Genomic DNA, 53883 nt, shown 5'->3' with positions numbered 1-53883 from the left:
CGGCTCCTCCGAGAAGTTGAGCAGCTCGATCGTGAGCATCCGGTGCCCGGTGGCCGCGTCGGTGCCGCCGAGCAGGGGTGTCGCGACCTCGGGGGTGCAGGCGTCTGCGGCGAGGGGGCCCTCGGCGGGCGCACTCGTCGGCGGAGGCGTGCCCTCGGCGTACGGATCGGGGAGCGCTCCCGTCTCCTCGTCATAGCCGTTCGCGATCGCCTCCGCGGCTGCGGCGCTGCGCTGGGCCTCCCGCTGCCCGGCGACTCCCGCGACCACGAGGGCGGCCGCGACGACCACGGAGACGCCCGCCAGTGCGACGGGTCCGAGACGCGACGGGCGCGCGGGAGCCGCGCTCGCGCGACGACCCAGCAGCACGACCAGCAGCGCGGGCAGCCAGCCCTGCACGAGCCCCCAGTAGGCGCCGACCGCGGCCTGCGCGCCCAGCCCCGAGAAGAGCATCCGGAGCCGCATCGGCGGGAGCGCGCCCGCGACGACGGCCGCGTCCTGAGCGAGGCCCGCGACGCCTCCTGCGACCACGGCCGCGAACCAGACGGCCACGAAGGCCGCCCGACCTGATCCGCCGACGAGCCGGCTCACCAGCAGGTGCACGACGGCCACGACGATCGCACCGACCAGCCCCACGAGCAGCGACCAGGGCATCGGCTGCGCCCAGACGTAGCCGGGGACCGTGAGCGGCAGCACCGCCTCCTGCCCGCCGATGCTGAGCGAGTTCCACTGCAGTGCGGCCGCGATCGCGCCGGTGCCGAGCCACAGCACGGCGGCCGTCACGGCGGCCGCTCCCGCGCCCCTGTTCGTGTCCGCCATCGCGCTTCCCTCCGCCGCCCCCGCGTGATGCGATGCGCACCGGGGCGACCGTAGCAGGAGGGGCGTCCGGCCCTTGCGGCACTCCCTCGTCACGCGTCCGTGCTCGGCGAGCGGCGCTACCGTCGAGTGCGCCCGCCCGAGGCATCCGTCATCCCGGAGGGGGCGTCCTCCTCGCGGCCGGCGCGAGGCCCCCGCTCACTCCGCACCGCCGGCCGTCCGGAGCTCTTCACAGTGGTCGTCCTGCTCCCGAGTGCCGCAGCGTCACGCTTCAGGGATCTCGAGCCCCCAGGTCGACGGGTCGACCTGGTCGGGATCCGGGCCACCGCGGACGCCGCGGTCGAGCGCGGCGATCTCGCGCAGCTCGTCGTCGCTGAGCGCGAAGCCCGATACCGCGAGATTCTGCGCGATGCGCTCGGGACTCGTCGACTTGGGGATAGCCGAGCGTCCCTCCTGGACGTGCCAGCGCAGCATGACCTGCGCGGGGGTGACGCCGTGCTCGCTGGCGAGGCGGCCCAGCAGATCGTCCTCGAGGACACTGCGGCGGTCCTCGCCGTAGCCGGGGTAGAAGGTGATGCCGCCGATGGGCGACCAGGCCTGCGTGAGGATCCCGAGCTCGGCGTTCGCCTCCTGCACCGCCGGCTGAGTGAAGTAGGGGTGCAGCTCGACCTGGTTGACGGCGGGGACGATCTCGGTCTGCTCGCGCAGAGCCGTGATGTGATGCGGCAGGAAGTTGCTCACGCCGATCGCCCGGACGCGGCCGTCCGCGAGGAGGGTCTCGAGGGCGCGGTAGGCCTGGACCGTGCGCTCGAAGTGCTGCGGCATCGGCTGGTGCAGGATCAGCACGTCGATCCGATCGACGCCGAGCTTCGCGGCACTCTTCTCGAAGGGGTGCAGCGTCTGGTCGTAGCCGTAGTCGCTGACCCACACCTTGGTCTCGAGCACCACGTCGTCGCGGTCGAGGCCGGAGCGGCGGACGGCGTCGTCGACCTCGCGCTCGTTGCCGTAACCCGCCGCGGTGTCGATGTGGCGGTAGCCGGCGGCGAGAGCGGACTCGACGGCCGCGGTGGTCTCCTCCGGCGCGCTCTGGAACACGCCGAAGCCGATGGAAGGCAGGTGGACACCGTTGTTGAGGGTGAGGAAGTCGTTCATCGGTCCTTCAGAGGGGGTCGTGGATCAGGACGTCGCGCGCGACGAGCGCGCGGCGGGGGTGCTCTGCCAGGAGGCGAGCAGTGTGACGCGCTCGGCGGTGGCCGACAGCGGTTCGATCGTGTAGACGAGCAGGGTGAGTCCGGGATCCGTGGTCAGCTCGAACGACTCGTAGCCGAACTCGAGGTCGCCGACGAGCGGATGCCGGTAGTGCTTCGCACCTCGCTGGAAGCGGATCACGTCGTGGGACGCCCAGAGCGCACGGAACTCCGCGCTCCGGGTCGAGAGCAGACCGACGAGCCGGACGAGGTCCTCGTCGAACGGGTCGCGCCCCGCCGCCTGATGCAGCAGTGCGACGACGTTCCGCTTGACCTGCGCGGAGTCGACGTAGAAGTCGTCGGCGCGAGCATCGAGGAATGGGAACCGGGCTCCGTTGAACTCGCCGATGTCTGCGGGCGCCAGCCCGTACAGGGCCGCGCCGAGAGCGTTCGTCGCGACCACGTCGAGCCGCGGGTTCTGCACGATCGCCGGGACAGTGAGGGCGTCGAGCACCGCCTGAGTCCCGGCGGCGACTCCTCGGCCGCGCGGACGCGCTCGACGTCGCAGCGGTGCTGCGGTCACCTGGACGAGATCCATCAGGTGCTGCAGCTCGGTCTCGTCGAGCTGCAGGGCCCTGCCGATCGCCTCGAGGACCTCCCGCGAGGCGCCCGGCGTGTTCCCGCGCTCCAGCTTCGCGTAGTAGTCGGTGCTGACCCCCGCGAGCTGAGCCACCTCCTCGCGCCGGAGCCCGGGCACCCGCCGCCGCCCCCCGTAGTGCGGCAGTCCCGCCTGCTCAGGAGTGATGCGGGCGCGCCGGGACGTCAGGAAGCCCGTGATCTCCTCGCGATCGGTCATCTCAGGCCGCGTCGATCGTGAGGTCGATGACCTCGGGGGTGACGACCGCAGGGTCGACCGCTCCGCGCACGCCGGTGTCGAGCGAGCGGATCGTCTGCATCTCATCGGCGGAGAGCTCGAAGTCGAACACGTCGAGGTTCTCGGCGATGCGTGCCGGGGTCACCGACTTGGGGATCGCGCTGCGACCCTCCTGCAATTGCCAGCGGAGGATCACCTGCGCCGGCGACTTCGCGTGCGCCTCGGCGATCGCGCGGATCGCGTCGTTCTGCAGCGGCGGCACAGCGCCGTTCTCGCCCGCCCAGCCGTACACGCCGCCGATCGGCGACCAGGCCTGGGTGAGGATCCCGAGACCGCGGTTCACCGCGACCAGCTCGGGCTGCTGGAAGTTGGGGTGCACCTCGATCTGATTCACCGCCGGGACGACGTCGGTCGCGCGCGCGAGCGCCTGGAGGTCGTCGGCCGAGAAGTTCGCGACTCCGATAGCGCGCACGCGCCCCTCGCTCAGGAGGCGCTCGGCGGCCTTGTACGCAGCGATCGTGCGATCACGGTCAGCCGCCCACGGCCAGTGCAGCAAAAAGAGGTCGACGTGGTCGACGCCGAGCTTGGCGGCGCTGGTGTCGAAGCCGCGCAGGGCGCTGTCGAAGCCGTAGTCGGTCATCCAGAGCTTGGTCGTGAGGAAGACGTCCTCGCGGGGCACTCCGGACTCGCGAATGCCGAGGCCGACCTCGCGCTCGTTGAAGTACGCGGCGGCGGTGTCGATCAGGCGGTATCCCGAGCGCAGCGCGTTCTCGACGGCCGAGGCCGCCTCGTCACCCTCGCTCTGGAGGACCCCGAGGCCGAGCGCCGGGATCTCGACTCCGTTGTTCAGGGTGAACGTCGCTGATGTCATGTCGACCTCTTTCCTTCGTCGGATCGAGTCAAGCCGCTGACCGGTCGTGGAGGAAGGACGGGATGAACAGTGGTCTGCGAGACCACCTCGACCGCAGCCGACCGGTCTCCCTCCTGCAACCCCAGGGGGCCGCCCTCAAGCAGGACCTCCGGGGGCCGCGTCAGTGAGCTCCCTCGCGAGCTCGGACGTACTCCGGTCAGCTGTGAAACCCGAGAACAGCGATCCCTGCCACCACCTGTCCGGGAGAGCCCTCGCGCCGTGACCCGGGACGACCGGCAGCCCCCTGGACTCGCCTCCGGACCGCTGACGGGCGTCGAGGGTGCCGCTCCGAGTCGGCCCGGAGTGTCAGAGCAGGTCGAAATCGAAGTCGACCTCGTACGAGGTGTCCTCGGGGTCGTTCTCGAAGGCGACGAGCTGAGGGGTGTCGAGTCTCTCGGTGCGAGTGTCGATCTCGGCGACCGTGTCGCCGACCTGCTGCGTCTCGTCCGGACTGCGGATCCCGTGGACCGACAGCGGCACACCGAGACCGACGACGATCAGCACCTGCGAGCGCGTCTCCGGCCTGCTGGCATCGTCGAGCGTGACCGTGCCCATCTCGCGGTGCCGCGCGAGCGTCAGGGAGTAGCGGAGGACCGCCGCCGCGGTCTCGTCCTCGAGATCGACGAAGCCGCCGGTGTGGAACAGGGTCTTCATGGGAACGTCCTCTGCTGATGGAGCGGTGCCGGTGAGGCGCATCGGGGTCAGGGACACGTTCCGTCGAACCTAGGCTCCGCACCGCACGGTGCACCACGCGGTTGACAGACGCCGATCGGAGGAGCGGATCGCGCGCTCGCCCACTCCCCGGCTGATCGGGCCCATCGACTCACACCCCGCAGAGAGGCCACCCCGATAGCGTCGTCACGACGGTGCGACCCGTGCTCCCCGGTCGCGCTGCCCGCCCGCCGGTCGCCCTCGACCGACGCCGGGTGATCGCCACCTCACGGAACATCGACCGCGATCCGCATCGCGAAAGGTCCTGACCATGGCACCGAGCACGGACGATCTCCTCCACTCGCCCTTCGAGGGCCTCCTCGCGACGCCCTCCTCGCGCCTCCCGTACCAGCACGACGTCCAGCTCCGCTCCTTCGTGCTGCAACGCCCCGAAGGCACCGTCGTCGTCTACAACTCCCCCGGTGTGAGCGAAGCGGCGACGGCGATCCGGCAGCTCGGTCCGCCCTCGCGGCTGCTCGTGAACCACGCGCACGAGGCGATGTACGGGCAGCCCGAGCTGGACGTCGCGGTCTGGATGCATCACGCCGATCGCTCCGAGGTCGGCGCCTCGCTCGAGATCGCGGGAACCTTCGATCGGCGCGAGTGGATCGACCACGACCTCGAGGTCATCCCGACGCCCGGCCACACGCCCGGAACCTGCTCATACCTGTGGGACAACGGCACGACCCGCTTCCTCTTCACCGGCGACTTCCTCTGGATCGAGAACGGCGAGTGGAAGGCCGTCGTCCTCGACCCCGCGCTCCGCGCCGACTATCTCGACAGCCTGAGGCTGATCCGAGACCTCGACTTCGACGTGCTCGTGCCCTGGGGCGTCACCGAGGGCGACTCTCCCGCCTGGCCCGTGCGCGATGCCGACGACCGGCGGCATCGGATCGACCTGATCATCGACAGGGTCGCCTCCGGCGGTCAGCGCTGACCTCGTCCCGTCGGACGGACCGCCCCGCTCGTCACGACGTCCATGCTCCGCAGGCGATGAAGAGCCCAGCGCGCGCGACCGGAGTGCCGCCGCTCACTCCGGGGGCGCGGCGTCGCGCAGCCGCTTCGGGGCCCGCGCCTCCCACGCCTCGCGCAGCAGCTCGCCGAGGCGGGCGGGTGGGACTCTCGCGAGACGCACGAGCACGCTCGGGTGGCCGTCGTAGTGATCGGTGGTGAAGTACGTGTCGGGGTCGTCCTGCAGCAGCGCCTCCCGCTCGCCGAGATCCGCTCGCCAGCAGACGAGCACTCCGGGCTGCTCGTGCAATCGGGCGAACATCCTCGACCCGGCGTAGAAGGCCGGGGTGCCGTAGGCGGAGCGCTCCTCGACCCCTGGCAGCTCGAGGGCGAGGCGGCGCACGTCGCTGTCGCTGCTCATGCCGACAGTGTGCAAGCGAGCGGCGGACGAGCACAACCGCCGGCCCGCTCCCGATCGCTTGACACCGTCACCGAGCGCTCACCATCATCGGCAGGGACGACCGGAGGCGGCGGGCCACCGGCACCTCGGAAGGAACGGCGCACCGATGCCCACCACGATCTTCGTCAACCTGGCCGTCAGCGATCTCGCACGATCCCGTGCGTTCTTCGAGTCGCTCGGCTACTCCATCAACGAGGGCTTCAGCGACGAGCACGCCGTCAGCGTGGTGATCAGCGACACGATCACCGCGATGCTGCTCACGCGGGAGTTCTTCGCCGAGTTCACCAGCAAGCCGATCATCGACGCCACCACCTCGACCGAGGTGCAGCTCGCCCTCAGCGCCGAGAGCAAGGAGGAGGTCGACACCGTCCACGAGAAGGCACTCGCAGCGGGCGCGGCGGACGCCGGCACCCAGGACCACGGCTTCATGTACTCGAAGAGCTTCGACGACCTCGACGGCCACCACTGGGACTTCGTCTGGATGGACCCCGAGGCGGCGGCCGGCGGCGCGCCGGAGATCAGCCTCGAGGAGATCCGGGAGAACACGACGCACAGCTGAGTCGCGCCCGACCGCGAAGTGCCGTCGAGACGACAGGGCAGCGGCGTTCCGCCCGACTCGCCCTCGCTGCCGAAGACGCCCGCGGTCTCCGCTCCCGACGGCGACTCCTCTGCGGCTCTGCTCAGCTCACGTCGAGTACTTCTCGACCGAGCGCCTCGGAGAGCAGTCGCTCCTCGGTGACGGAGTGCGTGCTCAGGGTGACGCGCTCGGTGGGGACGACGGTCTTGACGATGCCGATCCGCTCCTCGTGCAGGATGACGACGACAGGCTGAGGAGTGCGCGCGTCGAGGTCGCGAGGAAGCGGGCCTCCTTCGGGAAGGGATTCGCGGGTGAGGCGGATCTCCTCGCGCCGGACGTCGACGGTGAGGGTGCGCTGCTCGGTGACGATGACGCGCTCGAGCCGGACTCGCTCGGTCGCGTATCGCCGCGTGGTGACGCTCAGCTGCTCCTCGTGCCGGATCATCTCGACGGCCGGGTCGTCCGGTGTCGAGATCCGAGAGGTGGGTCGAGCAGTCATGGGATCTCCGATCAGGCGAGCGCGAACGCTGGTGCGGGGGGTGGGAACAGGACCGGCCCCGCTCAGAGAGGAGCGGGGCCGGTCCTGTCGGGCGCGTCAGCTCGAACGGCGAGTGGTCGTCGTCGGCGCGGCCTGCTGCGCCTTGCGCGCGGCCTGCTCGGCCTGCTCCTTCACGCTCGGCGCGTTCTGAGCGTGCTGCTGGATCTTCGGAGCCTCGTCCTCGGCCTTGGTGAGGATCGTCTCCCAGCGCTGCTGCATCGGCTTGATGAGCCCGCCGCCCGCACCCACGATGATGACGCCGGCGATGATGGCGAGGACCGCGATGAGGATCGGCGTGGTGACGGTCGTGGCGACCTCGATCTGGTTCAGCGCAGCGGTCGCTCCGAGGAACAGGATGAAGACGGCGACGATGTTCCCGAGGACCTTGCCGTAGGAGAGACCGCCGAGCGTGTTCTGAATGAGCCCCTTGGCGCCGGCGGCGATCGCCGCGGCGATGACGATGATGATGATCGCCACGATGATCTTCGGGAGGAACCCGATGATGCCCTGGAGCAGGTCGCTGACCGGGTTCTGCCCGAAGACACCGAAGGCGAACTGGAGAACGAACAGCACCAGCGTGTAGTAGATGATCTTCGACACGATGTCGGAGGCGTCGAGCTTCGAGTTCGCGAGGGCCTTCTTGATACCGCCGCGCTCGACGGCGCGGTCGAAGCCGACCTTCGTGAGGAGCCGGGAGAGGCCCTTCTCGATGAGCTTCGCGACGATGAGGCCGACGATGAGGATGAGCAGGAACAGCAGTGCGAGCGGGACGAACGCGATGACCGCGGCGAGTCCGTTCTGAAGTGCGGCGGGGAAATCCATGGGGTGTGCCTTCCAGGCATGGGTCCCCGGGGGGACGGTTTCGGGTGGTGCGGGAGGTGGTGCCGGGTGGCGGCGGCCGACCGGAGGGTGCCGGGGCGGCCGCCGCCGGTGCCGCTTAGGAGCGGTTGCCGCGGTCGACGACGGTGTCGTCGGTCGCGGTGGAGCGGGTGGTGGGCTCGAGGACCTCGATCTCCTCGTGGGCGACGTCCTCGGTCACCGTCTGCTGCTCGGTGACGGTCTCGGTGCCGAGCGACACACGCTCGACGGGGACCGTCTCCTTCGCGGTGACGACACGCTCGCCGGTGAGGATCACTTCGTGCTCCTCCTCGCTGAGCTCCGGACCGGAGAGGGCGTTGTCGGCGTTCGCGTCAGTGATCGGCTCGCGGGTGACGCGGACCTCCTCGTGGCTGACGGGGACGGTCTTCGTGACCTGCTCGGTGACCACGTGCTTGCGGAGGCGCGCGCGGCCCGCCTCGACCTTCTCGGTGCCGACGCGGAGGCGCTCCTCGGAGCGGGTCATCGCGTCATCGGTCGTGGGGCCGGAGGTGTCGTAGCCCTCGGTGCCGGCAGTGTTGCCGGCGGTGCGGTCGGCGTCCTGGTCGTAGAGGGGCGCCTCGGTCGGTGCGGAGTAGCTGTCGCCCCGGCCGTAGTAGGAGTAGAGCGTCTGCTCCTCGTCGGCGTTGAGGGCGCCGTCGTCGTCGACGCGCGGGGCGTCCTTGACGAAGGACTTCTCGTAGGGCACGCGCAGGACGCCGCCCTCGTAGGTCGCGTCCTGCAGGGGTGCGAACGACTCGGAGGAGCCGAACAGTCCGGTGCGGATGGTGACCCAGGTGGGGGTCTGCGAGTCGTCGGCGACGTAGACCTGGCCGACGGTGCCGATCTTGGCGTCGTCGCTGCCGCGCACGTCGGCGCCGATGAGGTTGTCGATGGTGGTGCTGTCGATCACAGTGCACTCTCTTCCTCCGGAGCGATGGCTCCGGAGCTCGGTGATGGGTGGTCTCGGGGGGGAGCAGCCACTGCTCGCATCGCGGTGGTCCTCGCACAGGAAGCGGGACACTTACGGTGTAAGCCAAAGTGGAGCTTACAAAGTAAGTCTGATTAGGGTGGGGAGCTCCACCCGGTTGTTTTTCACGCGCGACGCTGGTAGCGGGGTGTGAGGATCGCTACGGGAGGCCCGCCATCACTGGGAACACGAAGACGAACAGGGGCGGATCGACTGCGCCGAGGCTCAGCAGGGAGCTGATCGTCACGACCGCCCTGACGCAGATCGACAGATCGGGGAGCCAGAGCCTGTCGATGCGCTCCCTCGCGCAGGAACTGGGCGTCGAGGCGATGTCGCTCTACCGGTACGTGCATGGCAAGGAGGACCTGCTCGAGGGCGTCATCTCGCTGCTGATGCGAGATCTCAACTCCCATCTCGACGAGTCGGAGGCGGAGCACTGGCAGGGATTCCTGCAGGTCGTGGCCCACGAGGTCCGTCGAATCGCGACAGACCACCCACGAGCATTCCCCCTGGTCGCGACGCGACACCCCGCCGCCCCCTGGCTGCGACCGCCGCTGCGGAGCGTCGAGGTCGTCAACACGTTCCTCAGTGCGCTGACGTCGCACGGGTTCTCGGACGAGCGGGCCGTCGGCGCCTACCGCGCGTTCAGCAGCTTCCTGCTCGGTCAGCTGCTGCTGCAGGCCACGATCCACGGAGCCGAGACGTCACCCGTCGAAGAGCCGCTCGACGAGGGAGACGCTGCTCTGCCGCAGGGCGACGGCACGATGTCGCTCGACGTCGCGCCGGAGGTCCTGCGCCTGCGCGACCTGCTCAGCGAGGACCGGAGTGACGAGGAGTTCGAGATCTCTCTGGAAGCACTCCTGGACCGGCTCGACCTGGAGCTCTCGCAGTAGGACCCTCCGCGAGGGACCGGTCCCAGGGCCAGCCTCCATCCACGACGGGCGCGTCCGGCTACCGTGTGCCGATGACCGAGATCAGCGCCCTCCTCGACCACTGGGTCCAGGGGTGGATGCTCTCCCGCCGGATGGTCGGCCGGCCCGACGGCGAGGGCTGGCTCGTCGAGGTCGACGCCGACACCCGGGCGCGGGAGCGCATCAGCGCGACGCCGTCGCTCGCCGAGCTCGACCGACTCGTGGCCGCGACGAGCGGGCCGGACGCGTGGCTGACACTCGTCGGAGACCTCGATGCGCGGAGCCTCGAGGCGCTGGCTCCGCTCGACCGCGTCACCAGCGACGAGAGCATGATGACGGCGGCCCTCCTGCCCACCCCCGCACCGGAGCGGGTGCTCCTCGAGGCGGACGGCCCGGTCGCCCACGCCCGCATCGAGGTGGACGGCGAGCTCGCGGCCCGCGGACAGGCGGCGGTGCGCGCCGGGGATTGCGTGTTCGACCGCGTCGAGACGACTACCGAGTTCTGTCGCCGCGGCCTCGGACGCCTCGTCGTGACGGGTCTCAGCGCCTGGGCTGCGGACCACGGTGCGACGACGGGGATCCTGATGGCCAGCGTCAGCGGTCGGAGACTCTACGACAGCCTCGGCTGGTCGGAGGTCTCCCCCCTCGCCACCTTCCGCGGACGGCCGGACTGAGCGTTTCTACCTACGCACAGGAGTTCCCTCGGCCTCGTGCTATCAATCCTTCGTGACCTGAGTCTTTCTCCTCGCACTGGCCCCCGTGCGAGGCACATTAACGACCTGTAGCTGTGCCTACTCTGAAGAACGGCGCAGACCGTTCCACCCCTCCGGTGCGCCGGAATCGGCGCCCCAGCTCCCCCTGACCGTCACGAGCCGACCGCCCGACCGCCCGCCGCACTGCCGCTCCACCACGCAGCAGCGCACCAGGCACCGTTCGGCGGCCCTTCCCCGCACCATCCGCCCGGAACGCAGTGACGCGTGCAGCCGGCTCCTCCCCCGTCGGAGGAGTCCCGGCCCTACGAGCGCCTCGAGGCTTCCGCCACGACGTGTTCCGGTCGTTACCCTCCCCCAGCACGAGACGATCGGAAGACACCCCATGGCACGAGCCACCCCCTCCCCCACCTCACCGCCCCTGCCTGCGGGCGCCGCAGCCGAGTCGCGTCCGCGGCAGCTACAGGGACTGGGCGGAGCGGTCCGGCGACCGAGGAAGGACCTCCTCCGGATCCTCGCGATCACGGCCGCGGTGGGGATCGCCGTGTCGACGGTCTCGATCCTGGACGCGCCGACCGCCTCGGCCGCCGAGTCGACCTACGGACCCGACGGCACGCACTACCCGTCGGACACCCCCGACATCCGCTCCGCCGGCTCCGACTACACGGTCGTGGAGGTCGCGGCGTCGGGCTCGGCGATCCGCAAGGCGCTCGACGCCCTGACGAAGGCCCAGATCGCGGCGGGGGCCGTCATCGCGGTGGCACCCGGCTACATCGCCGACCTGTCGGCCCTCAACGGCTACAAGAACGCGGGAAGCACCAAGGTGCTGATCACGGCGCGCGACGGCTTCCGGTCGGTGACCGGCGGCGACTGGGCGCTGAAGTCGGTGACGGGCATCACCCTGATGCGCTTCGACATCGACTCGATCGACGTGAAGGGCGCGACGCACTCGTCGTTCGCCTGGCTCCGGGTCAACGAGAACTGGGTCGGCCTCGCCGCCTCGGCCGGCGCCCCGGTGCGCGACGTGGAGCTCATCGAGGTCGTCGAGCCCGACTCGCGCCTGAGGAGCGCCGACTCGGCTCAGATCAAGGCGTTCGCGCCGAACGTGATGAGCGACGTGCTGGTCGAGGGCGGCTACATCGCCCCGTCGTACTACCTCGACGCGGTCTACGGCGGCTCCAACCCGGCACGGCCGCACACCGACAGCCTCCAGATCGAGGGCTCGGGAGTCACCGGCCAGATCACCGTCAGGGACACCGTCGTGTTCGGCTCGAACAACAGCGCCGTCATCGTCGGAGGCGTCAAGAACGTCGCGTTCGAGCAGTCGCTGATCGTGGGCGGCACCGTCACCGCCAAGCGCTACCCGTTCCTCGCCGGCGGCGCCGGCTACCCCGGAGCCATCAACGGCGCGGGCAGCCTCAGCGCCATCCAGGGCAACGGAGGCGGCAACATCGACGCGTCCGACTCGATCCTCATCGGCTCCCTCCAGCCGACCTGGGACGCCGTCTACAACACCCGCACCAACCTCACCAACCGGACGGCGAGGACCGGCGGCTTCACGGTCGACAACACGCTGACCTCGATGACGTCCGCCGACCTCGACGAGATGAGCACGCGGCCGACCACCGCCCACCTCGTCGCCAGCTGGGACGAGGTGACCATCCCGAGCACGCCGGAACCCACGCCGACGCCCACCCCGACCGCCACGGCCACTCCGACGGCGACGCCCACCGCGACGCCGACGCCGACCGCGACCCCCACCGCCACTCCGACCCCGACCTCGACGCCGACCGCCACGCCGACCGCGCCGCCGACCGCGCCGGACTCCGAGGCGCCGAGCGAGCCCCAGGTGCCGGTCGCCGACACCACCGCCCCGTCGGTCGCGATCACCTCGCCGCTCCCCGGTGCCGTGCTCAGCGGCACGACGACTGCCACCGTCACGGCCACTGACGACACCGCTGTGACCGGCGTCGCCTTCTACCTCGGCAGCCTCAAGGTCGGCGACGCGACCCAGACCGGCGCGTCCACGTGGTCGCTGACCACGAGCACGACGGGCATGCGCGGGACCTTCCCGCTCACCGCCCGAGCGACCGATGCAGCGGGGAACATCCGCGTGAGCTCGCCCGTGTCGGTGACGCTGAGGTAGCGCCTCCCTCCGCCGACGGGCCGGCCCTCCACTCCGGAGGTGCCGGCCCGTTCTGCATTGCCAGGCGCCGTTCAGGGCGCAGCGGCCGTCACGCCTGCAGGATCACGGCCCCGTAGTGCGTCCCCGCGCCCGTCCCGACGAGCAGCACCGACTCCGCCGGCTCGATCCGCGCCCGGTGCAGGGCCAGCGGGATCGCCGCGCCGATCGTGTTGCCCACGTCGGCCAGCGTCACGACCATCTTCTGCCGGCCCCAGAGACGCGCCATGCCCTCGAGCCCGGCCTTGCTCGTCTGGTGCGGGACGATGCGGTCGATGCCGGGCGTGCCGCTCGAGAGCCCGAGCCGGACGGTGTCGAGGAACGCCGGGAAGTGCCGCAGCGCGTCGACCAGCAGCGCGCCTCCGTGCATGTCGAAGCGGAAGTCGGAGAGCCGGTCGGCCGCCTCCTCGATGCGGATCCGCGAGCCGAACCCGCGGATCTCGGCGTGCCGCACTCCGCTGGGCCGGGTCAGGAACTTCGAGGCCACGATGCCCTGCTCCGGAGTCACCGCGCGCCCGACCACGACGGCCGCCGCGGCGTCGCCGAAGAGGAGGGCGCTCTCGGGCTGGGCGAGGTCGATGCCGCGGCTGCCGCCCTCGGTCGAGACGATGAGCACCCGCTCGGCGCGGCCCGTCGCGATCAGGAACCCCGCCTCCTGCAGCGCGAAGAGGAACGACAGGCAGGTCGCGTTGAGGCTGTAGGCCGAGACGTCGTCGAGGCCGAGGCCGGCGGCCAGCAGGGCTCCGCCGTCCGGGATGGCCTGCAGCTGCGTCCCGGAGGCGTTCAGCACGACGTCCACGTCGCTCGCGTCGATCCCGGCCGCGTCCAGGGCGCGCCGCGCCGCCGTCAGCCCGAGCTCGAGCGGGTCTTCGTCATCGGCGAGCCAGTGCCGCGTGAGCACTCCGCTGCGCCGCGCCGCCTCCTCGGGGTCGATGCCGCAGAGCGCGGCGACCTCGGCGGTGCCGACGACCCGCTCCGGAAGCGCCTCCCCGGTGCCGAGGATGCGGATGGGCAGAGTGTCGGGCACTGTGGCGTTCCTCCTGCTCCGGATCGACGGTCGATCCGAGCGTTCTCTGTATACCGCCGATGCGAGCTCGATGTCGGCGCGGCGAGGCCGGGCGCGGATTGACGGCCCCCTGCTCCGCGGACACTATGGACGGGGCCTCCCCGCGTTCGGCGGCGGTGACCCGGTGCGGGTCGCCGGGTCGAGCGGCGGAGGGGGAGCGGATGAGCGAGCAGCACTCCGGTCCCAGCACGCCCTCGGGCGCCACCACCCCCTTCTGGGTCGTGGTGCCGCTGTACAACGAGGAGAAGCTGCTCGACGGGGCCCTCGAGGCGCTCGCCGCCCAGACCGATCCCGACTTCACCCTCCTCCTCGTCGACAACGCGAGCACCGACGGCTCCCGCGCGGTGATCGACGCCTTCGCGGCCCGGCATCCGGGGCGGCAGGTGATGACGATCACCGAGGGGCAGAAGGGCACGGGAGCCGCCTCCGACACCGGGTTCCGCTACGCGATCGAGCACGGTGCCGCGGTCATCGCGCGGACGGACGCCGACTGCCTCCCCGGAGCCGAGTGGGTCGCGCGGCTGAAGGCCGACGTCGCGAGCGGAGCGCGATTCGTCGGCGGGCGCCTGAATCCGCGCACCGACGAGCCGATCTACCGCTGGTACGACGGCGTCATCGGCACCGCGATGATCCGGCTGCTGGAGCGGGCGCCCGCCGTCTTCTACCGGCGACCGGGGCAGCGCTACCCGCTCTTCATGGCCGCCGGCTCGAACATGGCGATCGACGCCGCGCTGTACCTCGAGGTCGACGGGTTCCCCCGCTCGAGCATCGACGACACCGACGAGGATCTCGAGCTGCACCTCAAGGTGTGCCAGGTGATCCCGCGGGAGCAGGCGCGGCTGGACCGTCACGCCGTGGTCCGCATGTCGATCCGCAAGGGCAAGGCGCTCGGCTACCTGGGGATCCTGCTCTGGTACTGGGACCGCAAGAAGACCACGGCGGTCATCGATGTCCGCTGAGCGACGGCGCGTGCTGATCACCGGCGCGACCGGGTTCCTCGGCGGCTACGCGGTCCGGGAGTTCCTGGCGGCGGGCGACGAGGTGATCGCGGCCGGCCGCAACCCCGCCGCCCTCGAGAGGCTCCGCTCCGAGGGCGCCGAGACGATCGAGGCCGACCTCGCGCAGCTCGCCGCGATGCCGGTGCGCGCCGACGTGCTGGTCCACTCCGCAGCCCTCTCGAGCCCGTGGGGCCGCTGGAGCGAGTTCCACGAGGCCAACGTGGCGGGCACGGAGGCGATGATCGACCTCGCGCAGAGCTCGCGGATCCGCCGCCTGGTGTTCGTCTCGTCGCCCAGCATCTACTCGGCCCGGCGGCACCAGTTCGCGGTGCGGGAGGACGACTTCGACCCCGACAGCCGGATGAGCCTCTACATCCGCAGCAAGATCGAGGCCGAGCGCCTGCTGCAGGCGGCGCTCGCGTCGGGCCGCCTCGAGGAGCTGGTGATCCTCCGCCCGCGCGGGCTGATCGGAGTGGGCGACCCGAGCCTCATCCCGCGCTTCGTCGCGGCCTCGCGGCGACGCGGCATCCCGCTCTTCGACGGCGGACGCAACATCGTCGACGTCACCTGCGTCGAGAACGCGGCGCACGCCCTGCTGCTGGCCGCCTCCGCGCCGGTCGCCCCCGGGAGCGTCTACAACATCACCAACGGCGAGCCGCAGCCCTTCGGCGTCCTGCTCGACCGGTTCTTCGACGCGATGGGCGAGACGCCGCGCTACCTCACCGTCGACCTCCGCATCCTGAGCGCCCTCGCCGTGGTGCTCGAGAAGGTCTACGCGCTGCTGCCGCGCGGCACCGAGCCTCCGTTCACGCGGTACACCGTCGCGACCCTCGCCTACGCCCAGACCCTCGACATCTCGCGGGCGCGCGCCGAGCTCGGCTACGAGCCGACGGTGCCGCTGGCCGAGGGGATCCGCCGCGTCGGCGAGCACTACCGGGACACCCGTGGCTGAGCGGGCGGGCTCGCTGCTGGTCTTCGCGTGCGGCGACACGACCTTCCCGCTGTCGCAGGTGTTCCGCGGCAAGCGGCTGCCGAGCCGCACGTTCCCCTCGAACGTGTTCCTCTACACGCACCCGAGCGGGCGACGCGTGCTCTTCGACACGGGCTACCCGCCGACCCTGCGCGGCGCGGGACCGATCGGGGCGCTGTACCGCCGCATCCTGCCCCCGCGCATCACTGCCGGCGAGACGATCGACGCCCAGCTGCGGCGCGAGGGCCTCACGCCGGGCGACATCGACCTCGTCGTGCTGTCGCACCTGCACCCCGACCACATCGGCGGGCTGCGCTACTTCCCTGACGCGACCCTGGTGCTCTCGGCGGGCCAGCAGAGACGGATGCGTCGCCACGGCATCACCGACGGGATCTTCGACGCGCTCCTCCCGCCGTGGGTCGCGTCGGCGCCGACGCTGGTGGTCGACGAGCAGCCGTCGGTGACGGTGGCGGGAGTGACGGGCTTCGACGTCTTCGGCGACGGCCGCTTCGTGGTCACGCCCCTCCCCGGCCACGCTCTCGGGCACCTCGGCGCGCTCGTCGAGGGCCGCCTGCTGCTCGCCGGCGACGCCGCCTGGGGTCGCGACGTGCTGACGTGGTCCGACCGCCTCCGCCCCCTGCCCCGCCTGATCAGCGACGACCCGGAGGCGCACCACGCCACCGCCGCGTCGCTCGAGCGCCTCGAGGCCGCCGGCCTCACCCTCTGCTTCAGCCACGACGTCTACCCGTCGCGCGTGCTGCTGCCCTGAGGGCCGCGGGCCGCGCCGAGCACGCTGCCGCCGCCTGCAGTCGAGCCCGAGCATGCTGCCCACGCCCGCAGTCGCCGCCGCCCCCTGCTGATCGAGCAGCCCGCGCAGCGGGCGTATCGAGATCCACGTCCGCCAGAAGCCGAGGGCAGAAGCCTCGTCTGCTGAAGCCGGTCGGTCTCGATACGCCCCTGCGGGGCTACTCGACCAGCATGGAATTGCCGCGGCCCCGTCTGCTCGCCTCGCAGCCACCGCCTGCAATCGAGCCCGAGCATGCTGCCGCCGCCCGCGGTCGGCGCAGAGCATGCTGACGCTGCCTGCAGTCGCCGCAGAGCATGCTGATCGAGTAGCACGCGGAGCGGGCGTATCGAGATCCACGTCCGTCAGAAGCCGAGGGCAGAAGCCTTGTCTGCTGAAGCTGGTCGGTCTCGATACGCCCCTACGGGGCTACTCGACCAGCATGGAATTGCCGCGGCCCCGTCTGCTCGCCTCGCAGCCACCGCCTGCAATCGAGCCCGAGCATGCTGCCGCCGCCCGCGGTCGCGGCAGAGCATGCTGATCGAGTAGCCCGCGCAGCGGGCGTATCGAGATCCACGTCCGTCAGAAGCCGAGGGCAGAAGCCTCGTCTGCTGAAGCGGGTCGGTCTCGATACGCCCCTGCGGGGCTACTCGACCAGCAGGTGATGGCTCGCCGGAGCGTCAGACCGCGAAGTCCTCCGGCCAGCCGTGCGCGGCGAGGTAGCGGCGCACGCGCTCGATGTCCTCGTCGGAGGGGAGCTCCGAGGTCACGCGGGCGATCGCGGCGCCCACGTCGACGCGGCTCGCGTCCGTCGAGAGGCGCGATCCCACCTCCGTCACCTCCGCGTCGGTCAGGCGGCGGCGGAGCAGCGCGACGAGCGGGACGAAGTCCTGCTCGGGGAGCCCGGTCGGGTAGCCGGCGCGCAGCCAGCGGACCACGCGGGTCACGAGGCCGTCGCGCTCCTCGGAAGCCGGCTCGGCGAGCTCCTTCGGGTCGCCGAGCGGCCAGCCCGCGCTGGCCAGACGCGCCGAGACGCGCAGGAGGTCGTCCGGCATCGCGGGCCCGAGCAGCATCTGCTCGACGCGCTCGCGCAGCCGCTCGGGGTCGAGCTCCTGCCCCGCCGCGTCCGCCCGAGCGGCCTCGGAGAGCAGCTGCCCGACGACCTGCTCCAGCTCGTCGGCGGTGAGACTGCGCCGCAGGATGCCGAGCAGCGGCACGTAGTCCTGCTCAGGCACTCCCGTCGGGTAGCCGGCGCGGAGCCAGGCGACCACGCGCGCGACCAGTCCGTCGGTCGTGCCGGGCTCGAGGGCGGCCACGCTCAGTCCTTGGGCTGGAAGGTCGGGAAGACGTTCTCGAAGCTGACGGTCTGCCCGAGCCCGGTGGCGATGATGATGCTGAGGCCGATGGCGACCGCCGCGATCACGAGGACGAAGCAGACGACTCCGATGACGCGCAGCAGCGGCGCCGGGAGCGAGCGTTCTGCGAGGGCGGAGTCGCCGGCGACGGCGAACGAGCGGACACCGACGGCGAAGAGCGCGGGCAGGCCGGCTCCGAGGATCACGGCGACGAGCGCCACCTGACCGGCTGCGGCGAGGAAGAGTGAGAACACGGCGGCGATCCTGTCTACGAGGTGCGGGAGTCGGCGGTCGAGCGGGCGGGCGCCTTCGCGTCCTCCCACTCGTCGTTGACGTTGTGGGCGCCGATGCTGTCGCGGCGCGAGCGGAGGTAGATGTACACGGCGACCGCGACGAGGATCGCGGCCATGAGCAGGCCGCCCCCGGCGCCCCCGACGAGGTTGCCGAGCCACCACATGACGGCGCCGACGAGCGCGGCGGCCGGGAGGGTGATGACCCAGGCGATCACCATCCGCAGGGCGACGCGCCAGCGCACCTGGGCGCCGGGGCGTCCGACGCCCGAGCCGAGGATCGAGCCTGTCGCGACGTGGGTGGTCGAGAGGGCGAAGCCGAGGTGGCTGGAGGCGAGGATCACGGCAGCGGACGAGCTCTCGGCCGCCATCCCCTGGGGCGTGTTGATCTCGACGAGGCCCTTGCCGACGGTGCGGATGATCCGCCAGCCGCCGATGTAGGTGCCGAGCGAGATGGCGAGCGCGCAGGCGAGCTTGACCCAGAACGGCACCGACTCGGTGTCGTCCCAGCCGCCCGCGGCGATCAGGGCGAGCGTGATGACGCCCATCGTCTTCTGCGCGTCGTTGGTGCCGTGGGCGAGCGAGACCAGGGACGCGCTGCCGATCTGGCCGATCCGGAACCCGTGGTGCAGCTTCTTCTCGGCGATGTTGCCGATCACGCGGAAGACGAGCCAGGTGCCGATCGCGGCGACGGCGCCGGCGAGCACCGGCGACATCAGCGCCGGCAGGATCACCTTGCCGACCACGCCGTCGAGCTTGGATCCGTCGCCCGCCCAGTTGACGCCGTTGACACCGAGTCCGGCGAGCGCCGACCCGATCAGGCCGCCGAAGAGCGCGTGCGACGAGCTCGAGGGCAGGCCGAGCAGCCAGGTGAGCAGGTTCCAGATGATGCCGCCGATGAGGCCGGCGAGCACGATCAGCAGCAGAGCGGATCCCCCGCCCTCGAGCAGCGCCGGATCGGGTGCGCCGGACGAGTCCTGGATCTTGACGACCGCGTTGGTCACGGTCAGGGCGACCTCGATGCTGAGGAACGCACCCACGAGGTTGAGTGACGCGGACAGTGCGACGGCGACCTTGGGCTTGAGGGCCCCGGTCGCGATCGAGGTCGCCATGGCGTTGGCCGTGTCATGGAAGCCGTTGGTGAAGTCGAACGCCAGAGCGGTGACGATCACGAGGACGAGAAGGATGAAGGGATCCACGGAGGAGATACTCCGCCCTCGAGCCGCTCCGTGGGACGGTCGCGAGACGCATTCACCGACTATTCATCTTGCCCTCGCTCGCCCTCGACTACCCTGTGGGGTTTCTCAGGCGAGCGGCCGTCTCAGCGCTCGGCGTGCGGCAGCGGGGGCGTCAGGTCGGGCACGTGCTCCGGGTCGGCGTCGACCACGGGCTCGGGAGTCGGCGCGACGCCGGGCAGCGGCGGGGTGAGATCGGGCGTCACGTGACGGCCGACGCTCGCGGTCGCCTCGGCGACTCCGAGACGGCGAGCGGCCTTCGCCTGCTTCGCCTTCAGCTTCTCGGTGCGCTCGGCGAGCTTCCTGGCCTTCTTGCGCAGCTTCTTGCTCGAGTCGCGCACGGCCTCGTGCGCCGCGCGGACCGACTTCTCGGCCTTCGCGAGCGCCTTCTTCGCGCGCTTCTGCGCTGCCTTGCCGTCGTTCTTCGATGCCATGGGGATCCTCCGCTCGTCGGCCTGGTCGGCCGCCCCCACCGTATCGACGGCCACCGACAACGGCCTAAGTGGTGGGGGCGCGCCCAGGGGCGTAGAACTGCGTCATGACCGATTCGATCTCCCCCCGCGCCTTCCGCGCGATCGCCGGCACCGAGGACTGGCGGGTCGTCGGCGACGGCGCCCGCGCCTGGTTCGCGACCGGCTCGTTCGACGTCGGCGCCGCGCTCGTGGCGGCCATCGCCTCCGTCGCCGAGAAGGCGGGCCACCATCCCGACGTCGACCTCCGCTACGGCGGGGTCGGTGTCCGCCTGATCAGCCACGACGTCGGCGACATCAGCGAGCGCGACGTGGCACTCGCCCTGCGCATCTCGGCCGCGGCCCGCGCGCTCGGGATCGCCGCTGATCCCTCGCGCGTGCAGAGCCTGCAGATCGCGATCGACGCCGTCGATGTCGCCGCCGTCCGCCGCTTCTGGCAGGCGGCGCTCGACTGCTCCCCCGTCGAGGACGCCGATCTGGCCGACCCCCGCGGCCTCGGCCCGAACATCTGGATCCAGCGGATCGACGAGTCGAGGACCGAGCGCAACACCATCCACCTCGACCTCTACCTCCCCCGTGATCAGGTCGAGGCCCGCCTCGACGCCGCACTGGCCGCCGGCGGACGCCTCGTGAACGACGACAACGCGCCGGAGTGGTGGACGATCGCCGACCCCGAGGGCAACGAGCTCGACCTGGCGCCCTGGCGCGACGACAGCGAGTGGAGCGCCTGAGCCCCCTCCGCGACCGCGCGCCGGTCTGGGAATCGTGGGCGAGAGGTCGCGCCGCGGTCGGATCCTCGGCACGCTGGAAGGCATGGCCCTGATCCCCCCGACCAACGGCTTCCTCGGCAAGGCCGCGCAGCGCCGGCCGATGCGCGGCCCTCGGCGCGACCGCTGGATGTGGTGGCGACTCGGCTCCGGAGTCGCGGCGACCGTCGCGGGCCTCGTCGCCCTCCTGGTCTTCACCGCGAACCGCTGACTCGAAGGCCGCTCCCACGGTGCGGTGCCTCTCAGGGGAAGTCGCCTCACGCATGTGGCCCCGCCCCTCGTTGATCGAGTGGCCCGCGCAACGGGCGTATCGAGATCCACGTCCGTCGGAAGGCCCGGTCCGTAGCCCGCTCCGCTGAAGCTGGTGGATCTCGATACGCCCCTGCGGGGCTACTCGACCAGCAGGCTGGGGCCGGGCTCCCTTTTTCCCCCACCATCGAGACGCGAAGCGCCTTCGCCCCTCGATACGCCCCTGCGGGGCTGCAGGCTCGACCAGCAGGTGAAGGGCCGCCGACCCGGATCGTCGCGGATCCGTGACCGTCACCCCCTTGACTGCGGAGCATCTTCTCAGGTGCGATTCCGAGGATCGCGGGTAGGTTGGAGGGTCGAGTCCGCCCGAGGACGAGACCCCCGCCCCACAGCCCCACCCCGCCACCCGCCCCCACGGGCGGCGGACGATCCGGAAAACGCCTCACCCCATGCACCATGCCGTTCGCGCGTCGACTCCCGCCCCCGAGGGAATCGAGCAGACCGCCCTCCCGACCCGCCGGTCCCTGCGCGCCCAGCGCACCGCCGCCGCCAGACGACCGTCGCGTCCCCGCGCCTCCGCCATCGCCGCGATGGGCCTCGTGGTCGGCCTCGCGATCACCTCGACGCCTGCCTTCGCGGTGGGCGGCACGGCCGACTCCGCGCTCGAGCGCGACTCCGCGAACGCCGTGGCCGCCGCCCGCCCGCAGAGCTTCGTCGCCGCCGGAGTCGTGCAGCAGAGCGTCACCCGCGACGCCTTCGCGGCGGAGGCGAAGCCCGAGGTCCTCGTGCCCACCGCGTCCCTCGACTCGATCACCGCGACCGCCGGCGAGTCGACCGACGCCGCCGCGGGCGTCTCGGGCACCTGGGTCCTCCCGATCTCGGGGCACATCAGCAGCGGCTACGGCCCACGACCCGACGCTCCCGTCGCCGGCGTGAACCTCTTCCACAAGGGCACCGACCTCGCCGGCGCGTGCGGCACTCCCGTGCTCGCCGCGGCGAGCGGCACGGTCGAGGAGTCGATGTACTCCGGCAGCTACGGCAACTGGATCCTGCTCGACAACGGCGGCGGCATCGAGACCGGCTACGCGCACAACACCGACCTGCTCGTCGACGTGGGCGACTACGTGACCGCGGGCCAGCAGATCGCGACCCGCGGCTCGACCGGCGCCTCCACCGGCTGCCACCTGCACTTCGAGACCCGCGTCGACGGCGAGGCGGTCGACGCCGTGCCGTTCATGGAGGCGCTCGGGGTGCCGCTGGGCTGACGCTCCGAGCTCAGCCCGCCGCCGCCGGACCGGTCGACACCGCGCCCGACCAGCGGGCGTCCGCCGGCTCGGTCGTCACCGTGATCAGCGCGTCCTGATCGACGGCGACGTCCATGCTGGCTCCGTTGCCGCCGCCACCACTGCCCCGCGTCGTGCTCGGGCTGTAGTAGCACGTCGATCCGCTGGTCATCAGTCCGTCGATCTCGACCGTGACCGCGGCGTCGGCCGTGTCGCACGCGACCGAGATCGTGAGGGTCAGCGGCTCGCCGGTCAGCCGCACGGTCTGCGGCTCCGGCGCGCCGATCTGGTCGGTCCATCGCACAGCCGCGGTGGCGCCCTCGGGCACCGTGACGGGTCCGAGCGGTCGCTCGGCCGGAGTCGGCGAGGCGGTCGGAGTCGTCGTCGGCAGAGCAGTGGGAGTCGCCTCCGCCGCGCCCTCCTGCGGCGCCGTGCACCCGCTCAGGGCCAGTCCCGCCAGCAGCGCCGCAGCGCCGGTCGTCAGCAGTCGTCTCGTGCGCATCCCGGGTCCCCCGTTTCGCTTCGGTCCCTCCGGTCTACCCGACCCGCGGGCGCCGCGACGTGCACTCTGCGGCGGTTGCCAGGGTCGGCGACACCCTGACCGCGCACCCAGAAAACCGACTATCACTAGGTATACGGTGGACGGAGTTCATGCGATCACATGGACGCGGACTCGCCGAGCACACGGCCCCCGAGCCCTTCCGTCACGAGCAGGAGGTTCACCATGAGCACCAGCACCCGAACGAACAGTCGCTTCGACGACCGCGTCGTCCTCATCACCGGAGGCGGCTCCGGACTCGGCCGCGCCAGCGCCGTCCGCCTCGCCGAGGAGGGCGCCAGGCTCGCCCTCGTCGACGTCTCGGAGACGGGACTCGCCGCGACCGTGGAGGCCCTGCCCGAGGGCACCGAGGCGATCACGGTGATCGCCGACGTCTCGAAGGAGGCCGACGTCGACTCCTACGTCGCGCAGACCCTCGAGCGCTTCGGCCGCATCGACGGCTTCTTCAACAACGCCGGCATCGAGGGCCGCCAGAACCGCACCGAGGACTTCACCGCCGAGGAGTTCGACAAGGTCGTCGCCATCAACCTGCGCGGAGTGTTCCTCGGCCTCGAGAAGGTGCTCGAGGTGATGCGCGAGCAGGGCTCGGGCATGGTCGTCAACACCGCGAGCGTCGGCGGCATCACCGGCATCGGCAACCAGTCGGGCTACGCGGCCGCGAAGCACGGCGTCGTCGGCCTGACCCGCAACTCCGGAATCGAGTACGGCCGGTACGGCATCCGCATCAACGCCATCGCTCCCGGGGCGATCTGGACGCCGATGGTCGAGAACTCGATGAAGCAGCTCGACGCTGAGAACCCGCGCAGGGCGGCGGAGGAGTTCATCCAGGTCAACCCGACCAAGCGCTACGGAGAGGCCGCCGAGATCGCCTCGGTCGTCGCGTTCCTGCTGTCCGACGACGCGTCCTACATCAACGCGGTCGTCCTCCCGATCGACGGCGGCCAGTCGATCCAGTACTGAGCCGCGGGGCGTCTCGGCGCGGAAGGGCGGGAGAATGGGGGACATGAACCCCACCGGCAGCTTCCGCGCCGCCCGCGACACCCTGCTCCAGCACCGCGACGACGCGACGGCCGCCACCGCCGCCTTCGAGTGGCCCGACGTCGGCGCGCACTTCAACTGGGCCGTCGACTGGTTCGACGAGATCGCCATCGGCAACGAGAAGACGGCGCTCTGGATCGTCGAGGAGGACGGCTCGGAGCAGAAGGTCTCGTTCGACCGGATGCGCTGGCGCTCCGACGAGGTCGCCGCCTGGCTGCACTCCACGGGAGTCCAGCAGGGCGATCACGTGATGCTCATGCTCGGCAACCGGCTCGAGCTGTGGGAGGCGATGCTCGCGATCATGAAGCTGGGTGCGGTCATCCTGCCCACCACCACGCTCCTCTCGAGCGCCGACCTGGCCGATCGCCTCGAGCGCGGCGAGGTCGCGCACGTGATCGCTGACGCCTCCGAGACCGCCAAGTTCGACGGACTGACCGGCGACTTCGGCCGCATCGCGGTCGGCGGGGCGGTCGACGGCTGGCTCGACTGGGCCGACTCGGTCGAGGCCGTCGGGATCAGCCCGACCGTCGTCGTCGACACCGACGACCCCTGCCTCATCTACTTCACCTCGGGCACCACCTCGAAGCCCAAGATGGTCGTGCACACCCAGGAGTCGTACCCGGTCGGCCACCTCAGCACCATGTACTGGCTCGGCGTGCGCCCCGACGACGTGCACATGGCGATCAGCTCGCCCGGCTGGGGCAAGCACGCCTGGAGCTGCTTCTTCGCTCCGTGGAACGCCGAGGCGACGGTCTTCGTCTACAACTACAGCCGGTTCGCTCCCGCGGCGCTCCGTCACCAGCTCGACCGGGCCGGCGTCACCACGTTCTGCGCGCCGCCGACGGTCTGGCGGATGCTCATCCAGTCGGAGCTCGGAACGAAGCCGCGCGGCCTCACCGAGATCCTCTCGGCGGGCGAGCCGCTGAACCCCGAGGTGATCGCCACCATCGAGCGCGAGTGGGGCCTCACCATCCGCGACGGCTACGGCCAGACCGAGACCACGGCGATCATCGCGAACCCGCCCGGCGCCGAGATCGTGCCCGGAGCGATGGGGCGCCCGCTTCCCGGCGTCGCGATCGCGCTGGTCGACCCCGTCACCGGCGAGCAGGCCTCGACCGGCGAGATCTGCCTCGACCTGTCGGTCGAGCCCGTCAACCTGATGTCGGGCTACCTCGGCGACGACGAGCGCACCGATCGCGCCCGCGCCGACGGCTACTTCCACACCGGAGACGTCGCCGTGCGGGCCGTCGACGGCACCATCACCTTCGTCGGCCGCACCGACGACATCTTCAAGTCGTCCGACTTCAAGATCTCGCCGTTCGAGGTCGAGAGCGTGCTGCTCCAGCACCCCGCCGTCGCCGAGTCGGCCGTCGTGCCGGCCCCCGACGCGACCCGGCACAGCGTCGTCAAGGCCTACGTCGAGCTCGCGGAGGGCTGGGAGCCCACCGAGGAGACCGCGGCCGCGATCTTCGCGCACACCCGCACCCTGCTGTCGGCCTTCGAGCGGGTGCGGCGACTCGAGTTCCACCCGCTGCCCAAGACGATCTCGGGCAAGATCCGCCGCGTCGAGCTGCGCGAGCGCGAGGAGGCGGCGTTCGCCCGCGGCGAGGAGATCGCGACGGAGTGGCGCAGCGATCGTGTCCCGACGGGAGACCCGGCATGAGGAGCGGCGCGACGGGCATCGGCCTGTCGGTCGCGTTCGCGGTGCTCGCGATCACCCTGAACCTGGTCCTCGACCGGGTGCTCGGGCTGCCGATGCTCCCGCGCTGGGGCATCGTGATCGTGGTCGTGATGCTGGCGAGCGTCGCCGTCGCGCGCCTCCTTCGCCGCCGCGCGCGCGCCCGGGAGTAGCCCGCCGGGTCAGCGCCGCACGGCGAGCAGCTCGCCGTGATCGCGGAGCCCGGGCGTGCTGCGGCGGGCGCGGTGCACGACGTCGAGGCCGGCGGCCTCGACCGCCGTCGCCAGCTCGTCGAGCGGGTGGAACCAGGCCGTCGTCACGGCGTGGTCGAACGCCTCGACGGTCGGCCCCTCGAAGAAGCCGACCAGCAGCCGTCCTCCGGGAGCGAGGCGGGCGGCGAAGCCCTCGAGCACCGCGGGCAGCTCCTCCGGGGGCAGGTGGATCAGCGAGTACCAGGCCAGGATCCCGCCGAGCGACGCGTCGCGCGCCTCCGGATCACGCAGGGACCCTCGTCGGAACGGCACCCCCGGGAACGCCGCGCGCGCGTGCTCGAGGAACTCGGGGACGAAGTCGACACCGACCACATCGACGCCGAGTTCGTGCAGGAGTGCCGTCCAGTGCCCGGGGCCGCAGCCGGCGTCGACGACCGGGCCGTCGAGCGAGGCGGCCCAGGAGGCGATCAGCGCGCGATCGCGGCCGTCCATCTCCTCGACCGAGCCGAGCAGTGCCGCGTACGCGGCCGCCCGGGCGCCGTACGCCTCCGCCACCCGCTCATCGGTCATGACCTCGAGCGTAGGAGTGGAGGCGCCGGGCCGCGGTTCGCGAGGAGCCGACGCGCCCCGAGAGCAGCACCTCGATCCCCGAGCGGTGGCGGTAGCGGAGGAAGGCGCGGTTCATCTCATCGGTCGAGCGGAAGCCCGCCGACTCGGCGGCGCGCTCGAGCATCACGACCTTCGGGAGCGTCGGCGACTGCTCCCGGAGGATCCGCTCCGCCGCCTCGAGCCGGAGGCGCGCGACCGAGGCCCGCACGGTGGTGTGCCGGAGCAGCCAGTGCGTCACCGCGACGCGGGCGGGCGGGACGCCGATGGCCCGCCCGATCACGCGGGCGTTCAGCCCGGGGAGCGTGTGCAGGTGCCGGAGCGAGTGGTCGATCCGGTCGCCGAGATCGCACGATCGGGGGCTCGTCGTCATCAGAGCGGAGCTCGTCGTGGCCACGCGGTCTCTCCAGCGTTCGGCGTTCAGGGGCCCAGGGGACGTGGGCACACGGGTCCTCATGGTGTCGCTCGCCTTCGATTCCAGGGTCACCGCCGGTCGGGTCGGCGCGAAGGTGTCGACCCCAGGAGCGCTCCGACGGTCTCGCCGTTTCGGGTACGGCAGGACGAGCGATGAGCTGAGGTTCTGTCATTTTGGAGACACCCGCCGATCGGCGCGAGGGCTGGCACGGAATCCGCCGCCGCCTGGCGCGCGACGATCCGGTCGCGCCCGCCGCCCCGACATTCGCGCCCAGCCGCCCGGCCGCCCTCTCCGGAGGCGATCATCGACGTGGCCCGAGCCCGCCCGAAGCGGAGTGCCGACGAGAGGAGCATCGCCGTGTCCCCTGCCGCGACGGAGACGATCGTCCCGGTCACCGCCCTCGTCCTCCCGCTCCTGGTCGGCCTGGTGCTGACCATCGGTGGTGCCGCCTCGCTCGGAGCGCACGGCCGCGCGACCGCCGCCGCGCTGCCGTGGCTGCGGGTCGCGACGGGCGTCGTCCTGCTCGTGTCGAGCGGAGCGGTCTTCACGATCGCCGCGCTCGGCGCCGTGGCCCTGTGCGTCGCGGCTCTCGTGGCGGCGCTCGACGCGTTCGGTCGCGACTCCGACCTCGGAGCCGCTCGCCTCGCGGGCGCCGCCGCCCTCCTCACCGTCGCCGTCGTCACCGCGATCGAGGGTCTGCTCGGAGTCGGCGGCATCGCGGAGCACCTGGCCCGCTTCGAGCTGCGCGACCTCAGCTGGGCCGCCGCCCTCGTCGGCGTGCTCGCGGTCTGCAGCCTCCTGCAGCTCGGAGCGACTCGACCGCGGAGGCGCGCCGCCTCCGCCGCTGCCGATCGCGTCGAGGACGGAGCCCCGCAGGCCCTCTGAGACGCACAGGTCTCCTCCCCACCTCGGTGAGGGGTGATTTCTGCGCCCAGTTCGGGTGAAAGCGCCCTCGGTAACCCGAGAATCCGTCACTCTTGTGCTGTCGCGCCTCCCGAAGGGCGGGGCAGGGGTTCCGAGGGGATGTGGAGTTCGTGGTGAGCACAGCAGCAGGAATGAGTCCGACGATCGAGCGCGGAGTGTCGCGGCGGGAGGCCGGCGCCGCCGCCTGGCTCGCCGGGGTGGGCGTCGACGCGAGGCCCAGCGGTGCGTTCCGGGTCGTCGCGGACGCGTTCCGCGGCGACGACTTCGAGGTGATCCGCCTCTGGCACACCGCCGCCCGGCTGCGGCGGAGCGGTCGGCCGGGCGCGGGTCTCCGCCTGCTGGTGCCGCTCGAGGGCGTGCTGGTCGTGCAGCCCGACGACCCCGCCGACGACGAGGTGACCCTGGGCCCGGGCGACGTGGCCTTCCTCCGCTGCTCGGGGGGAGCGACGATCGTCACCGACGCCCCGTCCGCGAGGCTCGAGATCATGCTCGGGCGGCCCCTCCTGGGCCTGGCCGGCGCGCAGGAGACGGGCCCCCTCGTCACCCCCGCCGACGCGGCGAGCCGCGGAATCCTCCTCTCGACGGTCAACGCCTTCTTCGGGGCGTCGCTCGACGCCGACTCCGCGGCCTTCCCCCTGGTCAGGTCGGCCGTCGAGCAGCTGGCCAACGCACTTCTCGCGGCCTCGCTCCCCCGCGAGTCGAACGAGACCGTCTTCACGCGCGCGATCGCGCTGATCGCGGGAATGGCGGCCGACCCGAGGCTCTCGGTGCACGAGATCTGCCTCCGGCTGGGCGTGCCCAAGCGGACGCTGCAGCGGGTCTTCGCGACGAACGGGACGACGGTGTTCAACGAGATCCGGCGCGCCCGGCTCACGACGGCCCGCGCCCTGCTCGGCAGCACCGACACGCCGCCCGCCCCCGACCACGCGCTGAGCGGCTACGTCCGCTCGCAGCGGCTGCAGCGCGACCTGCGGCACCTCGACTCGTCGCGGACGGGGTCGGACGAGCGCAGCCGCAGCGCCTGACGCGACGCGGCGGCGGCGCAGCCCCGGGTGCGATTCAGGAGGCGGGATACGCCACGGAGGCGGCCGGCCAGCCCGAGGCGGCGAGCTCGGCGCGCAGGCGGTGATGGTGCTGCACCGCGCCGAGGGAGTCGGTGCGGAAGGCGATCGCCGTCGCGGCATCGGCCCAGTAGGCGTCCCACCCGGAGTAGCGGGCGAAGACCCGGTCGCCGACGGCCGCGATCAGCTCCCAGGCCCGCTCCGCCGGCAGGTAGCCCGCGACGTACGAGTAGCGGATCGCACCGATCGTGCGCTCGGCGTCTCCCGCGAGCAGCAGGATCGGGGGCCGGCCGTCGAGGGCCTGCGCGAGCTCGAGGAGGTGGAACTCGCTGCCGCCGGTCAGCGCCGCGACGCGGGCGCGCATCCGCTCCGCCTCCTCCGACGCGGACACCTCGGCGAACCGGGCCGACAGCGGCCCCTGCGCGAGGGCGTCGGCGACCAGCAGTTCGACGTCGTCGCGCGCCGCGATCCTGAAGTCGCGGTCGAGCGCCACCCGGTGCTCGCTCAGCATCGACAGCGGCAGCTGCTCCCAGGGCGAGCCCTTCGCGCCGTCGGCGAACCGGATGCGCAGCGACTCCGGCAGCTCGGCCCAGGTGGGCTGGAACGCGAGCGACGAGTTCCAGCCGCCGAACGAGAAGTCGCTCACGGCGTCGAGCGCGAGCATCTGCTGCTGACGCAGTGTCGTCGGAGGCGTCGCCGCGGCCGCGAGGTAGGCCAGCTGCTCGCGGCGGGGTGCCCGCGCATCCCACTGCTGGAAGACGATCGAGGCGACGAGGAGCCCGAGCGCGAGGCCGAACGCGGCATAGAAGAACGGCAGACCGATGACGCCGGACCCCCGGCTCAGCCCGATCGCGAAGCCTGCCAGCCCGAACGGAGCGGCGACCGCGGTGACCAGGAGTGCCCGCCGCGCGATCCTCCCGCCGGGGCCGCGACGCCGGGCGTCGGCGATCCGCGCGTAGCGCAGACGGGGACGCACGGGGAACTCGACGTCTCCGGGGTGATTCTGCAGCGGCACGCTCGCAGCCTAGACGGGGCCCGACGCCCCGCCGGAGGAGATTGTCGGCCGTCTGTGCTCGGATGTCTCCATGAGACTCGCTGAAGCACTGCTCGAGCGGGCCGATCTGCAGAAGCGGATCGAGGCCCTCCAGTCCCGGATCGTCGCGAACGCCTCCTACCAGGAGGGCGAGGAGCCCGCGGAGGACCCGGCCGAGCTGCTGCGCGAGTGCCTCCGCGCGCACGAGACGCTCGAGCGCCTCGTCACCGCCGTGAACCTGACGAACACGACGGCGACGACGCCCGAGGGCGTCCCCCTGACCGCGGCGCTCGCCCGGCGCGAGTCGCTGCGCGGACGGCACAGCATCCTCGTGCGCGCGGCCGACGCCGCCTCGGGCGAGCGGGGCTACCGCCAGCTGCGGAGCGAGCTGCGCCGCCTCTCGGCGCTGCCCGTGACGGAGCTGCGCGAGCAGGCCGACGCGGTGGCGCGCGAGCTCCGCGAGCTCGACTCCTCGATCCAGCGCACCAACTGGGAGGTCGATCTGCAGGGCTGACGACGGGAGCGGTGAGTCGGTAGGCGACTCGGAGCGAGCACACACCGTCGGGCCGGCGGTCAATCCGGCCCTCTGTCACGCGGCGGGCAGCGTACCGGCTTCGGCCCTCACTCACAGCCCAGCACCGACGACCGGTGATCGCGCAGACAGGACACCTCATCACCACGTGCTGGCCGGATCGCCGAGGGCGGGTTCGGGGACCTCACCGCGGCAGAGCGCGCCGAACGGCGAGCCCGTTCAGGCTCGCCCTGTCGTGATCGGACGACGACGATCAGTCGACGATCGACCTCCCGCTCCGCTCGCCGGAGCGGCGCGGCATCGCCTGAGCGAGCGCACGCAGCTGCGCCGCGAAGAACTCCAGCGAGCGGTCGACCTCGGGCAGCGAGGGCGTGCGGTTGAGGTGGCCGTGGGGCATGCCTGCGGCGAGGTACCCGGTCGCGGCGACGCCCGCCTCCGCCAGCTGACGCAGCAGGAGCTCGGCCGACCCGCGCAGCTCGTCGAACTCGTTCACCATCACGGTGACCGGAGGGAGCCCCGCGAGCGGCGCGGCGCCGGGGAGGGCGTCGACGGGCAGATCGGAGAGGCGGCCGACGTAGGTGCGCACCATCCCCTCGATGCTCGCGGGCGGGAAGCGGAGCATCGCGGGCAGGGTCATCAGCTCGCGCAGCACGTCGTCGCCGACGGCCGGGTTGGGGAAGTGCGCGAACGGGTAGGCGAGCAGCACGTGCTCGGGCGTCCGCGCACCCGTGTCGCGCAGGCGGAGGGCCGCGGCGAGGGCGAGCGCGGCGCCCGCGCTGGCACCGCCGATCGCGACCGGAGTCGCCTCCGGGGTCTCGGCGCGCAGCTGCAGCCAGACGGCGTGGACGTCGTCGATCGGGACGGGGTAGCGCACGGTCCCGCTCGCCAGGCGGTAGCCGACCGAGACGACGCGGGCGCCCGCCCGGGCGGCGAGCTCGGCAGAGACGACGTGCGACTCCCGCATGTCGAGGTCGCCGGCCTGGAACCCGCCGCCGTGCACCCAGAGCAGTGCGGGTCCGGTCTGCTGGGCGGATTCGTAGACGCGGAGGGGGATCGGGCCGTGCGGGCCGTCGGCCGAGGAGTCGGAGACGCGGACGCCGGCGGGGAGCGACCAGGGGGCCGGGTCCTGCTCGAAGGCGGCCAGGTGCGCTGCCTGCTCGGCGTCGAGCGGGTGGGCGAGTCCGTCGAGGTGCGGGAGCCTGGCGGCGAGGTACGGGTCGAGCGGCATCGGCGCCTCCTGGCGGGGTGGGGACGGCGACCACGCTACCGGCGGGGTGGCGAGGAGACCTGGCGACCGGGGGGGGTCTGTTCGGAGGGATGACCTCCTGTGCGCGGTCCTTTTCCTCGCTGATCGAGTCCGCAGCCCGCGGAGCGGGCGTATCGAGATCCACGTCCGTCAGAAGCGCAGGGCTCAAGCCCGATCTGCTGACGCTGGTGGGTCTCGATACGCCGCCTGCGGCGGCTACTCGACCAGCATGGGGGGCAGCGGGTGCCGACTTCTCCCTCATCGCTCTGAGGGGGCGCGAGACGCCTCCGGTCAGCGGCGCTGCAGCAGGAGCACACTGTCGATGAGCGGGGCCTCGTGGCCGTCGGGGCCTGTCGCGAGGCGCTCGCGGGTGCCGACGACGAGCGGCGACCATGCGTCGGGGTCGAGGGCGAGCTCGGCGAGCTCCTGCTCGGCGGTGGGCAGCTCGTCGGCGAGGTGACCGCGGTGCCCCGACCACGGCGGCGGCGCGGCGTGCGAGACGACGGCGAGGCGTCCGCCGACGGTGACGAGTGCGGCGGCGCGGCGCAGAACCTCGATCCGCGGGAACTCGACCATCGAGTGCAGGAACGACGCGGTGACGAGCTCGAAGGGGCCGGTGACCGGCCACTCCTCGGCGAGGTCGGCCTGCCGGAGGTCGACGGTGAGGCCGCGCTCGGCGGCCGCGGCGCGGGCGCGGGAGAGCGCGGTCTCCGAGAGGTCGAGGCCGGTGACACTCCAGCCCAGGGAGGCGAGCCAGAGGGCGTCGCCGCCCTCGCCCGCGCCGAGGTCGAGCGCGCGGGCCGGCGGCAGGCCGCCGACGAGGTCGACGAGGGTCGCGTTGGGGCGGCCCGACCAGATGGCGGAGTCGCCGTAGCGCTCCTCCCAGTGCTCACGTGCTGTCGACATGGTGCGTCCTCCGAACGGGTCTGATCGAGGATGGCGGGCGGCGGCGGGCGGGCGCCAGCGGTCGTGCTGGAACAGCATGCGGAGTCGAGGGGGGCGGCACGGGCTGCGACAGGGGAGCGCCTGTCGCAGGGCCTTCCGCGACACGGGGCGCGCCGATTAGCGTCGGGGGCATGGCACTCCGACTCGAAGAGATCATCGTCGACTGCACCGACTTCCGCGCCCTCGGCCACTGGTGGCAGGAGGCGCTGGGCTGGGACGTCGTCGACGAGGACGACGACGGGATCGAGCTGCTGGCACCGTCGGGGCGCGGGCCGAGCCTGCTGTTCCTCGACGTGCCGGAGCGGAAGACCCTGAAGAACCGCCTCCATCTCGACTTCGTGCCCGACGATCAGGACGCGGAAGTCTCGCGCCTCGTCGAGCTGGGCGCCTCCCGCATCGACGTCGGGCAGGGCGAGCAGTCGTGGGTGGTGCTCGCCGACCCCGAGGGGAACGAGTTCTGCATCCTCTCGGCGCGCGACTGACCCGCGATGTCGATGCGCACGTATCGAAGAGAAAGCTGAGAAGTCAAGGGTAGAACGATCGTTCTCGCACCCCTACGATCGGCTGCGACGCGAGCCCCGCCGGGATCGCCCGGAGCGAGGAGTGACCGTGAACGCGTACCAGGGGCCCGTGGCGGCCGTCGGAATGACGCAGGCGCAGCAGCAGGGCGAGCTGCTCGCCGGTCGCGTGCTCTCGACGCGCGGCGCCGGGCTGTACGCCTACGCCTACCGGCTCACGCTGTCGGACGCCGCCGCCACGGCAGCCCTGCGCCACGCGGCCGTCACCCTCCGGAGCGGAGCGCCGCGCGTGCTCGACGAGCAGTCGGCGCTCGAGGTCGCCCGCACCGAGATCGGACGCCGCAGCGTCGAGCGGCAGGAGCCGGCGGTGACGACGGCCCCCTCGGCTCTGCGCGAGGAGGACCTCCTCCGCACCGGCTTCCACCGGCGCCTGCACGCGCTGCCGACGCTCGAGCGCCAGTGCTGGCTGCTCCGGTACACGGGCCGCCACGACGTCGATGCGATCGCCGCGCTCCTCCGGATCGAGCCGGAGCAGGTGCGGGAGGCACTCGCCTCCGCCGCCGCGACCCTCGTCGAGGGCGAGCTGACGGAGGCGGAGGGGGCCGAGTAGGCCGGTGCCCTGAGAAGAGCCCGAGAGGCGCCGGGTCGAGCCGGCGGCACCCCTCAGGCGTCCAGTACCCGCGGGAGGACTCCCGCGGGAAGATCAGTCGAGGTACTCGATATCGTCCCACGGCTCGTGGACGTCGCCGGTGTCGCGATCGTCGTCGGGCACCTCGATCTCCTCGAAGATCACCGGGACACCGGGCGAGACCAGGGCGCTGACGCTGCGGTTGCCGACGACGACGAACTCGACGAGACCTCCTCCGGCCTGCGCCGCGTGGGAGCTCGACTCCTTGAGCGCGTCGATGTCCTCCCCCTGCGACAGCCCGTAGGTCTTTCCGTCGATGGTCACGGTGGTGCGGATCATGCGGTGCCTACTCCTCGGGTCGAAGTGTCCAGACTACGGAGCGGGCAACACCCGCCCCAGGCCTTGCGGTCACCGCCCGGGACTGGCACAGGGATGCGCTGCCACCCTCCGCCCGCTCCCGTCAACCGGGGCGCGGACGGGAGGCGGCGGCCCGTACCGTGGCAGGCGACCGCACGATCCACTACGACAGAGAAGGAGGATCACATGGCCGAGAAGAGCACTCCCGAGACCGTCGATCCGCAGCCCGTCGATCCCGAGACCGTCGACCCCGAGACCGCCACCGACCCCGAGGGCGACCCCGTGGAGAACCCGTCCGGCTGAGCCTCGAGCTCGTCGCACGGCACCGAGGGAACCGGCTCTCGTCGAGACCTCCCGAATCAGCGGGACGTCTGGACGGGAGCCGGTTCCCTCGGTCGTCCCCCGGCCGCCGTCAGCGCGGGGTGCCGACGCGGTGCGCCGAGCCGGGGTGCGTGGCTGGCAGGGTCGGCACGTCGTGGCCGAGGATCCGCTCGCGCATGCTGCCGGTGCGCGGCTCGGCGGGCAGCATCCCGCGCTCGCGCAGGAGCGGCATCACCTGCTCGACGAAGTCGCGATAGGTCTCGTAACCGCCGTAGGTGTACTCGATCAGGAAGCCGTCGACGTCGGTGCGGTCGACGATCTCCTGCAGCTGGTCGGCGACCGACTCGGCGGTGCCGGTGACGCGCATGCCTCCGATGGAGGAGGTGATCACATCGAGGATCTCGGCGACGGTCGGGCTCCCCTCGGGCCGCTGGAACATCGCGAGCATGGTCTGGCCGACCTCGGTCGTCACCTCGGCGAGGGTCGCGTCGAGCGGGAACGACATCAGGTCGACACCGCTCCAGCCCATGAAGAGGGCCGCTGCGGCCTCGCGGGACGGAGTCGCGTCGAGCTCTGCGCGCAGTCGCAGCGCCTCCTCCTCGGTCTCGCCGACGATGATCGCGACGGAGGGGATCACCGTGATGTCGCGGGGATCGCGGCCGTTCGCCTCCGCTCTCGAGCGCAGATCGGCGACGGTGGCGGCCGCCTTGTCGAGGTCGCGGTCCTGGATGAAGACGCACTCGGCGTAGCGGCCGGCGAAGGCGCGGCCGGCCGAGGAGGCGCCCGCCTGCAGCAGGAGCGGCGTGCGCTGCACCGAGGGGACGGCCGGGAAGTAGCCGTCGTACGAGAAGTACTCGCCGCGGTGGGTGATGCGGTGCACTTTCGCCGGGTCCGCGAAGGTGCGGGTGGCCTTGTCGTAGACGACGGCGTCGTCCTCCCACGCGCCCTCCCAGAGGGTGAGGCACAGCTCGACGAACTCGGCGGCGCGGCGGTAGCGCTCGTCGTGGGGCGTCACTCCGTCGTGTCCGAGCAGCTTGGTGAGCGCGACCTGGTTGTCGGAGGTGACGATGTTCCAGGCGATGCGGCCCTTGGTGAGGTGGTCGAGCGTCGTGAAGGTGCGCGCATTGAGGTAGGGCTGCTGCGCGGTGGTCGAGGCGGTCACGACGAATCCGAGGCGGTCGACGGTGGCGGCGAGTCCGCTGACGAGCGCCATCGGGTCGTGCACGGGCACCTGGACGGCCTCGCGGATCACGACCTCGGGGACGTCGTCGCCGCTCATCGGGTAGCCGAGCGCCTCGGCGAGGAAGAGGAAGTCGAAGCCGGCGTCCTCGAGCCTGCGCGAGAGGTCCTGCCAGTACTCGAGCGTGGCGAAGCCACTCGTGTCGCCGCGCGGGTGGTGCCAGGCGTTGCTGATGAAGTTCGGCGTGAACTCCTCGAACGCGCCGAGGAAGATCTGCTTGGTCACGGTGGTGCCCTTCGCTGCACTGAGCGATCGGTCGCTCCCGATCGGAGGGCTGATAACCTCGAGTTATCAACACGACGATGATAACCAGCAGGAATCAGCGACCGCAAGCGGCACGGGAGGCGCGATGACGCACGACGACGAGCCCCCGGCCCTCGCCGCCGACATCGGCGCTCTCGTGCACGGGCTGCGGACGGCGCGCGGACTCTCGATGCGCGCACTCGCCGGAACCGCCGGGGTGTCGCAGCCGTTCCTGTCGAAGCTCGAGAACGGCAAGCTGCTGCCCAGCCTGTCGACCCTCTACGCCCTCGCGGCCGCGCTCGAGGTGCCGCCGGCCGAGCTGGTCCCGACCGTCGCCTCCTCCGACGACACGACACCGGAGGCGCACCTGCGCGCCAGCGACGCGCCGAACGCTCCGCGCGCGCGGCTCGTCGTCGGCGGGCCCGGCCGGACGACCGAGGCGTACCTCTTCACCTCGTGGCCCGGCGACTCCGACGACGTCGACTTCGCGCACCCGGGCGAGGAGTTCGTCTTCGTGATCGAGGGGACGGCGGTGCTGAGCTACGCCGACGGGCAGCAGCGCACGGTGACGGCCGGGGAGTCGATCACGATCGACACGCGGCGGCCGCACCGCTGGTCGGTGCCGGCGGAGGCTCCGGGGGCGGCGCGGTACCTGCTGGTGACGACGCACTCGGGCTGAGGCGCGCCGGGTCCGGGCCGGCCGGGGTTCCGGTGCGGCTTCTCCGTTCGACGGGATCCGCCGCTCGGCGCCTCCGGTGCGGGCGAGAAGTGCCGGACGCAGGTGCGGACCCTCTCGGCTGGACTCGGTGCACAACCGAGGACGAGAGGCTCCGTCGGCGCTCAGGCCGCGGAGATCGGGGCCTGAGCCTCGGTTCCGCACGCGCTCGGGGCGCGGGGCGGACACTCAGGGGCACTGCTGCGTCGCGACTCCCCCGTCGGACGTCTGCACGTCGACGGGGCACGGCGCGAGGGGTCCCAGCCAGAGGAGGAGGACGAGGAGCACGGCCGCGACGACGTAGAAGAGCGCCGAGAAGGCGACGGCGAACAGGATGCCGCGGACGGAGGCCCGGCCCTCGGGGTCCTGCGTCGCGCCCGAGCGGGGCCGCGGGTCGAGGAGCTGGGACCAGAGCTTCCTGGCCGCCTGCCGCAGGGCGTTGTCGTGAGTGGTGGGGGTGCCGCTCTGTGCTCCGGCGTGCTGGTGGCTCATCCGCTGTCCTGACCGAGGGGGTGTCGTCGACGAGGTCGACGCGGTGACGCGGGAACCCGTCGAGCGCGGGCCCTCGGAGGAGGGCGGTGCGGCCGAGTCGGGAACCGGTCGTCGAGGTGTCGGCGCGGGGAGCGATGACGGGAGCGGGGGGCGGGAAGGGCGCCCACTGCCGCGATGATGCGCGGAGCGGACGGCTGCGCAGGAGCGCAGTTCCTCGCGGGGTCTCGGTGAGGGGTGGAGCGGCTCCTCCACCGGGGGGAGTGGAGGAGGTGGGGGGGCGAGTGACGCGGGGGTCGACGCGTCACTCGCCCCGGGTGGGTCAGCTCCGCAGTCGCCTGGTGCGACGGTGGAGCAGCATCAGCAGTCCGCCGCCGAGGAGCGCGAAGGCTCCAGCGAGGGCCACGGCGATGCCGTCGACTCCGGTGGAGGCGAGGCCTCCGCTACTGGGCCCGTTCGATCCCGGCAGCACCGCGGGGGCGGTGGACGAGGGCGAGGGGCTGGTGGTGGGGACGACCGCGGGTGCGGTCGGCGTGGGCGTCACGGTCGGCGTCGGGGTGACGGTGGGGGTGACGGTGGGCGTCGGCGTGACCGTGGGCGTCACGGTCGGCGTCGGGGTGACGGTCGGCTTCACCGTGGGCGTGGGCGTCACGGTCGGCTTCACGGTCGGCGTCGGCGTGACCGTGGGAGTCACGGTCGGCGTGGGCGTCACGGTCGGCTTCACGGTCGGCGTCGGCGTCACGGTCGGCTTCACGGTCGGCGTCGGCGTGACCGTCGGAGTCACGGTCGGCGTCGGCGTCACGGTCGGCTTCACGGTCGGCGTCGGCGTCACGGTCGGCTTCACCGTGGGCGTCGGCGTCACGGTCGGCTTCACGGTCGGCGTCGGCGTCACGGTCGGCTTCACGGTCGGCGTCGGCGTCACGGTCGGCTTCACCGTGGGCGTCGGCGTCATGGTCGGAGTCACGGTCGGCGTCGGCGTCACGGTCGGCTTCACGGTCGGCGTCGGCGTCACGGTCGGCTTCACCGTGGGCGTGGGCGTCACGGTCGGCGTCGGCGTGACCGTGGGAGTCACGGTCGGCGTCGGCGTCATGGTCGGGGTGACCGTGGGCGTCGGCGTCATGGTCGGGGTGACCGTCGGCGTCGGGGTGACCGTCGGCGTCGGCGTCATGGTCGGCGTGACCGGCGGGATCACGGGAGGAGTGACAGGAGGCGTCACGGGCGGGGTCACCGGGGGCGTGACCGGCGGGATCACGGGCGGGGTCACCGGGGGCGTGACCGGCGGGATCACGGGCGGGATCACCGGAGGCGTCACCGGCGGGATCACCGGAGGAATGACCGGCGGGATCACGGGCGGGATCACGGGGGGCGTGACAGGCGGGATCACCGGAGGAATGACCGGCGGGATCACGGGCGGCGTCACGGGCGGGATGACCGGGGGCGTGACCGGCGGGATCACCGGAGGCGTGGTCGGAGGAGTCACCGGCGGGATCACCGGAGGCGTGGTCGGCTCGACAGTGGGCTCCACGGTCGGCTCGACAGTGGGCTCCACCGTGGGCTCCACGGTCGGCTCCACCGTGGGCTCGACAGTGGGCTCCACCGTGGGCTCGACAGTGGGCTCCACCGTGGGCTCGACCGTCGGCTCGACGGTCGGCTCCACCGTGGGCTCGACGGTCGGCTCGACGGTCGGCTCGACGGTCGGCTCGACGGTCGGCTCGACGGTCGGCTCCACCGTGGGCTCCACAGTCGGCTCGACGGTCGGCTCCACCGTGGGCTCCACAGTCGGCTCGACGGTCGGCTCGACGGTCGGCTCCACAGTCGGAGTCACCGTCGGCACCTCGGTCGGGACCGGCGTGCAGTCCGGGGTGGTGAAGAGGTTGCTGTCGAGCGTGACGGCCCCGTTGCGGGCGAGGGCACGGCCCTCGACGACGACGTCGGTCGTGACGGTGACCGACGCGAGCGCGAGGATCGATCCGACGAAGGAGGAGTCGGTGCCCAGCGTGGCCGAGCTGCCGACCTGCCAGTAGACGTTGCACGCCTGGGCGCCGTTGATCAGGTCGACGCGGCTCGACGAACCGGTGATCAGGGTCGAGCCGGCCTGGAAGACGAAGACGGCCGCCGGGTCGTTCGCTGCGTCGAGCGTGACCGTGCCGGTGAGGCCGATCGGGCCGGCGGAGTTGTACACGCCGGGCTGGAAGGTCTGGCCGACGAGGTCGCCGGAGACCGTGGCCGTCGCGGCCTGCGACGCGAGCTGGTCGTACGCCGTCACGAGGTCGGACTGGGCGCCGTTCGCCTCGGCGTCCGCGGCGTGGATCGTGCCGAGGACCTCTCCCGGGGGGAAGCCGGTGATCGCGGTGCCGGGGCTGACGCCGAGGTCGTCCGGCAGGATCGTGTCGCCGGTGTTGGTGACGGTCGAGCCGCCGAGGACCGAGTAGGAGCCGGCGCGCCCGAGGTCGGGCGCTGACGCCGCCTGGGCGGAGTTCGCGAAGAGGAAGCTCGCCGAGAGGATCAGGACGCCGGCGGAGGCGCCGATCCCCAATCGCCTTCGTCGCGAGCGTCGGGATCGGGCAGTGGAGGTCGGGCTGTGCAGCATGGTGACGCAGCTTCCGCCCACGGATGCGCGGGCTCAGGACACCCACGGTGGGTGGATCTGAAAAGTACCCCAAACTGGTCACGCATCCGTCGATCTGCGACAGAACTGAGTAGAACCACTCGCTATTCGGCTTAAGGATGCGCCGCGCTCTCGCATTACCCGACGATCCGCGTCACGGCGGGTCCCTCCGACGGGGGGAGGGGGTCGGTTCCGCGCGCGAACCGACCCCCTTCGATCACGGGCTGCGTCAGCGGCAGCGCGTGGCCGGGCTCGTCACCGCAGGCAGCTCCGTGGAGGCGCCACCGGCCCCGCGAGCGTCCACCGTGACCGAGACCGCCGGCACCGAGCTCAGCGGGGTCGGGACCTTCAGCGACGTCGAGGCGCCCGCGGCGAGCGCCGGCAGCGTCACACTGCCGTACGGCGTGCGGACCGAGAGGGCGACCCGCTCGGTCCCCGCGTTAGCGGCCTTCACCGCGAGGACGGCTTTTCCGCTCACGCAGCTCACGGTCGCAGAGAGGGTCACGCCGAGGTCGCTCGCGACTCCGGCGATCGACTCGCGGAGGCCGCGCTCGGCGGCGTCCACCTCCTCCTGCGTCGCGGTCGACCCGGCGAGCACGACCGCGGCGATCGCGCGGCTCTCGTCGAGGCGCGCGAGCGACTCGGTACTGCCGGTCGAGCGATCGACCGCATCGGCCTCAGCGAGGGCCGACTCGAGCGCTGCGGTGTCGACGGTCGACTCGGCCGCGTCGGCGACGAGGCGCACGTCGTCGAGGACGCCCCAGGCGCCTCCGGCCAGCGCGAACTCGGCCGCGATCTCGACGACTCCGTCAGCGCCGACCACGACGGGAACGGTCGTGGTCGAGAACGAGCTCCAGGTGGTCATCTCGAGCGGCGCGGCGGTCGTGCCGGCGGAGGTCGTCGCACTCAGAGTGCGCACGTCGGAGGCGGTGCCGCCGGTGCCCTGCGTCGTCGCCTGGAGCGTGTACGCGCCGGGCGCGACCCCCGTGAGGGTCTGGCTCGCCGAGGTCGAGTAGGCGTCGGCTCCCCAGAAGGTGACGGCGAAGCCGCCCTCGGACGCGTCACCGGTCTCGGTCCGCGCGGCCGGTCCCGTGAGGGTCCAGGCCGACATGTCCTCGAGCTCGAAGCCCGGGTTCGCGACGAGGTTCGGCGCGACCACGGTCACCGTCGCCGACACCTCGAGACCCGAGTCGGTGCGGCCGGGGACCGTGTACTCGCCGGGGCCGCGGATCCACGAGGCGGCGCCGCTCCAGGTGACGGGGCGGTCCTCGACGGAGCCGTCGTTGAAGTTCACGGCGACGGTCTCGGGCAGCTCCACGGCTCCCCCGTCGACGACGGTGAGCTCGACGGCGTCGACGCCCGTGACGGCGCGCGGAGCGACGGCTCCGGTGTCGACGTAGCGGAACGTGCTGAGCGACTCGAGCGGCGACCCGTCGGCGGCGAAGAGCGCCTGGTTGTCCCAGGCGGAGCCTCCGTAGGCCTCGCCGACGTGCACCGGGTCGTAGTCGCCGGCGGCGCTGCTGGCCCAGCCGGAGCCGTCGCGCTCCCAGAGCAGGCGGTTCTGCTCGAGTGCGCTCGGCGGGCCGACGGGGAGCCACGCCGGCTCCCAGTAGAAGACGCCGATGCCGGCGTCGCCGACCGCGTGCACCGCCGCGATGACGTCGCGGAGCGCCGTGGCCTGACCCTGCACGCTGATCGGGTACTCGTCGGTCGCCGTCGTGGCGTCGATCACGTTGGGGTAGCCGTCGCCGTCCTCGAGGGTGTGCGCCCAGGAGGTCTCGGCGACCATGACCTTCTTGCCGTAGGTCCCGGCGATCTGCGACAGGGCGCCGGTGAGGTTCTCGACGGTGCCGTGCCAGTACGGGTAGTACGAGCTCGCGAACACGTCGTAGTCGACGTCGAACGCGTCGAGGCCGGCTGCGATCGCGGCGTAGCGGCCGGGAGTCTCGGGGTTGGTGAAGTGCACCGCCACCTGGGCGTCGGGCAGCACCTCGCGCACGGCGCTGCTGCCGGCCGAGAACAGCCCGGCGAGCGTCGCGTCCATGTCGGTCGCGGCGCGGGCGTAGCCGGCCATGCCGTTGTTGGTCTCGTTGCCGATCTGCACCATGTCGACGTCGACTCCGGCGTCCTCGAAGCGCTGCAGCGACTCGGCCGTGTAGTCGTGGACGGCCGTGGTGCGGTCGGCGTCGCTCAGGCCGATCCACGCCTTGGGCGAGAGCTGGCGGGCGGGATCGGCCCAGAAGTCGGAGTAGTGGAAGTCGACGAGCAGGCCGAGCCCGGCGGCCGTCGCGCGCTCGCCGATCTCGACGGCGCGGTCGACGTCGACGTCGCCGCCTCCGTAGCCGTCGCCCTCGGCGTCGAACGGGTCGTTCCAGACCCGCACGCGCACCGTGGTGACGCCCTCGTCGGCGAGGACGTCGAAGAGGTCGGCGACCTGTCCGTCGGCGTCGCGGAAGACGACTCCGCTCTCCTCGATCGAGAGGAGGCTCGAGACGTCGGCGCCCTTGATGAAGTCGGGCGAGAGGCCCTCGACGCGGTCGACGAAGATCCCGGCGTCGACCGGCCCGTCGAGGGGAGCGCCGGAGGCGGCGGAGGCGGTCGCCGCCCCGGCGAACGAGCCGAGGAGCGTCGAGACGGCGGCGACGGCCGCGAGGCCGCCTCTCCTCCGAGTGCGTGCAGACATGGGTGTCCTTTCGTGGAGCGGATCCGCCTCGGCCGCGGCGCACGGGGGTGCGGCGGAGGAGGTCCCGGGTGGGGCGGAGGCGAGGCCGTGAGGCGCTCGCGGAGCGGGGGCCGGCGAGCGGCGCACCCCGGTGAGGTGTGGCGAGTTCTCCTTTGAACTGTGTGCGCTCCCAGTCTGCGGAGACGCTCAGAAGACGTCAATACTTCGGAACGGAGTCAACCTGCGTCATTTTCTGTGCGATGGACTGTGAGCGAGCACAGCCTCCGGAGGCGGGTGCGGGAGGCGCCCGTCATACTGGCGACGTGCAGGCCGAGGACGACGAGCGCCACGACGACGAGCGCGGTGGCGAGCGCCGGGACGAGCGCCGGGATCTCGAACGAGCGCTCTACGCGCGGCCCGACGGGAGCGCCGAGACCGAGACCCGCCGGCGCGAGGCCGCACGGCGCCTCCGGAGCGAGTCGGAGATCGCGGCTGCCGACCCGCAGACCGGGAGCGCTCCCGAACTCCTGTCCGAGCGCCCCGTCGCGCCGATCCCCCCGGACACTCCCCCGCCCGAGGAACCCCGCCGGCCCCGACGCCGAGCGGCCCTGATCACCGCGGGAGCCCTCGCGGCCGGACTCGCTCTGGGCGCGGCCGCCGCCTCCGTCGCCCTCGACAGGCCGAGCGCCGAGGCCACCGCGACGCCCACCCCGACCGCGCGGCCGATCGACCGCTTCGAGGACCTCGTCGAGGGCTGGGAGCCGACGACGGATCTGCCCGACGGCTTCGACCTGGTCGCCACCGGTGCGACCGTCTACACCCCGGGTTTCGAGACCGTGCAGGACGACCGGCTGCTGCTCAGCGCGCCCAACGGAACGATGCTGTGCCTCGGGCTGCAGCGGCCCGACGGCACCTTCTCGGTCGGGTGCACGGGGCTCGCCGACTTCTTCGACGGGAACGCTCTGCGGCTGGCGGGCTCGGCGCGGGGTGAGGACTCGCCCGTGTTCACGCGGGTGCAGCTGAATCCCGACGGGACGATCGAGGGCGGATTCCAGCTGGTCGGCGAGGCGGCAGCCGGGGGCTGAGGCGTCCGTGACCGCAGGTGCGCCCGCACAACGAAGGCTGAGCGCCACTGTCCGCCGAGAATTCGGCGATTCCGCCCGTTGAGCCTTACCTAAGCAGCCACCCGGTCATCGAGCGTGCACCTGGAACCGCGGCGGCGAGCCGCTCGCCAGCACGACGTCGCCGTTCAGGAGGCGTGGGAACTCCCGCCCCGTCACCGCGCGGATCCCGGCGCGCAGGAACGCACCGTGACCGACCACGATCACGTCGCCGTCGCCGTCGAGGAGGCGGCGGACGGCGGCGGCGGAGCGCGCGGCGAGCGCCTCGGTCGACTCCGCCTCCGGGTAGTCGCCGCCGGGCCACCGCCGGTGCGCCTCGTCGAGAGCGACCCCCTCGGCGAGGCCGTAGTCGCGCTCGACGAGCCCGTCGTCGACCGCTGCGTCCGGCAGCTCGAGCGCGCGGGCGATCACCGCCGCCGTCTGCCGTGCCCGCAGCAGCGGCGAGCTCACGACACCGCTCCAGGGCCGCGAGCCGCCGAGCACCCGGGCCGCGGCCTCGGCCTGCAGCACGCCGCGGGCGTCGAGCGGGAGGTCGCTGCGGCCCTGCAGGCGCCGCTCGGCGTTCCAGGTCGTCCGGCCGTGGCGGACGAACGCGGCTCTCACGCGGCGACCGGGAACGCGAGGGCCCGCCGGACCGTGACGCCGACCCGCGCCCCGACCGCGGGCCGTGACTCGCTGTGGCAGCGCACCGGGAGCCCCGCCCAGTCGAGGACCACGTCGTTGCCCGCGCGCCCGAAGAGGGACGAGACGACCGTCGCATCCTCCCCCGGGCCGAGCGCGACGTCGTCGGGCAGGATCGCGAGCTCGCACCCGCCGGGCACCGCGTCGTCGATCCGCGACCGCTCCAGGCGCAGCGGATGCTCGTGCGCGGTGAAGCCGTCGACGCCGAGGGTGCCCCGCACGGTCGTGGCGTCCGAGAGGAAGCGGGCGACGAGAGCGGAGGCGGGGCGGGCCACGACCTCGGCCGGCGGGGCGACCTGCTGGATCCGGCCGCCGTCGAGCACGACCACGCGGTCGGCCAGGGCGAGCGCCTCGTCGCGGTCGTGCGTCACGTGCAGCACCGTGAGCCCCATCCGCCGCGTCAGCGACTGCAGCTCGATCCGGAGGCGGTCGCGCAGCGGCTCGTCGAGCGCCGAGAGCGCCTCGTCGAGCAGCAGCACGCGGGGCTCCGCGATCAGGGCCCTGGCGATGGCCACGCGCTGGCGCTGCCCTCCCGAGAGCGTGGCCGGGTCGCGACGCGCGGCGCCGTCGAGGCCCACGAGCTCGAGCATCTCGGCGACGCGGCGGTCGCGCTCGCGCCGCGGGACGCCTCCGCGGCGCAGCGGGTAGTCGACGTTGCGCCCGACCGACCAGTGCGGCCAGACGGCGTGCTGCTGGAAGACCATGCCGAGCCCGCGACCCTCCGGCGGCACGAACGCACCGCCTCCCGAGACCACCGTGTCGTCCAGGCGGACGGTGCCCGCGGTCGGCGCGAGGAAGCCCGCGACCGCGCGCAGCAGCGTCGTCTTGCCCGAGCCCGACGGGCCCACGAGCGCGACGAACTCGCCGTCGGCGATCCGGAGGTCGATGTCGGCGAGGCCGATGGCCCCCGAGGGGTAGCGGAGGGAGAGGGAGTCGAGGGTGACGGAGGCCACGGTGACCTTTCAGCGGGGCGAGCGGGCGGCGAGGCCGAGGCCCGCGAGTCCGACGACGGTGACGAGGAGGGAGAGCGCAGCGGCGGTGTTGTACGAGCCGGCCTGCTGCAGGTTGAAGATGGCGACGCCGAGCGTCTGCGCACCGGGCGAGAGCAGCAGCACCGAGAGCGTCAGCTCGCGGACCGCGGTGAGCACCACGAGGACGGAGCCGGCGATCGCCGCGGGCACGGCCATCCGGCATGAGATGTCGACCAGGGCGCGGAGCCGGCTCGCGCCCGAGATGCGGGCCGCCTCCTCCGCGGTGAGGGGAGTCGCCGCGAGCGGGGCCGCCACCGACTGCACCACGAGCGCGACGAACGAGGTGATGTAGGCGCAGAGGATGAGCCAGGGCGTGTTGAACAGCCCGATCCGCGGCGCGAGGACCAGCCAGGCGACGGCGATGACGAGCCCGGGGATCGCCTGCGGGAGGAGGGCCACGGCCCGGAGTGCCGCGTTGTCGCGGGACCTGGTGCGGGTGGTCACGGTGCCGACGGCCAGGCCGATGACGCCGCAGACCACGCCCGCGCCGAGCGCCAGCAGCACCGAGGTGAGGGCGCCGGTCGCCGTGTTCTTCGCGGTCACGGCGCGGGTGATGTTGTCGAGGGTCAGGTTCTCGAGGGTCAGCGGGACGCCGGGCGCGGGCAGGAGCGCCTGCGACAGCAGGGCGAGCAGCGGCAGGAGGGTGAGCCCTAGCACGATCGTCCAGGTGGCCGCCGCCGCGACATCGCGGGCGGGGCCGAGGGCGAGCAGCTGCGGAGGCGTCGCGGCGGAGTCGAGCTCGACCCGGCGCCGGGCGAGCAGAGCGTCGACGACCAGGGCCGCGACGGCGATCACGAGCAGCACCGCGCCGATGGTGGCGACGACCTCGAGCGGGTTCTCGACCGTGCCCGACTGGATGTAGCGGTAGACGAGCGTCGAGAGGGTGACGTAGCGCTCGGGCAGGCCGATGATCGAGGGGATGCCGAAGTCGGCGAGGTTCGAGACGCCGATCAGCAGCAGCGCCGACGCGATCGCCGGCCGCAGCAGCGGGAGGGTGATCGTCGCGACCGCCCGGAGCGCCGAGGCGCCGCCGATCCGCGCCGCGAGCTCGAGGTCTCCGGGGATCCGGCGCAGGGCGGCCGAGACGATGAGCATCGCGATCGGATAGCTGTGCACGGTGAGGAGGAACACCACTCCGTCACCGCCGTAGATGCTCCAGAGCGGGCCGCCGGTGAGGCCGCGCCACCAGAGGTTGACGGCACTCGTCGGGCCGGCGATCCCGACCCAGGCGATGGCGCCGACGAACGGCGGCACGAGAAGGGGGCTGAGGGCGACCATCCGCAGGACTCGGCGGCCCGGCAGATCTGTGCGGTCGAGCAGCACCGCGAACAGGGTGCCGACCGCGACCGCGAGGACCGCGGACACGGCGGAGGAGACGAGGCTGTTGACTCCGGCCTCGACCACGTCGCCCTCGAGCAGCACCCCGAGGTGGTCGCCCCCGGCCGCCAGGACGAGCACGGTGCCCAGCGGGACGAGGACGAGCGCGGCGCAGAGCGCCCAGAGGACGACCCGCACCGCGCCCAGCGACCCCCGCCGTCGGGAGACGGCGAGGGTCGGCAGAGGGGTCGCGCTCACTACTGGAAGAGCTCGGTGAAGGTCGCGACGGCCGCGTCCTGGCTGTCGCGGATCGTCTGCAGGTCGGGCGAGAGCACGGTGATCTCGTCCATCGAGGGCGCGCCCTCGGGGGTGCCGACGTCGGAGCGGACGGGGAGGTAGGACTGCTCGACCGCGAGGGTCTGCCCGGCCTCGCTCACGAGGAAGTCGACGAACGCCTCGGACGCCTCCTGGGCGTCGGTGTCGGCGAAGATGCCGGCCGGCTGCGAGACGTAGGGCACGCCCTCGGTCGGGTACGAGACGGCGATCGGCGAGCCCTGCGCCGCGAGCTCGCGCACCAGGTAGTCGACGACGACGCCGACCGGCTGGGTCCCCGAGGCGACGGCCTGCGAGACGGGGCCGTTGCTGTCGGCGATCACGGGGCGATTGGCGGCGAGGGCGGTCAGCCACTCCTCGCCCAGGGCCGGCTCGTCGAGCCAGACGGCCGCGTTGTAGGCGGCGGCACCCGAGACGTCGGGGTTGGGCATCACGAGCTTGTCGGCGTACTGGGAGTCGGTGAGGTCCTGCCACGAGGTGGGGGCGTCGGCCTCGTCGATCATGCCCGTGTTGTAGGCGATCACCGTCGGGATGATGCGGGTGCCGGTGTAGTAGCCCTCGGGGTCGACGACGTCGGGGTTCAGCGCGTCGACGTCGGCGGGGCTGTACTGCAGCAGCAGGTCCTCGGCGGCGTAGTCCTCGAAGGTGCCGGAGTCGGCGGCGAGGAGCACGTCGGCCTGGACGGCGCCGGCCGTCCGCTCGGACTCGATGCGGGCGGTCAGGTCGCCGGTGCCGGCGCGGAAGACCTCGACGGTGACCTCGGGGTGCACCTCGTTGAAGGCCGCGACGAGGGCGTCGGCCTTCTCCTGCGGCTCGGAGGTGTAGAGGGTGATCGTGGCGGGCTCGAGCGCGTCGGCGCTCTCGGCGGCGGGGGCGGAGGGGGCGGTGCCGCTGCAGCCGGCGAGGAGCGCGGTCGAGAGGGCGAACGCCGAGACGGCGGCCGTGCGGAGGAGGCGGGGCATGGGGGTTCCTTCGGGTTGCGGTCGGGTCGGGCGCTTCTCGGGTCAGGCGCTTGTCGGGTCAGGCGCAGACGGACGCGCGTCGCGCGACCGAGGTGAAGAGGGGCTCGGGGCTGCGCAGGCTCATCGTCGTGCCGGTGACGGAGTCGTCGCCGAGCTGCACGAGCGAGAACATCGCCGAGTCGTGGCCGCTCACGCGGTCGGGCCCGGCGTTCATCACCTGGTGGTAGGCGAGCGACGGGCCGACCGAGACGGGGATCGAGCGCACCACCGCGCCGAGCGGATGGTGGAAGTGCCCGGCGAGGAGGACGCGGACGTCGGTCCCGGCCAGGACGTCGAGGAGCGCCTCCGCGTCGCGCAGACCCTGCTGCGCGAGCGTCGGCAGCGGCGACGGGAGCGGCGGGTGGTGCAGGGCGACGACGCTGCCGAGGGGAGCCGGAGTCGCCAGGCTGTCGGCGAGCCATGCGAGCCGCGAGGGGCCGAGCGCGCCGTCGTGCGAGTCGAGCAGCACGAGGCGGAGCCCGCCGAGCTCGACGACGCGGTCGTGGCCCGACCCGTGACCCGGGAGCACGCGTGCCGCCTCCGGATCGTCGTGGTTGCCGAGCGTGGTGAGGACCGGCACGCCGACCGCGTCCTGCAGCCGGACGAGCGCCCGCGCCAGAGCGGGGTACGCCCCGCGGTGTCCGCGCTGGACCAGGTCGCCGGTGATGACGATCGCCTCGGGAGTGATGCCCGCGTCGACGACGTAGGCGCCGACGCGCTCGAGCCGCTCGAGACCGTCGACGGCGCCGTAGAGCAGCTCGCCGTCAGTCGCGTGGACGTCGCTGAGGTGCACGAGGGTGGTGCGGCCGGTCGCGGTGCTCACGCGTCCGCTCCGGTGCTCGCGCCCGCCACCGGGGCTGCGTCGATGCCCGCCATGCCGCCCCCTCTTCGTTCCCGCCGTTCCGCGCGCCGCGGAATCCCGTTACGGATTCAGGGTGGGCGTCGGGGGTGAACGACGGGTGACGGGGACGAGGACGGGGCGCGAACCCTCAGAGCTCGTCGGCGAGGGCGCCCGCGACGACCTGCTGCATCTCGGCGCCGGCCGAGCCGATCCGCCGGGCGAGGAGGGCGTGCAGCACGTGCAGGACGACCGACTGGTTCAGGCGGCTCAGGAAGGGATCGACCCCCTCCTCCCCTCCCGCGGGCGCCGCGACCAGCGCGACGGTGCACAGGCGCACGATCGGCGAGCGCCCGAAGCCGGTCACCGCGACGACGTCGGCGCCCCGATCGGCGGCCGCGCGGCAGGCGGTGAGGGTGTGCGCGTTCGCTCCGGAGTAGCTCACCGCGAGGCAGACGTCGCCCGGCCGCAGGGAGTGCGCGGCGAACTGCTGCGCGAGCACGTCGCCCGGCGCCTCGACCGAGCGGCCGAGGGTGCTCAGCCGCATCGCCGCGTCCTGGAGCGGCGGGCCCGAGAAGCCGTTGCCGACGAGCACGAGCCTCCGCGCCCCGGCGATCAGGCCGACCGCACGATCGACCGCCTCGCGATCGAGGCTCTCCTGCCCGATCCGCAGCGCCGTCACCGCGGCGTCGAAGACGGAGCCGATCTCGTCGCGGCCCTGGGGCTGGGCGGCGGGCGTCGCGCGGGCGAGCTCGAGGCGCAGATGCTGGAAGCCCCGGAAGCCGAGCTTCTGGCAGGCGCGGATGACGGTGGCCGCCGACGCCTGCGCGGCCGTCGCGAGCTCGGAGGTCGACCACTCGACGACCTCGTGCGGAGACGCGAGCACCACGGCCGCGACGCGCCGCTCGCTCGGCCCCAGCTGACTGGCCCCCGCGCGGATCCGGGCGAGCAGCGTGCTCTCGGCGGCGTGCTCGTGCTGCGAGGACATCCGCGGATCATAACGAACGAGCGTGACCGGGACGCCCTGCCACCCACTGCTGGCGTGAGATGATCGACAGACGACGGCGAAAGGGATGTCCGATGGGCCAGCTGATCTACGGGATAGCTCCCGCGATCATGATCGACGACCGGGCACTGCGCCACGCCGAGGCGGTCATCATCTCGAAGCTGCGCCGCAACGAGAGCTTCTCGTTCCACTGGGACGGCGAGCCGCACGTGGGCGAGGACGTCGCCATCGAGAACCGCGGCAAGCACGGCAGCATCTGGGTCTCGAAGAGCTCGTCGCTCTACTTCAGCTACGACGAGTACTCGAACGAGCCGCTGAACCGCGCCTGGATCGACCTGCTGCTGCGCGCCGCGGCCACCCCCGCCGGGCTGCGCGTGCTGCCCGAGCCGGGGACCGAGGGCTAGAGGCCTCGGGCCCGGCGCCCGCTCAGGCCTGGCGCGGGGCGGCCGGCTCCGGGACGAGCTGGAGACCGCTCTGCGAGCTGGCGGCGATCATCATCGCCTCGATCCAGTCGCGGTTGATCGCCGGCTGACGGCCGCCGTGGAACCGGTACGAGATCGGCACCGACGGGTGCAGCCAGATCTTCATCCGGCCGCCGCCCAGCTCCTGGCCCTGCGACCACGAGAAGGCGAACGACTCGTCGCGCCGCAGCTTGGCGGTGATGACGATCTCGAGATGGGCGAGGACGCGGTCCTCGAACGGGGCCTCGATGCCTCCGGGGTAGTTCAGCATTCCCACGGGATGCTCCGTCCTCCGGCCGGCCGGCCGTTCTGCGCGCAGGAGGATCCGACGCCGCCCTCCAGTCTCCCAGGCTCGGATGCGAAACGCCCGGTGCGGGGCGGACGGGGGGCACAGGGCATCCTCCGACGCGCGCGCACAGCGGATGCCGGGGCGCGCGGGCCAGGATGCAGGCACCACCACCACTCGACCGGGAGGCCCCGTGCCCGCCAGCACCCAGACCCACGACTACGACGTCGCCGTGATCGGAGCCGGACCCGCCGGCACCGCCGCCGCCCTGCGCGCCGCCGAGCTCGGCGCGAGCGTCGTCGTCCTCGAGGCCGCCCGCGTCGGCGGCACCTGCGTCAACACCGGCTGCGTGCCGACCCGGGTGCTCGCGAAGACGGCGCGGATCATCCGCGAGGCGCGCACCGCCTCCGACTACGGCGTCGACGTCGGCACCCCGGCGATCGACTGGCCCGCGACCGTGCGGCACGTGCACGAGCGCGTCGACAAGGTGCGCTCGATCAAGCGCGAGGCCGAGCGCTTCGCCGACGCGGGCGTCGAGCTGGTGCACGAGGGCCGCGCGCGGTTCGTCGACGAGAGCACCCTCGTGCTCGACAGCGGCCGCCGCCTCACCGCGCGCTCGATCCTGATCTGCGTCGGCGGCCACTCGCGCCGCCTCCCGATCCCCGGCGCCGAGCTGGCCACGGTCCCCGAGGACGTGCTGGCGCTGCCCTCGCTCCCCCGCCGGGTCGCGGTCATCGGCGGTGGCAACACCGGCGCCCAGCTCGTCACGGTCTTCAACGCCTTCGGCTCGGAGGTGACGCTGCTCGATCTCGCGCCGCGCATCCTGACCACCTCCGACGCGAGCATCTCGGAGTACGTCGCCGCGGCCTTCGTCCGCCAGGGCGTGCACGTGCACACCGGCATCGAGACCGTCGAGCGGCTCGACCGCGCCGAGGACGGGGCGATCGACATCCGCTGGCGCGAGGGCGGCGAGACCCGCACCGAGCGCATGGACGCGGTGATCATGGCGACCGGCTGGCCCGCCGACGTCGAGGATCTCGGGCTCGAGAACGCGGGCATCGAGGTCGTCCGCTCGGCGATCCCGGCCGATCAGTACTTCCGCACCGTCGTGCCGCACGTCTTCGCGGTCGGCGACGCGAACGGGCGCGACATGCTCGTGCAGGCGGCGCAGTTCGAGGCGGAGGCGGCGGCCGAGAACGCGGTGCTCGGCGCCAACCGCCGCAGCCCCCAGCACCTGCTCCCGGCGGGCGGATTCACGGATCCCGACTACGCGGGCGTCGGCTTCACGATCGAGCAGGCCCGCGAGCGCGACGCGCAGTGCGTCGTCGCGTCGGTGCCGTTCTCGGGCCTGGACCGCGCCGTGATCGACGATCGCGAGAGCGGGTTCCTCACTCTGATCGCCGACCGCCGCCGCGAGCTGCTGCTCGGCGCGCACGCCGTCGGCGAGAACGCGATCGAGGTGGTGCAGTCGGTCACGACGGCGATGGCGGCCGGAGTCGACGTGGCGACTCTCGCCAACGTGCGGTTCGCGTACCCGACCTACAGCGCCGTGATCGGGATGGCGGCGCGGGCGCTGCTCGCCGAGCCGGCGCGGCCGACCGAGCTCGACTAGCCGATCTTCGCGAGAGGCGCCAGCCCCATCGGAGCGGGGTGGCGCCTCCGAATGATGGGGAGCGGGCACTCCGCCCGCCGCCCTGAGAGGAACCCCCGTGCCGATCTCCGCCGTCGACTACGCCCACATCCGCCTGACCGTCCGGGACATCGCCGTCTCGCGCGCGTTCTACGACTCCGTCTTCGGCTTCGACGTCGCCTACGAGGCGCCGCCCGCCGACGCGCCCGCGGAGGAGAAGGAGAAGCTCGCCTTCCTGTTCGGCGGCGTGATCTACCAGTTCCCCGGCGGCCTCCTCGGCCTGCGCCCGGTCGCCGAGGCCGGCGACAGCTTCGACGAGGACCGCGTCGGGCTCGACCACCTGAGCTTCGCGGTGGGCAGCGCCGACGAGCTGAAGGCGGCCGCGGCCGTCCTCGACGAGCTCGGCATCGCGCACGAGCCGATCAAGGACGCCGGCGGCCAGAGCATCCTCGAGTTCCGCGACCCCGACAACATCGCGCTCGAGATCTCCGCGGCGAGCTGAGCGACTCGGTTCTCATCGCACAACGTCAGCTGAGAGGGGACGTCGCGCACCATCGTGGCTGCGACGGCCTCTCAGCTGACGTTGTGCGGCGTGCGATCAGCGGCGCCAGAGGTACGGAGTGGTCGTCGACACCTTCACGAGGCCCGAGCGCTCGAGGATCGGGCGCGAGTACTCGGTCGAGTCGCTGTGCACGAGCGTCCGGCCGAGGTCCAGGCCCGAGCGGGCCCGAGCGGCGGTGAGGGCGCGGTAGATCCCGCGCCCTCGGTACTCCTCGAGCGTCGCACCGCCCCAGATGCCGACGACGTCGCTGCAGGGCACGGGCTCGAGGCGCCCGCCGCTGACCATGCGGCCGTCGACCTCGGCGACCCAGAGCTCCATGCCGTCGGCACGGGCGAGCCGGACGACCAGCGAGTCGGCGATGCCGGTGTCGACCTCCTCGCCGAACGCGGCGTCGATCATGGCGCTGAAGGCGCGCACGTCGGGCTCGTCGACGACCCGGCGGAGGGTCACCCCGTCCGGCACGGGGGCGTCGCGGGTGAGCGCCTCGAGCGGGCCGATCATGATCGACTCCGTCTCCTCCGGGGCGAAGCCGTGCTCGATCAGGGCCTCGTGGAGCCCGGGAGCGCGGTCGTGGCCGCGGGTCTTCCACTCGACCTTGCGGATGCCGGGGTCGGCCTCGAAGTGCGCGCGGGCAGCGGCGACCAGCTCGCGGATCGCCTCCGCCTCCGCACCGCCGAGATCGCGGTAGGTCACGAAGCCGCGCCCGGCGGCGAAGGTCACCAGGCGGAGGGGGCCGACTCGCGTCACCGAGACGGCGCTCGGGGTCTCGGCGTCGGTGCGGAGCTGGTCGTCGTAGACCCGGAGGTAGTCGCTGATCATCGCGCCCACGCTACGGGAGGTGCCGCGATGTCGGTGCCCGTCGCTACGGTCTGGGCATGACCTTCGCGAATGTCGGCACCCTCGGTGCCCTGCCCGGACGCCGCGGCGACCTCGTCGCCCTGCTCACCGCCCGCAACGACGCGCTCGAGCGCGTCGGCTGCCTCGCCTACGAGGTGGGCGTCTCGGAGGAGGCGCCCGACACGGTGTTCGTCGTCGAGCTGTGGACGAGCGCCGAGGCGCACCGCGCGTCGCTCGAGCTGCCCGAGGTGCAGGCGGCGATCGCCGCCGCCCGCCCGCTGCTGAGCGGCGAGTACGGCGGCTTCCGCTTCGACGTCGTCGGGTCGCCGCTGCGCGACTGACCGCGCCCGAGCGCTCAGCCCAGGTGGCTGCGCAGCGGTGGGTCGCCGCCGGCGCGAGACGCGGTGACGGCCGCGACACGGGCCGCCCACCGGCCGATCCGCGCGAGCTCGTCCTCGTCGAGCACGGCCGCGGGAGCGTCGAGGCGGGCGTCGATCAGCGCACCCATCGCGGAGTCGCCGGCGCCGACCGTGTCGACGACCTCGACCCGTTCGGCGGGAACGTGGACGCGCCCGGCCCTCGACGCGAGGACCAGGCCGTCGCCTCCGAGGGTGACGACCGCGAGGGAGGTTC

The 53883-nt window shown here is 72.5% G+C and carries 59 protein-coding genes (2 of these 59 only partly in view); 25 read left to right on the top strand and 34 right to left on the bottom strand.

All coding sequences use genetic code 11. From position 1 onward, the window contains the following. The 5 genes from GRS92_RS08185 to GRS92_RS08165 form a co-directional block, all read right to left on the bottom strand. Positions 1–816, bottom strand: partial view of a DUF4232 domain-containing protein gene (locus GRS92_RS08185; protein WP_159855093.1) — the 5' portion only. It extends 327 nt beyond the left edge of the window; 816 of the gene's 1143 nt are visible here — the first part of the coding sequence; the start codon lies at positions 814–816; its stop codon lies beyond the left edge, outside the window. Positions 817–1077: 261 nt separating this feature from the next. Beyond that, positions 1078–1965 carry an aldo/keto reductase gene (locus GRS92_RS08180; RefSeq protein WP_159855091.1) on the bottom strand — a complete coding sequence of 296 codons (888 nt, stop codon included), beginning with the start codon at positions 1963–1965 and terminating at the stop codon, positions 1078–1080. A gap of 24 nt (positions 1966–1989) precedes the next feature. Continuing rightward, on the bottom strand, positions 1990–2856 hold the full coding sequence (locus GRS92_RS08175) for a helix-turn-helix transcriptional regulator (RefSeq protein WP_159855089.1): 867 nt from the start codon (positions 2854–2856) through the stop codon (positions 1990–1992). Between the two features lies 1 nt (position 2857). After that, entirely contained in the window at positions 2858–3745 is an 888-nt protein-coding gene (locus GRS92_RS08170) for an aldo/keto reductase (protein WP_159855087.1), read from the bottom strand. A 345-nt stretch (positions 3746–4090) separates the two neighbouring features. Continuing rightward, positions 4091–4438, bottom strand: a complete 348-nt coding sequence (locus GRS92_RS08165) for a hypothetical protein (RefSeq protein WP_159855085.1) — start codon at positions 4436–4438, stop codon at positions 4091–4093. Between the two features lie 328 nt (positions 4439–4766). Between GRS92_RS08165 and GRS92_RS08160 the strand changes: the two genes are divergently transcribed. Next, positions 4767–5432, top strand: coding sequence for an MBL fold metallo-hydrolase (locus GRS92_RS08160; protein WP_159855083.1), 666 nt, complete (start codon positions 4767–4769; stop codon positions 5430–5432). Between the two features lie 93 nt (positions 5433–5525). Here GRS92_RS08160 and GRS92_RS08155 read toward each other — a convergent pair whose 3' ends face one another. Continuing rightward, the gene (locus GRS92_RS08155) at positions 5526–5867 is read right to left on the bottom strand and encodes an MmcQ/YjbR family DNA-binding protein (protein WP_159855081.1); all 342 of its coding nucleotides are present in this window, start codon (positions 5865–5867) and stop codon (positions 5526–5528) included. Between the two features lie 145 nt (positions 5868–6012). Between GRS92_RS08155 and GRS92_RS08150 the strand changes: the two genes are divergently transcribed. After that, positions 6013–6465 carry a VOC family protein gene (locus GRS92_RS08150; RefSeq protein WP_159855079.1) on the top strand — a complete coding sequence of 151 codons (453 nt, stop codon included), beginning with the start codon at positions 6013–6015 and terminating at the stop codon, positions 6463–6465. Between the two features lie 121 nt (positions 6466–6586). On the opposite strand, the gene GRS92_RS08145 is transcribed toward GRS92_RS08150, so the two are convergent. From GRS92_RS08145 to GRS92_RS08135, 3 genes are all read right to left on the bottom strand, one after another. Continuing rightward, the gene (locus GRS92_RS08145) at positions 6587–6982 is read right to left on the bottom strand and encodes a YsnF/AvaK domain-containing protein (protein WP_159855077.1); all 396 of its coding nucleotides are present in this window, start codon (positions 6980–6982) and stop codon (positions 6587–6589) included. A gap of 96 nt (positions 6983–7078) precedes the next feature. Further along, positions 7079–7843, bottom strand: a complete 765-nt coding sequence (locus GRS92_RS08140) for a mechanosensitive ion channel family protein (protein WP_159855075.1) — start codon at positions 7841–7843, stop codon at positions 7079–7081. Positions 7844–7958: 115 nt separating this feature from the next. Then, positions 7959–8789 carry a DUF2382 domain-containing protein gene (locus tag GRS92_RS08135; RefSeq protein ID WP_159855073.1) on the bottom strand — a complete coding sequence of 277 codons (831 nt, stop codon included), beginning with the start codon at positions 8787–8789 and terminating at the stop codon, positions 7959–7961. Positions 8790–8983: 194 nt separating this feature from the next. Here GRS92_RS08135 and GRS92_RS08130 point away from each other — a divergent pair, with 194 nt between their 5' ends. The 3 genes from GRS92_RS08130 (at position 8984) to GRS92_RS08120 (ending at position 12613) form a co-directional block, all read left to right on the top strand. After that, positions 8984–9739: a TetR/AcrR family transcriptional regulator C-terminal domain-containing protein gene (locus tag GRS92_RS08130; protein WP_327437435.1), complete on the top strand. Its 756-nt coding sequence runs from the start codon at positions 8984–8986 to the stop codon at positions 9737–9739. Between the two features lie 71 nt (positions 9740–9810). Next, positions 9811–10431 (top strand): GNAT family N-acetyltransferase, encoded by a 621-nt coding sequence (locus GRS92_RS08125; protein ID WP_159855072.1) that lies wholly within the window; start codon positions 9811–9813, stop codon positions 10429–10431. A 421-nt stretch (positions 10432–10852) separates the two neighbouring features. Beyond that, positions 10853–12613 carry an Ig-like domain-containing protein gene (locus tag GRS92_RS08120; protein WP_159855070.1) on the top strand — a complete coding sequence of 587 codons (1761 nt, stop codon included), beginning with the start codon at positions 10853–10855 and terminating at the stop codon, positions 12611–12613. Between the two features lie 88 nt (positions 12614–12701). On the opposite strand, the gene GRS92_RS08115 is transcribed toward GRS92_RS08120, so the two are convergent. Further along, positions 12702–13676 (bottom strand): 3-oxoacyl-ACP synthase III family protein, encoded by a 975-nt coding sequence (locus GRS92_RS08115; RefSeq protein ID WP_159855068.1) that lies wholly within the window; start codon positions 13674–13676, stop codon positions 12702–12704. Positions 13677–13876: 200 nt separating this feature from the next. Here GRS92_RS08115 and GRS92_RS08110 point away from each other — a divergent pair, with 200 nt between their 5' ends. Genes GRS92_RS08110 through GRS92_RS08100 form a run of 3 tightly spaced genes read left to right on the top strand, consistent with a single transcriptional unit; the run spans position 13877 to position 16452 of the window. Continuing rightward, a complete protein-coding gene (locus GRS92_RS08110; protein ID WP_159855066.1) occupies positions 13877–14674 on the top strand; it encodes a glycosyltransferase family 2 protein in 798 nt (265 codons plus the stop codon). Further along, positions 14664–15665, top strand: coding sequence for an NAD-dependent epimerase/dehydratase family protein (locus tag GRS92_RS08105; RefSeq protein ID WP_159855064.1), 1002 nt, complete (start codon positions 14664–14666; stop codon positions 15663–15665). Before GRS92_RS08110 ends, GRS92_RS08105 begins: the two co-directional genes overlap by 11 nt. Further along, entirely contained in the window at positions 15658–16452 is a 795-nt protein-coding gene (locus GRS92_RS08100; RefSeq protein ID WP_159855062.1) for an MBL fold metallo-hydrolase, read from the top strand. Before GRS92_RS08105 ends, GRS92_RS08100 begins: the two co-directional genes overlap by 8 nt. Before the next feature lie 695 nt (positions 16453–17147). Here GRS92_RS08100 and GRS92_RS08095 read toward each other — a convergent pair. The 4 genes from GRS92_RS08095 to GRS92_RS08080 all read right to left on the bottom strand — a co-directional run bounded on the left by GRS92_RS08095 (position 17148) and on the right by GRS92_RS08080 (position 19781). After that, positions 17148–17783, bottom strand: a complete 636-nt coding sequence (locus GRS92_RS08095; RefSeq protein ID WP_235021884.1) for a DUF3349 domain-containing protein — start codon at positions 17781–17783, stop codon at positions 17148–17150. Positions 17784–17785: 2 nt separating this feature from the next. After that, positions 17786–18076, bottom strand: coding sequence for a hypothetical protein (locus tag GRS92_RS08090; RefSeq protein WP_159855060.1), 291 nt, complete (start codon positions 18074–18076; stop codon positions 17786–17788). Positions 18077–18090: 14 nt separating this feature from the next. Then, positions 18091–19311 (bottom strand): inorganic phosphate transporter, encoded by a 1221-nt coding sequence (locus tag GRS92_RS08085; RefSeq protein ID WP_159855058.1) that lies wholly within the window; start codon positions 19309–19311, stop codon positions 18091–18093. A gap of 122 nt (positions 19312–19433) precedes the next feature. Continuing rightward, on the bottom strand, positions 19434–19781 hold the full coding sequence (locus tag GRS92_RS08080) for a hypothetical protein (protein ID WP_159855056.1): 348 nt from the start codon (positions 19779–19781) through the stop codon (positions 19434–19436). Between the two features lie 104 nt (positions 19782–19885). Between GRS92_RS08080 and GRS92_RS08075 the strand changes: the two genes are divergently transcribed. The 3 genes from GRS92_RS08075 to GRS92_RS08065 all read left to right on the top strand — a co-directional run bounded on the left by GRS92_RS08075 (position 19886) and on the right by GRS92_RS08065 (position 22098). Then, the gene (locus GRS92_RS08075; protein WP_159855054.1) at positions 19886–20548 is read left to right on the top strand and encodes a VOC family protein; all 663 of its coding nucleotides are present in this window, start codon (positions 19886–19888) and stop codon (positions 20546–20548) included. Positions 20549–20630: 82 nt separating this feature from the next. Beyond that, positions 20631–20795 carry a hypothetical protein gene (locus GRS92_RS08070; RefSeq protein ID WP_159855052.1) on the top strand — a complete coding sequence of 55 codons (165 nt, stop codon included), beginning with the start codon at positions 20631–20633 and terminating at the stop codon, positions 20793–20795. A gap of 487 nt (positions 20796–21282) precedes the next feature. After that, positions 21283–22098, top strand: coding sequence for a M23 family metallopeptidase (locus tag GRS92_RS08065; RefSeq protein WP_159855050.1), 816 nt, complete (start codon positions 21283–21285; stop codon positions 22096–22098). A gap of 10 nt (positions 22099–22108) precedes the next feature. On the opposite strand, the gene GRS92_RS08060 is transcribed toward GRS92_RS08065, so the two are convergent. Then, a complete protein-coding gene (locus tag GRS92_RS08060; protein ID WP_159855048.1) occupies positions 22109–22618 on the bottom strand; it encodes a hypothetical protein in 510 nt (169 codons plus the stop codon). A gap of 222 nt (positions 22619–22840) precedes the next feature. Between GRS92_RS08060 and GRS92_RS08055 the strand changes: the two genes are divergently transcribed. Genes GRS92_RS08055 through GRS92_RS08045 form a run of 3 tightly spaced genes read left to right on the top strand, consistent with a single transcriptional unit; the run spans position 22841 to position 25564 of the window. Beyond that, positions 22841–23635, top strand: a complete 795-nt coding sequence (locus GRS92_RS08055) for a glucose 1-dehydrogenase (RefSeq protein ID WP_159855046.1) — start codon at positions 22841–22843, stop codon at positions 23633–23635. A 43-nt stretch (positions 23636–23678) separates the two neighbouring features. After that, positions 23679–25376 carry an AMP-binding protein gene (locus GRS92_RS08050; protein WP_159855044.1) on the top strand — a complete coding sequence of 566 codons (1698 nt, stop codon included), beginning with the start codon at positions 23679–23681 and terminating at the stop codon, positions 25374–25376. Beyond that, complete coding sequence (locus tag GRS92_RS08045) at positions 25373–25564, top strand: hypothetical protein (RefSeq protein WP_159855042.1); 192 nt, start codon at positions 25373–25375, stop codon at positions 25562–25564. The genes GRS92_RS08050 and GRS92_RS08045 overlap by 4 nt, the downstream gene beginning before the upstream one ends. 9 nt (positions 25565–25573) lie before the next feature. Here GRS92_RS08045 and GRS92_RS08040 read toward each other — a convergent pair whose 3' ends face one another. Continuing rightward, positions 25574–26173: a class I SAM-dependent methyltransferase gene (locus GRS92_RS08040; protein WP_159855040.1), complete on the bottom strand. Its 600-nt coding sequence runs from the start codon at positions 26171–26173 to the stop codon at positions 25574–25576. Beyond that, positions 26163–26606 carry a hypothetical protein gene (locus tag GRS92_RS08035; protein ID WP_159855038.1) on the bottom strand — a complete coding sequence of 148 codons (444 nt, stop codon included), beginning with the start codon at positions 26604–26606 and terminating at the stop codon, positions 26163–26165. The genes GRS92_RS08040 and GRS92_RS08035 overlap by 11 nt, the downstream gene beginning before the upstream one ends. Before the next feature lie 375 nt (positions 26607–26981). On the opposite strand from GRS92_RS08035, the gene GRS92_RS08030 reads away from it, so the two are divergent. Further along, positions 26982–27509, top strand: a complete 528-nt coding sequence (locus GRS92_RS08030) for a hypothetical protein (RefSeq protein WP_159855036.1) — start codon at positions 26982–26984, stop codon at positions 27507–27509. Positions 27510–27679: 170 nt separating this feature from the next. Beyond that, positions 27680–28573, top strand: a complete 894-nt coding sequence (locus tag GRS92_RS08025; protein ID WP_159855034.1) for a hypothetical protein — start codon at positions 27680–27682, stop codon at positions 28571–28573. A 34-nt stretch (positions 28574–28607) separates the two neighbouring features. Here GRS92_RS08025 and GRS92_RS08020 read toward each other — a convergent pair whose 3' ends face one another. Then, a complete protein-coding gene (locus GRS92_RS08020) occupies positions 28608–29624 on the bottom strand; it encodes a DUF1266 domain-containing protein (RefSeq protein WP_159855032.1) in 1017 nt (338 codons plus the stop codon). Between the two features lie 70 nt (positions 29625–29694). Between GRS92_RS08020 and GRS92_RS08015 the strand changes: the two genes are divergently transcribed. Further along, positions 29695–30156, top strand: a complete 462-nt coding sequence (locus GRS92_RS08015; RefSeq protein WP_159855030.1) for a DIP1984 family protein — start codon at positions 29695–29697, stop codon at positions 30154–30156. A gap of 271 nt (positions 30157–30427) precedes the next feature. Here the strand turns inward: GRS92_RS08015 and GRS92_RS08010 are convergent, their stop codons facing one another. Both GRS92_RS08010 and GRS92_RS08005 read right to left on the bottom strand, forming a co-directional pair. After that, entirely contained in the window at positions 30428–31402 is a 975-nt protein-coding gene (locus tag GRS92_RS08010) for an alpha/beta hydrolase fold domain-containing protein (protein ID WP_159855028.1), read from the bottom strand. A gap of 309 nt (positions 31403–31711) precedes the next feature. Next, positions 31712–32326: a class I SAM-dependent methyltransferase gene (locus tag GRS92_RS08005; RefSeq protein WP_159855026.1), complete on the bottom strand. Its 615-nt coding sequence runs from the start codon at positions 32324–32326 to the stop codon at positions 31712–31714. Between the two features lie 170 nt (positions 32327–32496). On the opposite strand from GRS92_RS08005, the gene GRS92_RS08000 reads away from it, so the two are divergent. Continuing rightward, the gene (locus GRS92_RS08000) at positions 32497–32847 is read left to right on the top strand and encodes a VOC family protein (RefSeq protein ID WP_159855024.1); all 351 of its coding nucleotides are present in this window, start codon (positions 32497–32499) and stop codon (positions 32845–32847) included. Between the two features lie 127 nt (positions 32848–32974). Beyond that, entirely contained in the window at positions 32975–33493 is a 519-nt protein-coding gene (locus GRS92_RS07995) for a hypothetical protein (RefSeq protein ID WP_159855022.1), read from the top strand. A gap of 93 nt (positions 33494–33586) precedes the next feature. Here GRS92_RS07995 and GRS92_RS07990 read toward each other — a convergent pair whose 3' ends face one another. Together GRS92_RS07990 and GRS92_RS07985 are read right to left on the bottom strand one after the other, a co-directional pair. Continuing rightward, positions 33587–33850, bottom strand: a complete 264-nt coding sequence (locus GRS92_RS07990; RefSeq protein ID WP_159855020.1) for a hypothetical protein — start codon at positions 33848–33850, stop codon at positions 33587–33589. A 430-nt stretch (positions 33851–34280) separates the two neighbouring features. Beyond that, a complete protein-coding gene (locus GRS92_RS07985) occupies positions 34281–35654 on the bottom strand; it encodes an NtaA/DmoA family FMN-dependent monooxygenase (protein WP_159855018.1) in 1374 nt (457 codons plus the stop codon). Between the two features lie 124 nt (positions 35655–35778). On the opposite strand from GRS92_RS07985, the gene GRS92_RS07980 reads away from it, so the two are divergent. Then, positions 35779–36351: a helix-turn-helix domain-containing protein gene (locus tag GRS92_RS07980; RefSeq protein WP_159855016.1), complete on the top strand. Its 573-nt coding sequence runs from the start codon at positions 35779–35781 to the stop codon at positions 36349–36351. A 225-nt stretch (positions 36352–36576) separates the two neighbouring features. Here GRS92_RS07980 and GRS92_RS07975 read toward each other — a convergent pair whose 3' ends face one another. From GRS92_RS07975 to GRS92_RS07960, 3 genes are all read right to left on the bottom strand, one after another. Then, a complete protein-coding gene (locus GRS92_RS07975; protein WP_159855014.1) occupies positions 36577–36879 on the bottom strand; it encodes a hypothetical protein in 303 nt (100 codons plus the stop codon). A gap of 319 nt (positions 36880–37198) precedes the next feature. Then, positions 37199–39412: an ice-binding family protein gene (locus tag GRS92_RS19005; RefSeq protein WP_235021883.1), complete on the bottom strand. Its 2214-nt coding sequence runs from the start codon at positions 39410–39412 to the stop codon at positions 37199–37201. Positions 39413–39713: 301 nt separating this feature from the next. After that, entirely contained in the window at positions 39714–42167 is a 2454-nt protein-coding gene (locus tag GRS92_RS07960) for a glycosyl hydrolase 53 family protein (RefSeq protein ID WP_159855012.1), read from the bottom strand. Positions 42168–42469: 302 nt separating this feature from the next. Between GRS92_RS07960 and GRS92_RS07955 the strand changes: the two genes are divergently transcribed. Beyond that, a complete protein-coding gene (locus GRS92_RS07955) occupies positions 42470–43231 on the top strand; it encodes a hypothetical protein (protein ID WP_159855010.1) in 762 nt (253 codons plus the stop codon). Between the two features lie 105 nt (positions 43232–43336). Here GRS92_RS07955 and GRS92_RS07950 read toward each other — a convergent pair whose 3' ends face one another. The 6 genes from GRS92_RS07950 to GRS92_RS07925 all read right to left on the bottom strand — a co-directional run bounded on the left by GRS92_RS07950 (position 43337) and on the right by GRS92_RS07925 (position 49456). Then, positions 43337–43870 (bottom strand): histidine phosphatase family protein, encoded by a 534-nt coding sequence (locus tag GRS92_RS07950; RefSeq protein ID WP_159855008.1) that lies wholly within the window; start codon positions 43868–43870, stop codon positions 43337–43339. Beyond that, entirely contained in the window at positions 43867–44901 is a 1035-nt protein-coding gene (locus GRS92_RS07945) for an ABC transporter ATP-binding protein (RefSeq protein ID WP_159855006.1), read from the bottom strand. Before GRS92_RS07945 ends, GRS92_RS07950 begins: the two co-directional genes overlap by 4 nt. A 9-nt stretch (positions 44902–44910) precedes the next feature. Next, positions 44911–46554: an ABC transporter permease gene (locus tag GRS92_RS07940; protein ID WP_235021882.1), complete on the bottom strand. Its 1644-nt coding sequence runs from the start codon at positions 46552–46554 to the stop codon at positions 44911–44913. Further along, positions 46554–47591, bottom strand: coding sequence for an ABC transporter substrate-binding protein (locus tag GRS92_RS07935; protein WP_159855004.1), 1038 nt, complete (start codon positions 47589–47591; stop codon positions 46554–46556). Before GRS92_RS07935 ends, GRS92_RS07940 begins: the two co-directional genes overlap by 1 nt. A 58-nt stretch (positions 47592–47649) precedes the next feature. Further along, positions 47650–48453: a metallophosphoesterase gene (locus tag GRS92_RS07930; protein ID WP_159855002.1), complete on the bottom strand. Its 804-nt coding sequence runs from the start codon at positions 48451–48453 to the stop codon at positions 47650–47652. Between the two features lie 166 nt (positions 48454–48619). Beyond that, entirely contained in the window at positions 48620–49456 is an 837-nt protein-coding gene (locus tag GRS92_RS07925) for a MurR/RpiR family transcriptional regulator (RefSeq protein WP_159855000.1), read from the bottom strand. Positions 49457–49548: 92 nt separating this feature from the next. Here GRS92_RS07925 and GRS92_RS07920 point away from each other — a divergent pair, with 92 nt between their 5' ends. Then, positions 49549–49878, top strand: a complete 330-nt coding sequence (locus GRS92_RS07920) for a DUF7882 family protein (RefSeq protein ID WP_159854998.1) — start codon at positions 49549–49551, stop codon at positions 49876–49878. A 22-nt stretch (positions 49879–49900) separates the two neighbouring features. Here GRS92_RS07920 and GRS92_RS07915 read toward each other — a convergent pair whose 3' ends face one another. Continuing rightward, the gene (locus GRS92_RS07915) at positions 49901–50206 is read right to left on the bottom strand and encodes a DUF7882 family protein (RefSeq protein WP_204162120.1); all 306 of its coding nucleotides are present in this window, start codon (positions 50204–50206) and stop codon (positions 49901–49903) included. 208 nt (positions 50207–50414) lie between these two features. On the opposite strand from GRS92_RS07915, the gene GRS92_RS19000 reads away from it, so the two are divergent. Next, entirely contained in the window at positions 50415–51833 is a 1419-nt protein-coding gene (locus tag GRS92_RS19000; RefSeq protein WP_268817140.1) for a dihydrolipoyl dehydrogenase family protein, read from the top strand. A 97-nt stretch (positions 51834–51930) separates the two neighbouring features. Then, positions 51931–52353: a VOC family protein gene (locus tag GRS92_RS07905; RefSeq protein ID WP_159854992.1), complete on the top strand. Its 423-nt coding sequence runs from the start codon at positions 51931–51933 to the stop codon at positions 52351–52353. A gap of 96 nt (positions 52354–52449) precedes the next feature. Here the strand turns inward: GRS92_RS07905 and GRS92_RS07900 are convergent, their stop codons facing one another. Further along, a complete protein-coding gene (locus tag GRS92_RS07900) occupies positions 52450–53232 on the bottom strand; it encodes a GNAT family N-acetyltransferase (RefSeq protein WP_159854990.1) in 783 nt (260 codons plus the stop codon). A gap of 56 nt (positions 53233–53288) precedes the next feature. On the opposite strand from GRS92_RS07900, the gene GRS92_RS07895 reads away from it, so the two are divergent. Then, positions 53289–53591 carry a putative quinol monooxygenase gene (locus GRS92_RS07895; protein ID WP_159854988.1) on the top strand — a complete coding sequence of 101 codons (303 nt, stop codon included), beginning with the start codon at positions 53289–53291 and terminating at the stop codon, positions 53589–53591. 14 nt (positions 53592–53605) lie between these two features. Here the strand turns inward: GRS92_RS07895 and GRS92_RS07890 are convergent, their stop codons facing one another. Next, a protein-coding gene (locus GRS92_RS07890; protein ID WP_159854986.1) for a carbohydrate kinase family protein crosses the window boundary here: on the bottom strand, positions 53606–53883 show its 3' end. Its footprint extends 598 nt past the window's final position; only the last 278 of its 876 coding nucleotides appear in the window; its start codon lies beyond the right edge, outside the window; its stop codon occupies positions 53606–53608.

Origin of the sequence: Rathayibacter sp. VKM Ac-2754 (assembly GCF_009807095.1) — a bacterium.
Lineage (GTDB): Bacteria > Actinomycetota > Actinomycetes > Actinomycetales > Microbacteriaceae > Rathayibacter.
The sequence above is the reverse complement of the archived record's forward strand: the minus strand, read 5'-3'. Positions and strand labels throughout refer to the sequence as shown.

Excerpts from the sequence above, each read along its gene's own strand:
- GRS92_RS08180 (WP_159855091.1), bottom strand. The coding sequence starts at position 1,965 with ATGAACGACTTCCTCACCCTCAACAACGGTGTCCACCTGCCTTCCATC.
- GRS92_RS08175 (WP_159855089.1), bottom strand. The coding sequence starts at position 2,856 with ATGACCGATCGCGAGGAGATCACGGGCTTCCTGACGTCCCGGCGCGCC.
- GRS92_RS08170 (WP_159855087.1), bottom strand. The coding sequence starts at position 3,745 with ATGACATCAGCGACGTTCACCCTGAACAACGGAGTCGAGATCCCGGCG.
- GRS92_RS08165 (WP_159855085.1), bottom strand. The coding sequence starts at position 4,438 with ATGAAGACCCTGTTCCACACCGGCGGCTTCGTCGATCTCGAGGACGAG.
- GRS92_RS08160 (WP_159855083.1), top strand. The coding sequence starts at position 4,767 with ATGGCACCGAGCACGGACGATCTCCTCCACTCGCCCTTCGAGGGCCTC.
- GRS92_RS08155 (WP_159855081.1), bottom strand. The coding sequence starts at position 5,867 with ATGAGCAGCGACAGCGACGTGCGCCGCCTCGCCCTCGAGCTGCCAGGG.
- GRS92_RS08150 (WP_159855079.1), top strand. The coding sequence starts at position 6,013 with ATGCCCACCACGATCTTCGTCAACCTGGCCGTCAGCGATCTCGCACGA.
- GRS92_RS08145 (WP_159855077.1), bottom strand. The coding sequence starts at position 6,982 with ATGACTGCTCGACCCACCTCTCGGATCTCGACACCGGACGACCCGGCC.
- GRS92_RS08140 (WP_159855075.1), bottom strand. The coding sequence starts at position 7,843 with ATGGATTTCCCCGCCGCACTTCAGAACGGACTCGCCGCGGTCATCGCG.
- GRS92_RS08125 (WP_159855072.1), top strand. The coding sequence starts at position 9,811 with ATGACCGAGATCAGCGCCCTCCTCGACCACTGGGTCCAGGGGTGGATG.
- GRS92_RS08120 (WP_159855070.1), top strand. The coding sequence starts at position 10,853 with ATGGCACGAGCCACCCCCTCCCCCACCTCACCGCCCCTGCCTGCGGGC.
- GRS92_RS08110 (WP_159855066.1), top strand. The coding sequence starts at position 13,877 with ATGAGCGAGCAGCACTCCGGTCCCAGCACGCCCTCGGGCGCCACCACC.
- GRS92_RS08105 (WP_159855064.1), top strand. The coding sequence starts at position 14,664 with ATGTCCGCTGAGCGACGGCGCGTGCTGATCACCGGCGCGACCGGGTTC.
- GRS92_RS08080 (WP_159855056.1), bottom strand. The coding sequence starts at position 19,781 with ATGGCATCGAAGAACGACGGCAAGGCAGCGCAGAAGCGCGCGAAGAAG.
- GRS92_RS08075 (WP_159855054.1), top strand. The coding sequence starts at position 19,886 with ATGACCGATTCGATCTCCCCCCGCGCCTTCCGCGCGATCGCCGGCACC.
- GRS92_RS08070 (WP_159855052.1), top strand. The coding sequence starts at position 20,631 with ATGGCCCTGATCCCCCCGACCAACGGCTTCCTCGGCAAGGCCGCGCAG.
- GRS92_RS08065 (WP_159855050.1), top strand. The coding sequence starts at position 21,283 with ATGCACCATGCCGTTCGCGCGTCGACTCCCGCCCCCGAGGGAATCGAG.
- GRS92_RS08060 (WP_159855048.1), bottom strand. The coding sequence starts at position 22,618 with ATGCGCACGAGACGACTGCTGACGACCGGCGCTGCGGCGCTGCTGGCG.
- GRS92_RS08055 (WP_159855046.1), top strand. The coding sequence starts at position 22,841 with ATGAGCACCAGCACCCGAACGAACAGTCGCTTCGACGACCGCGTCGTC.
- GRS92_RS08050 (WP_159855044.1), top strand. The coding sequence starts at position 23,679 with ATGAACCCCACCGGCAGCTTCCGCGCCGCCCGCGACACCCTGCTCCAG.
- GRS92_RS08045 (WP_159855042.1), top strand. The coding sequence starts at position 25,373 with ATGAGGAGCGGCGCGACGGGCATCGGCCTGTCGGTCGCGTTCGCGGTG.
- GRS92_RS08040 (WP_159855040.1), bottom strand. The coding sequence starts at position 26,173 with ATGACCGATGAGCGGGTGGCGGAGGCGTACGGCGCCCGGGCGGCCGCG.
- GRS92_RS08025 (WP_159855034.1), top strand. The coding sequence starts at position 27,680 with ATGAGTCCGACGATCGAGCGCGGAGTGTCGCGGCGGGAGGCCGGCGCC.
- GRS92_RS08015 (WP_159855030.1), top strand. The coding sequence starts at position 29,695 with ATGAGACTCGCTGAAGCACTGCTCGAGCGGGCCGATCTGCAGAAGCGG.
- GRS92_RS08010 (WP_159855028.1), bottom strand. The coding sequence starts at position 31,402 with ATGCCGCTCGACCCGTACCTCGCCGCCAGGCTCCCGCACCTCGACGGA.
- GRS92_RS08005 (WP_159855026.1), bottom strand. The coding sequence starts at position 32,326 with ATGTCGACAGCACGTGAGCACTGGGAGGAGCGCTACGGCGACTCCGCC.
- GRS92_RS08000 (WP_159855024.1), top strand. The coding sequence starts at position 32,497 with ATGGCACTCCGACTCGAAGAGATCATCGTCGACTGCACCGACTTCCGC.
- GRS92_RS07990 (WP_159855020.1), bottom strand. The coding sequence starts at position 33,850 with ATGATCCGCACCACCGTGACCATCGACGGAAAGACCTACGGGCTGTCG.
- GRS92_RS07980 (WP_159855016.1), top strand. The coding sequence starts at position 35,779 with ATGACGCACGACGACGAGCCCCCGGCCCTCGCCGCCGACATCGGCGCT.
- GRS92_RS07975 (WP_159855014.1), bottom strand. The coding sequence starts at position 36,879 with ATGAGCCACCAGCACGCCGGAGCACAGAGCGGCACCCCCACCACTCAC.
- GRS92_RS07960 (WP_159855012.1), bottom strand. The coding sequence starts at position 42,167 with ATGTCTGCACGCACTCGGAGGAGAGGCGGCCTCGCGGCCGTCGCCGCC.
- GRS92_RS07935 (WP_159855004.1), bottom strand. The coding sequence starts at position 47,591 with ATGCCCCGCCTCCTCCGCACGGCCGCCGTCTCGGCGTTCGCCCTCTCG.
- GRS92_RS07925 (WP_159855000.1), bottom strand. The coding sequence starts at position 49,456 with ATGTCCTCGCAGCACGAGCACGCCGCCGAGAGCACGCTGCTCGCCCGG.
- GRS92_RS07920 (WP_159854998.1), top strand. The coding sequence starts at position 49,549 with ATGGGCCAGCTGATCTACGGGATAGCTCCCGCGATCATGATCGACGAC.
- GRS92_RS07915 (WP_204162120.1), bottom strand. The coding sequence starts at position 50,206 with ATGCTGAACTACCCCGGAGGCATCGAGGCCCCGTTCGAGGACCGCGTC.
- GRS92_RS07900 (WP_159854990.1), bottom strand. The coding sequence starts at position 53,232 with ATGATCAGCGACTACCTCCGGGTCTACGACGACCAGCTCCGCACCGAC.
- GRS92_RS07895 (WP_159854988.1), top strand. The coding sequence starts at position 53,289 with ATGACCTTCGCGAATGTCGGCACCCTCGGTGCCCTGCCCGGACGCCGC.